We start from the raw sequence: 57,062 nt of genomic DNA, 5'->3' as shown, positions 1-57,062 counted from the left end.
CAGGGCGAGGGCGATGTCGGCGACGGTCACCACGTCGGTGTCGGTGATACCGACCATCTTGGTGGAGAAGTCCATGCCGAGCAGGGTGGCGGCGTCCCGGGTGTGGTTGCGGACGGTGGCCTCGGAGAGGCCCAGGGCGCGGGCGGTCTCCTTGGTGCCGAGGTTGTTCTCCAGCCAGGTGCAGAGCGTCTCGACGAGGTCGCGCTGATCGGCCCGGACGGGGCGCAGCCGCTCCTCCGCCCAGGCCGTGGGGCCGCCGTCCGCGACTCCGGCGGCCATCAGCGCGGCGAAGTCGGGTGGCTCGGGCGGGGTGAACGCCTGGGTCGGCTCGGGGGCTTCGGTGGGCTCGGGTGGGTCGGGGAGGGCGAGGATGTCGAGGGCGAGGAGGGTCAGGACGCGGTCGTTGGCCGAGCCGCGCAGGTCGAGGGAGAGGATCCTTCCCGCTCGGTCGAGGCGCTGGGTGATGGTGTTGCGGTGGACGCCGAGGCCGCCGGCGGCTTCCGTGTGCTTGAAGCTGAGGGCGGTCGGGAGGGTCTCCAGCAGCAGCTTCCGCTCGTCGCCCCGGCCCGGGAAGTCGTCCAGGAGCGGGGCCATCAGGGCCGCCGCCCAGGCCTTCGCCTGCCGCCTGGGGAGCAGGGGGGCGAACTTGGCCCTGGCGCCGCCCAGCCTGACGCGGTGCGGTGTCCCCGCCGCGTCGCCGACCGCCGTCAGCGCCTCCAGATAGCCGACGGCCGTCTCCGCGAGCGGGTGCGGCCGGCTCTGACCCATCAGATGGCCTCGGCGGGCCGCGATCATCTCCTTGAGGACCGTCTCCACGCGGTCGCTCTCCCGGACGGGGTCGAGGACGAGGATGTGCTTCGGCTTGCCCGGGCAGGCGGACACGATGGCCTGTTCGGCGAGGGCCCGCTCGCACCAGCTGAGGGTGGCCTCGCGCTCCTGCGGGCCCGTGTCGACGACGAAGACCCGGGCCGTGTCGGTGTCCAGCAGGGCCTGGGCGGCGCCCGTGTAGACGACCTGCGCCAGCACCGTCTCGCCCCGCATGAGCAGCTGGAACGCGGCATGCCGCACCGCCCGCGGGGTCTCCGTCCTGACCTGGTGCTCCCGCCGCGCCTGATCACACAGCCCGAGCAACTTCGCCGCGTGCTGAATCAGCGCCGCGCCCGCGCTGTCGAAGGGGGTACGGGAGGTGACGGCGAGGCGGGGCTCATCGGCCGGGTGCGGGGAGCCGGGTGATCCTGGGGAGCCCGGGGAGCCGTGTGATCCCGGGGTGGCGTGTGATCCCGGGGAGATGGAGACGATCCGGGTGTGCAGGGGGGAGTTCAGCGGCGAGGGGGTGGGGGTGGCCAGGACGCCTCGGTGGGGGGAGGTGATGAGGACCTCGGCGTTCAGGGCCTCGGAGAGCCAGGTGGTGATGCGGTGGGTCGCTGTGGGGTCGGCGAGGCGGGTCGGGAGGCGGTTGAGGAGGCCGTCGAGGTGGGCGCCCTGGCGTTCGGCGTACTCGGCGCGGCGTAGCCGGAGGTACTCGTTGACGTCGTTCCAGGCGGCGGGCTCGGCGGAGGTCGTCAGCAGGGGCAGTTCCAGGCGGTTCGCGGCGGCGAGGGTGCCCTCGGGGAGGGGGTGGAGGTCGTGGCCGGGGGTGGCGAGCACGAGGCCGGCCGCCTTGCGCCGGTCCAGGAGGCGGAGCAGGTGGTCGAGGGTCCGGACGGCGGTCGGGGACATGCGGGGCCCGTCCAGGGTGGCCAGGAACAGGGTGCCGCTCTCGATGGGGGTGTCGGCGGACGGGACACCGGGCGTGGGCGGCAGCTCGGACAGGGGCCGGGCGACGACCCCGGTGACCCGGGTCGCTCCGTGGCGGGGCGCGTGGCCCGGTTGCAGGAACCGCAGGCGCAGCGGCGGACGGTCGTTGATCAAGTAGTCAAGGGTGGGCACCCTCGCCGTCCCTCCCCGGTCACCGCGCGCGGTCCACCGGACGCTCAACTCCACCTGCCGTGTTCGTTCTTGTCGCACCCGGTGTGCGTCACGTGGTGCGCCTTCGGCAGGGTAATCGACCGGGGATATGAAGAACACATCATCCTCATGCGCCGCTCGCGCCCCTCGGGTACACGTGTGAGGTGCGCGCCCCCGGCGGCCGACCTACCGTCGAAGACATGCCACTGCACCGATGGGACAGCGACGCCCCGCAGGACGCCGGGCGCGACCGGAACGGCGGGCACCGGCTCGCCGTGAACCCCTTCTACGGCCAGGCCAACCCGGTCGGCGACATGACCGAGGCCCCGCCCAAGCACCGGCTCCCGGACGCGCCGCTGGCCCCTTCCACGGCGTACCAGGTCGTGCACGACGAACTCATGCTGGACGGCAACTCGCGGCTGAACCTCGCCACCTTCGTCACCACCTGGATGGAGCCCGAGGCCGGGGTCCTGATGGCGGAGTGCCGGGACAAGAACATGATCGACAAGGACGAGTACCCGCGGACCGCCGAGCTGGAGCGGCGGTGCGTGGCGATCCTCGCCGATCTGTGGAACGCGCCGGATCCGGCCGCCGCCGTCGGCTGCTCGACCACCGGGTCCAGCGAGGCCTGCATGCTCGCCGGGATGGCCCTCAAGCGGCGGTGGGCGCAGCGGAACGCCGACCGGTATCCGTCAGGCGGTGCGCGGCCCAACCTGGTCATGGGGGTCAACGTCCAGGTCTGCTGGGAGAAGTTCTGCAACTTCTGGGAGGTGGAGGCCCGGCAGGTGCCGATGGAGGGCGACCGGTTCCATCTCGACCCGGCGGCCGCCGCGGCGCTCTGCGACGAGAACACCATCGGGGTCGTGGGGGTGCTCGGGTCGACCTTCGACGGGTCGTACGAGCCGATCGCGGAGCTGTGCGCGGCCCTCGACGGGCTGCAGGAGCGTACGGGGCTGGATGTGCCCGTGCATGTCGACGGCGCGTCCGGCGCCATGGTCGCGCCCTTCCTCGACGAGGAGCTGGTGTGGGACTTCCGGCTGCCTCGGGTGTCGTCGATCAACACCTCCGGGCACAAGTACGGGCTGGTGTACCCCGGGGTGGGCTGGGCGCTGTGGCGGTCCGCGGCGGAGCTGCCGGAGGAACTGGTGTTCCGGGTGAACTATCTGGGCGGGGACATGCCGACGTTCGCGTTGAACTTCTCCCGGCCCGGGGCGCAGGTCGTGGCGCAGTACTACACGTTCCTGCGGCTCGGGAGGGAGGGGTACCGGGCGGTGCAGCAGTCGACGCGGGACGTGGCGATCGGGCTCGCGGAGGAGGTGGGGAAGCTCGGGGACTTCCGGATGCTGACGCGGGGGGACGAGTTGCCGGTGTTCGCGTTCACCACGGAGGAGGGGGTGACCGCGTACGACGTGTTCGATGTGGCTCGGCGGATGCGGGAGAGGGGGTGGCTGGTGCCGGCGTACACCTTCCCGGAGAACCGGGAGGATCTGTCGGTGCTGCGGGTGGTGTGCCGGAACGGGTTCACGTCTGATCTCGCGGGGTTGTTTCTGGAGGATCTGGGGCGGTTGTTGCCTGAGCTTCGGCGGCAGTCCGGGCCGGCGGTTCGGGACAAGGGGGCGGCTACCGGGTTTCACCACTAGGGGGTGTGTTCGGGGCGGTTGGGGTGGGGGGGATGTGCGGGTGCGGTGGGGGCTTGTCGCGCAGTTCCCCGCGCCCCTGAAAAGGCGGGGCTGCGCCCCTGCCTTTCCAAGGTCGCGGTTACCTGCTCAGGCGGGCGAATCTGCGCACTGCCAACGGGAAGAAGATCGCCAGGAGGGCTACGGGCCACACGACGGCCGTCCACAGGTGGTCCGCCTCGGCTCCCGGGGTGCCGAAGAGGGCGCGTACGGCCGTGGCCGTGTGGGACATCGGGTTCCATTCGACGACCGTGCCGAGCCAGGCCGGCATGGAGTCGGGGGTGGCGAGGGCGTTGGAGAGGAAGCCGATCGGCCAGACGAGGATCTGTACGGCGGTGAGGAGTTCGGGTTTGCCCGCGACCATCGCGAGGTGGATGCCGATCCAGAGCATCGCGAAGCGGAAGAGGAGCAACAGGGCCACCGCGCCCAGGAACGCGGCCGGGCCCGCGTGTGCGCGCCAGCCGAGCGCGGACGCCACGGCGAGCAGGACGGCCAGGCCCACCGCCGACTGGAGCATGTCCGCGACCGAACGGCCCACCAGGACCGCGCCGTTGGCCATCGGCATCGAGCGGAAGCGGTCGATCACCCCTTTGTTGAGGTCCTGGGTGACGGCGAGCATCGTGCCCTCCAGGCCGAAGGCCATGGTGAGCGCGAGCATGCCGGGGACCAGGTAGTCGAGGTACTCGCCGGTCACCCCGCGGCCGCCGCCGATCAGATAGCCGAACATCAGCAGCAGCATCACGGGGAAGACCAGCCCCACCAGCATCTGCACCGGCTGCCGTGCCCAGTGGGCGAGTTCGCGGCGGGTCATGGTCCAGGAGTCGGTGAGGGCGTGTGCGCCCGCTCCCGGATGCGTGGTCGTCGGTGTCGTCGCGGTCATGCTCGTGCGGCCTCCTTCGTACGGTCGTCCCCGGTCGTCCCGTCGTCCCCGGTCGTGCTGTCGTCTCCGGTGAGGTGGAGGAACACCTCGTCCAGGGTCGGGCGGCGCAGGGCGATGTCCTCGGCCTCGATGCCGGCGTCGGCGAGCGTGCGGACGACGGCGGTGAGGGCCGTCATGCGGTCGGCGACCGGGGCGCTGAGGCGGCGGCGGTCGGTGTCGACCGTGATGTCGTCCTTGGGGACCGGCAACAGGGCGACGGCCGCGCCCAGTTGGCCCGCGTCGCGCAGGACGACGTCGATACGGTCGCCGCCGGTCAGGCGCTTGAGCTCGTCCGCCGTGCCGTCGGCGACGACCCGGCCGCCGTCGACCACCGAGATACGGTCGGCGAGCTGGTCGGCCTCGTCCAGGTACTGGGTGGTGAGGAGCACGGTCGTACCGCCGCCGACCAGGGAGCGGACGGAGTCCCAGACCTCCGTGCGGCCGCGCGGGTCGAGGCCGGTGGTCGGCTCGTCCAGGAACAGCACCTCCGGTTCGGTGATGAGGGACGCGGCGAGGTCGAGGCGGCGCCGCATCCCGCCGCTGTACTGCTTGACGGCCTTGCGGCCGGTGTCGGCGAGGCCGAACCGGGCCAGGAGTTCGTCGGCCCGCACGCGCGCGGGGCGGGCGCCCAGGTGGTAGAGGCGGCCGAACATCTCCAGGTTCTGCCGGCCGCCGAGTTCCTCGTCGAGCGCGGCGTGCTGGCCCAGCAGGCCGATGCGGAAGCGCACCTCACGCGCGCGTGCCACCACGTCGTGCCCCGCCACCTCGACCCGGCCCGCGTCGGGTCGCAGCAGGGTGGCCAGGATCCTCACCAGAGTGGTCTTGCCCGCGCCGTTCGGCCCGAGGACCCCGTGCACGGTGCCGCGCGCCACCTGGAGGTCGAGCCCGTCCAGGGCCACCTTGCCGCCCTTGCCGCCGTATTTCTTGCGGGCCCCTTCGACAGTGATCGCCTGATCGGCCATGGAGATCCCCTCATGAGTCGAGCACTCATTAGTCAAACTTGACTACCCCGAAGAACGAAAGTAGCGCCTCCCAGCCGGATGGTCAAACTTGATTAGCGGTCGTCCTCGGGATGCCGCTGTCCCGACGCGTACGGGTTCTCCTGACCCTCCGCCAGGACGCCGACGAACGGTTCGCCCTCCCCCGCGAAGGTGTAGGCGCCGCCGCGGACCCGCTCGATGAGGCCGCGGGTCCACTCGGCGCCCGAGTCGGCGGAGTGGACCCAGAAGTTCATGATCTCGCCGATGTGGCCGAGCTGGGCGGGGCCGTCCTCGGGGATGTAGTACTCGGTGACGGCCCTGCGCCACTTCTCGATGGACCGCACCCGCTCCTCCAGGAGTCCGAGCACCTCCTCCCGGCCGAGGTCGACCATGCAGCCGAGCCCGGCGGAGAGGACGTCCGGCTGCTGGTCGTAGGCCGTGAGGGACTCGCGCACCAGCCTGAGGTACTCCTCGGTGCCCTTCTCCGTGATCTCGTACTCCGTGCGGGGCGGCCCGCCGGCCGTGGAGGGAGCGATCTCGTGCGCGAGCAGCAGTCCCTGTTTCGCCATCTGCTTCAGGGCGTGGTAGATCGAGCCGGGCTTGGCGTTGGACCACTCGTGCGCGCCCCAGTACTCCAGGTCGTTGCGCACCTGGTAGCCGTGGGCCCGCCCGTGCTGGCGCACCGCGCCGAGCACGAGAAGACGGATCGCTGACATGGGCCCAGCGTAGAACCACGTGGGGTCACCCCCCGCTCGTACCCTGTGCCTTCGCCACCAGTTCGAAGGCGGTGGCGCCGTCCAGCGACTCGCGGATGACGTCGGCGTGGCCGGCGTGCCGGGCGGTCTCGCGGATGAGGTGCAGGCCCAGCCAGCGCAGGGAGACCCGCTCGCCCGACGGGAACCACGGCATGTCCGGCAGCCCGAAGGTGTCGTCGAGGCTGGGCGCCGTGCGCAGGAAGGCCTCCGTCTCGGCGGCGATCTTCTCCCAGTACGCGAGCTGGGACTCGACGGTCTCGTCGCCGACCAGGACGAAACACTCGTGCCAGTTCGACGGGTCCCGCTTCACGGCCGGCTCCTCGCCCTTGGCCATGGCCACCCACCACTGCTCGGTCTCGGCCACGTGCTTGACGAGTCCGGCGAGGGAGAGGTCGCTGGCGCTCGGCTTGCCCGACGCCTGCTCGTCGGTGAGTCCGAGCACCGAGCGGCGGAGGCCGCCGCGCTGTTCCGCCAGGAAGGCGAGGAGCGCTCCGCGCTCGTCGAGCGTGTCCTCCGCGCGCACGTGCATGACCATGTCCGGCTGCCTCTCGTCGGGCCGGGGGCTCTTGGGCGAGCCCCTCTGACACCGACGAAGCTACGGACCCTTGCGGTCAGGTTCTGTCCGCAAGGGGGCGCCTAGTAGCTCGGGGGTGCGGGTTCGTCGGCGGGTGCGGGTGATGCGTGGTTGCTCGCGCAGTTCCCCGCGCCCCTTAAGGGCCTACGGCCCTTTCGGGCCGAAAAGGCAGGGGCGCAGCCCCGCCTTTTCAGGGGCGCGGGGAACTGCGCGAGAAGCCCCACGCACCCGCACCCGCGAAACCGACCCGCACCCCCGAGCTATGACGCGCCCAGCGGCCCTAGAAGGGGAAGAAGCTGCGCTTGTGCTGGACGGAGATCCACTTCTGGGTGGTGAAGGCGTCGACCGTGGTCTCGCCGTTGAGGCGGCCGATTCCGGAGTGCTTCTCGCCGCCGAAGGGGACGAGCGGCTCGTCGTGGACGGTGCCGTCGTTGACGTGGAACATGCCGGTGTCGATCTGCTTGGCGAACGCGACGCCCCGCTCGATGTCACCGGTGTGCACGGCGCCGCTAAGGCCGTACGGGGTGTCGTTGACGATGCGGACGGCCTCCTCCTCGCCGTCGAAGGGGATGAGGAAGGCGACGGGACCGAAGACCTCCTGGCGCAGGAGCGCGGAGTCGGCGGGGACGTCGGTGAGGACGGACGGCGAGACCAGGTTGTCGGTCGTGGTGCCGTGCACGAGTGCCGTGGCGCCCTCGGCGAGGGCCTGCTCGACGACGGCCTTGAGGGAGTCCGCCTGGGAGGAGTTGATGACGGGGCCGATGACCGTGGTCGGGTCGCTCGGGTCGCCGACCTTCAGGGTCTTCACCTTGGCCACGAACTTCTCGGTGAACTCGGCCTGGACCGAGCGGTCGACCAGGACGCGGTTGGCGGCCATGCAGACCTGGCCCTGGTGGACGTAGCGGGAGAAGACGGCCGCGTCGACGGCGTAGTCGAGGTCCGCGTCGTCCAGGACCACCAGCGCGCTGTTGCCGCCCAGTTCGAGGATGGTGCGCTTGAAGTTCGCGGCGGCGACGGTGGCGACATGACGGCCGACCTTGTCGGAGCCGGTGAAGGAGATCAGCTTGGGGATCGGGTGCTCGATGAAGGCGTCGCCGATCTCGGCGATGTCGGTGACGACGACGTTGAGCAGCCCGCCGGGCAGGCCGGCCTCCTCGAAGACCTTCGCGACCAGGGTGCCGCCGGCGATGGGGGTGTTCTGGTGCGGCTTCAGCACGACGCCGTTGCCGAGGGCGAGGGCCGGGGCGACCGACTTGAGGGAGAGCAGGAACGGGAAGTTGAAGGGGCTGATGACGCCCACGACACCGACCGGTACGCGGTAGAGGCGGTTCTCCTTGCCGTCGATCGGCGACGGAAGGATTCTGCCCTCGGGGCGCAGCGCGAGCTGAATCGATTCGCGCAGGAACTCCTTGGCGAGGTGCAGTTCGAACCCGGCCTTCAGGTGCGTGCCGCCCAGCTCGGCGATGATCACCTCGGTGATCTCCTGCTCGCGCTCCTCGATGACCTTGAGGGCCTTCTCGAAGACCGCGCGACGCGCGTAGGCGTTGACCTCGGCCCATTCCTTCTGGGCCGCCTGGGCCGCCTTGTAGGCCTCGTCCACTTCGTCGACCGTGGCGATGGTGATCGACGCGAGCTTGGCGTCGTCGTACGGGTTGAAGTCGATGATGTCCCAGGAGCCTGAGCCCGGGCGCCACTCGCCACCGATGTACTGCTGCGCCAGGTCGGTGAAGTAGGACGAGTTGGACGACATGTGATCCTCAATCAGTCGGCGTCGATCAAGATTGATCACTCGTCATCGTACTTGTGGGTAAAGGGAGTTGGAGAGCAACTCGGGAGACTCTGTGAAGACTCTCAGGGAATCCGGAAACGGCTCAGGAGAGCTGGAGCAGGCCCCGCAGCAGGTCGCGGCTCTCGGCCGGGGAGGGGCTGTCGTCCTGGAGCTGTCCGATCGCCCGCTCGTACTGGGCGATGTCCTCGCGCTTGTCCAGATAGAGCGCGCTGGTGAGCTGTTCGAGATAGACGACGTCGGTGAGGTCGGACTCGGGGAAGCTCAACACGGTGAAGGCGCCGCTCTCGCCGGAGTGGCCGCCGAAGCCGAACGGCATGACCTGGAGCCGGACGTTCGGGCGCTCCGAGATCTCGATCAGATGCTGGAGCTGACCCCGCATCACCTCGCGGTCGCCGTACGGCCGGCGCAGCGCGGCCTCGTCGAGGACGCAGTGGAACTCCGGGGCGCTCTCGGCGACCAGGTACTTCTGGCGCTCCATGCGCAGCGCCACCCGCTTGTCGATCTCGGCCTCGCTCGCGCCCTTCATGCCCCGGGCGACCACCGCGTGGGCGTACGCCTCGGTCTGCAACAGGCCGTGCACGAACTGGACTTCGTAGCTGCGGATGAGGTGGGCCGCCGCTTCGAGGCCGACATAGGTGGGGAACCAGCTCGGCAGGACGTCCGAGTAGCTGTGCCACCAGCCGGCGACATTGGCCTCCTTGGCCAGGGAGAGCAGTGAGGTGCGCTCGGTCTCGTCGGTGACGCCGTAGAGGGTCAACAGGTCCTCCACGTCACGGGTCTTGAAGCTGACCCGGCCGAGTTCCATCCGGCTGATCTTCGACTCCGAGGAGCGGATGGAGTACCCGGCCTTCTCCCGGGTGATCCCCTGCGACTCGCGCAACCGCCTGAGATGCGAGCCCAGCAGCATCCGCCTCACCACCGACCCACTCGATTCACCGGCGCCCACGTTCGTCCAGCCTCCCCAACTTCTTCAAGGGCCGCAGTCTGCCACTAAACCACTCCGATCCGCACTCGTCCGGTTACAGAAATGGAAAGTCTTCAACATCTGAGACGGACGAGGCTAGGGAGTACACGAAGGAGGGGGCAGAAGAAATGTTGAGCAAGCGGTATGGGGAGGTCCATTTCGGGCGCGTGCACGTGCATCTGCCCTTGCATCTGCTGTACGCATCAGAAACCATGGTCCCGCGCCACCGCTGCATCGCAACGACCGCTGCATCGCAACGACCGCGAACTCCCGGGAGTGCCTCGCATGGGGACGAATGGATCGACCATGCTCGAACCCTTACGGCAGGGACTTCCGCCACTTGATCCCGCGACCGTGTCCAACGCCGCGTCCTGCGCGCTGCCGCCCCGCTACGAAGCGGTGCGCGAGGCGCGGCAGTTCACCCGGGGCACGCTCGGCCAGTGGAAGCTGGACGACCGCTTCGACGACGTCTGCCTCGTGGTCTCGGAACTCGTCACCAACGCCCTGCGGCACGGCCTGCCCACGTCCGACGGACGGCGTCCGGCCCAGGACCCGCCCGTACGGCTGCACTTGATGCGGTGGACCGAGCGGCTGGTGTGCGCGGTGCGCGATCCCAGTCACGACAGTCCGGTCGCGGGCGACTCCGAGGACTTCTCGGCGGAGTCGGGGCGCGGGCTGTTCCTGGTCGACTCGTTCGCCGACAGCTGGGGCTGGCATCCGCTGGGCGGGGCGCTCAGCGGCAAGGTCGTATGGGCGCTGTTCCAGGTGCCCTCGGGACCGGGCCTGTCGTCCGCCCATCGATGAACCGCGGCGCTTTTCGGCGCCGCGGTTCTACGCGTGTCACATCGCCGGGCCCCGCCGACTCCCCGCCGCCGGGCGGGGGTTGGCCGGGACCACCGGGGGTCACCCGACCAGGTGGTCGAACTCGCCGTCCTTGATGCCCAGGAGCATCGCCTCGATCTCGGCGCGGGTGTAGACGAGCGCCGGGCCGTCGGGGAAGCGGGAGTTGCGCACCGCCACCTCACCGCCGGGCAGCCGGGCGAACTCCACGCAGTTGCCCTGCGAGTTGCTGTGCCGGCTCTTCTGCCAGGCCACCGCGTGGAGCCGGTTCAGCTCCGTCGCGGCCATGCCGTTGTACACGTCATCCACGCCGTACACGTCGTGGTCCACAGGTCGCTCCCCGGGGTGGTGCAGTGATGCGCTCGGTGCGCATGGGCACTGGTGTGGCCAGTGATGCCAGTAATGCCAGTGATGCAACAGTCAACTGCCCCGGATCATAGCTTTGTTCATGTGCTGATGCATGAGCGGATGCACGTGGCAGATGCACGTGCACGCGGTGTGTTTCCGCGGTTACCGCACCGGTGAGACGTACGGCGGGGTGATCCCGTTCCCTCCGGGGCCGTCAGCGGGTGACGTACGGCAGGAGGGCCATCTCGCGGGCGTTCTTGACGGCCCGGGCGAGCTGCCGCTGCTGCTGGGCGGTGACGCGGGTGACGCGGCGGCTGCGGATCTTGCCCCGGTCGGAGATGAACCGTCGTAGCAGGTCGGTGTCCTTGTAGTCGATGTACGTGATCTTCGCCTGGTCCAGCGGGTTGGGGCGGGACTTGGCGGGCTTGCGCTCCGGCTTGCGGGGCATGGCGGTTCAGACCTCCAGGAAGGTGTCGAAGGGGCGCGGCAGCCGTTCCCAGGCGGCGCGGCCCGCGGCGTACTCGGCGTCGGTGAGCAGGCAGGACTCCAGGAGCCGTTCGAGTCCGTCGCGGTCCAGGCCCGGGGAGGTGAAGACCAGGTGCTGGCAGCGGTCGCCGTGCTCCGGGTGCCAGTCGAGGGCGGCGGCGGCCCGGCGGACCGGGGGGACCAGGTCCCAGGCGGCGTCCGGGAGCGAGGCGAGCCAGGGGCCGGCCGACTCCACGCACAGGGCGCCGCCGGCGGCGTCCCAGTGCAGCAGGGTGTCGGGGCGTTCGGCCAGCCAGAACCTGCCGCGGCTGCGGGCGGCCGCGCAGCAGAGGTCTTCGAGGGCGGCGTAGAGGCGTTCCGGGTGGAAGGGGCGGTGGCGGTGCCAGACGAGGGTGGTGACGCCGTGTTCGTCGGCGTCGGTGGGGAGGAGGGCGGAGGCGGGGTGTTGGGCGGCTGCGGCGGCTTCCACGTCGAAGCCGGTGAAGGCTGCGGCGAGCAGGGCCGGGGAGCGCCGTGGGTGGTACTGGACGCTGCCGGGTGCGGGTGCGTTGTGGCTGGTCGCGCAGTTCCCCGCGCCCCTTTCGGGGCCTGCGGCCACCTCGGGGGCACGGCCCCGGTCGTCTATGGGTACCTGCTGGGCCGTCGGGTGGAGTTGCGCCAGGAGGGCCCGGTCCTCGTCGTCCGCTTCCGGGTAGTCCAGTACGGCAAGGATCGGGGCGTATTCGAGTTGGCGGGCGAAGGTGTCGGCGACCGTGCGTTGGTCGGTGGGGGCGGCGGCGAGGCCTCGGTCGGCGAGGTCGTCGCCGTTGCCGAGGCAGGGCAGGAGGAGGGCGGGGTCGACGGCCGTGATCACCGAGGTGAGGCGGAGACCGCTCGCCGCGATCACCTCGGCCATCGCCTTCGGTTCGACCGAGTCCCAGAGCTCGACGACGGCGAGGCGGGTCAGGCCCGCGTCGGCGAAGCGCTCCAGCTCGGGGACGAGGTCCTCACGCAGCGCGCAGCAGGCGCAGTCGTTGACGAGCGGGGTCTCGCCGGTGGAGATGAGACCCGCGGCGTCCCGGACGGTCCGGACGACCTTGGCGTCCGGACCGTCGCCGGCGGTGGAGAGGTCGTGGTGCAGCGCGACGCTGCCCGGGACCCCGGCGAGCAGCGCCTCGACGGCGGCCCGCCGGGCGTCGGCGTGCAGACCGCCGACGATCGCGACAGACAGCTGGGTCACGTCGGTCAGCCCCGCTTCTCGCTGGTCTCGCCGGCCTTGTCGGCCTGACTGGCCTTGCCGGCCTCACTGGCCTTGCTCGCCCTGCCGGCGCCGTAGCGCTTCTCGAACTTCTCGACGCGGCCCGCCGTGTCCAGGACGCGGGCGGTGCCGGTGTAGAAGGGGTGGCTGACGTTCGAGATCTCGACGTCGATCACGGGGTAGGTGTTGCCGTCCTCCCACTCGATCGTCTTCCCGTTCGCCCTCTCGCTCGTCATCGTCGAGCGGGTCAGGAAGGCGTGGTTGGCGGCGCGGTCCCGGAAGACGACGGGTCCGTACGACGGGTGGATGTCCTTCTTCATCGCGGTCAGCGCTCCTCTCGGAAGTCGACGTGGCGGCCGGCCCTCGGGTCGAACTTGCGCAGCGTCAGCCGGTCCGGGTCGTTCCGGCGGTTCTTGCGGGTGACGTAGGTGTAGCCGGTGCCGGCCGTGGACCGGAGTTTGATGACCGGGCGGAGTTCGTTGCGTGCCATGCTGCTATGTTACTGAAAATGAATTCCATTTGCATCACCTGATCGAGAGAGGTGCATCACCTTGTCCGCCCACTGCATGCTGACCGGAGCCCGGCCCGGCTTCGGCAACCGCATCTCGCACTCCCACCGGCGTACGTCCCGGCGCTTCGACCCGAACATCCAGTCGAAGCGCTACTGGCTGCCCAGCGAGAACCGTCATGTGCGGCTCCGGCTGAGCACGAAGGGGATCAAGACCGTGGACGTCATCGGCGTCGAGGCCGCGGTCGCGCGGATCCGCGCCCGGGGGGTGCGGGTCTGATGGCGAAGAAGAGCAAGATCGCGAAGAACGAGAAGCGGCGGGAGATCGTCGCGCGGTACGCCGAGCGGCGGGCCGAGCTGAAGGAGATCATCCGGCGGCCGTCCGCCACGGAGGCCGAACGCGAGGCCGCCGAGCGGGAGTTGCGCGCCCAGCCGCGTGACGCCAGCGCGACCCGGGTCCGCAACCGGGACCAGGTGGACGGGCGGCCCCGGGGGTACTTCCGGACGTTCGGACTGTCCCGGGTGAGTCTGCGGGAGCAGGCGCACGCCGGGTTTCTGCCGGGGGTGCGTAAGTCGTCCTGGTAGGGGTGGGCAGGGGGTGGGGCGCCCCGGTCGTCCTCCGTCCTCCGTCGTCCGTCGTCCGCGCGGGTCCTCACAGTTCCTCACAGTTCCCGGCCGTCTGTCGCAGGGCCGTGGCTGGTAGCTTGCCGGTGTCCGCGCGGCGACCGGATCCGGCCACAGCTTTGGGAGACCTCCAGTGACTACGGCGATGACAGGGACGACGGCGAGGACGGCGATGCCCGCGGTGCCCGTGGTGTCGGCGATGTCGGCGGGGCCCGTGGTCAGGGCTTCCTCCGCGCGCCGGCGTGGACGCGTCGCGGCCGTGGCGGCGGCCGGGCTGACGGCCGTGCTGGTGCTGACCGGGTGCAGTGGTGACGGCGACGGCGGTGGCTCCGGGGCGAAGGACTCGTCGGCGGGGGCGACTCCGTCGGACAGTGCGGACGGCGGTGGCTCCGGGGACTCCTCCGGCGCCGAGACCGAACTGCAGGGCAACTGGCTGGCCACGACCGGGGGCAAGCCGGTCGCGCTGTTCGTCAACGGTGCCGAGGTCGCCGTGTTCGTGGGCACCTCGGTGTGCAGCGGGAAGGTCTCCGACGCGGCGGACATGCAGATGATCGCCCTCAAGTGCCAGGACGGCAGCGACGACCGCACCGAGGGCATGGTCGACGAGGTCAGCGCCAAGTCCCTCACGATCACCTGGGAGGGCGGCGTCGGCGAGGAGACGTTCCAGAAGGCCGAGGGGTCGTTGCCGTCCGGGCTGCCGACGGATCTGCCTACGGCCAGCGCGGGGTCGTAGGCGGGGCGCGGGCGTATGCGGGCGCGGGCGTATGCGCTCGGCGTGCGCCGGGGCGTGGGCGTGTGGTGGGGCCGTGAGGGTGTGGAACGGGTCTCGCCGTGTGCTCCGGTCGTAGATCATGTGTCGGACGGGCCGCGGAACCTCGGGGTTACGTGGCCCGTTCGAATTGCACACCGTCACACCGTTACGCAGTCACATCGCGACATCGCCACATCTTCATCGGCTGCGCTCCGGCAGCCACGAACTCCACCGGGAACTCCATGCGCACCGCTCCGACCGCCATCGCCGCCGTCCTCCTCGCGGCCCTCACGCTGACCGCCTGTGGCGGAAGTGACGAGGGTGACGGGGGTGGTGGGGGTGACGACGGCAAGACCAGCGCGGCCACCGCTGACAGCGGGAAGGGCGGCGCCTGTACGGCGGCGCAGACCGGCTTCGAGGTGGGGCCCAGCAGTGCGGCGCCGGCCGCGGGTGACGAGGGGGCCGTACCGGTCACCGTCACCAACAAGGGCGACACCGCCTGCACGTTGAAGGGGATCGCCGATGTCGACCTGGTCGCCGGCGACAAGTCCTGGGCGCTGCGGCCGCAGGAGGGCGCGCCCCAGGACACCGAGATGACGCTGGCGAGCGGTCAGTCGATGACCTTCACCGTCTCGTACGTGCGCGGGGCCGCGGGTGACGCGGAGCAGAGCGCCGCGGTGGACGAGCTGAAGCTCACCCTCCCCGGAGACAGCAAGGTCAACACCTTCAAGTGGCCGGACCCCGAGGTCGCGATCAAGTCCGAGAGCACACTGGACGCGACGGTGGGACCGTTCTTGCCGGCGGGGGACTGAGTCGGCCGGGGGTCCGTGGCGTATCCGGGTTACGACGGCAGGTGTGGGTGGGAGCGGACCTGGGCGCGGTTGGCTGCCTCTGTGCCCTGTTGCCAGCCGGTCAGGTCGGTGATGCCTCGGACTCGGGTGGTGACCGTGTCCGGGAACATGTGGGTGAACTGGTCGCGGACGGCGATGTCGCGGGCGGCGAGGACGGGGAGCAGGTCCTGCGCGGGGCCGCCCGACCCGCGCGGGCCCGCGTTCTCGGCCTTCGCCTCGGCGAGCTGGGCCTCGGCGACCTCGGCGAGGCGGTCGCCTATGCGATGGGCGTAGGCGGCTAGGAAGGACTGCCGGAAGGTCTTGGTCCGCTTGCGGCCGCCCTTGCGCTGGGCCGCCTCCGCCTTGGTCATCGCGGTGGTGGCCTGGACGAGCAGCGAGGTGTGCAGCAGCTCGACCACCTCCAGATCGGCCTCGAAACCGACGACCGTGGAGAAGCCGAGCGCCTCGTTCCAGACGGCCTCGCAGCGGTTGGCCCGGGCCACGGCGTCGAGGAGCACCGCCTTGGCCGTCTCGTACGGCGCGTCCACACCGATCCGGCACGCGCCGGGCGCGTTCGCGTCGTGCGTGCGCGCCGCGAGCAGCGCCTCGTCGATGCTGTGCCGCGCCATCAGTTCCTGCGCCTTCGCGCTGAGTGCCTCCGCCTCCTCCGGGAACCCGGTCGCCTCCGCCTTGGCGAGGAGCGCGCGGATCCGGCCGAGCATGCGGGACTCGGGGTGGCTCCGGGCGGTGGCCGGGCCGCCGGATTCCCGGAGGCGGTCCAGGGGTTCGAGGGTGGGCAGGCGCAGGAGGAGGCGGTACAGCTCCAGGGCCGTGGTGGCGTACGTGAAACGGTCCGCGCGGGTGGGATGCCCGGCCGCCAGTTCCCTGACCTCGTCGAGCTGCGCGGCCCAGCGGGGTCCGGGCGGCGCCTGCCGCCGGGCGCGCGCCCCCTCTCCCTCGCCCCTGCCCGCCTCGCGCTCCTCGTGTTCCGCGATGACGAGGCGGGCGAGGAGGCGTACGTGCTCGTCGTCCAGCTCGCGCCGGGTGAACCGTACGACGTCGGCGGGCTGCCAGTGGCGCCGCCAGGCCCCGGCGACGAACTCCCGTCCGCGCCGGGCGAGTTCCGCGTCGGCCGCCGGGTCGGCGGCGAGCAGGGAGGCGCCGGTGTCGAGGGCGGCGTCGGTGTCGGCGTAGAGAGCGGCCTCGAAGGCGCGGTCCACCGTGCTGGTCGTACTCACGTGTTCGATCGTGTCATGGAGGCGATCGTGCCATGGGCGGCGATCGTGTCATGGGGCCGAGGAGGGTAGGGCCGGCCCTACCCCCGGGACGCCCTCCAGTGGTCGTGTGCGGGCGGGGCGCGGACGGTTCGCTTGGAGCATGACCACGACAGGGATGAACAGGGCCTCGGCAGGGGCGGGCAGTGCCTCGGCGGGAGCGGACAGTGGCTCGGCGCGGGCGGTGGTGGAGACGGGGGTCGCGGCCGTACGCGTGCGGGGCCTGCGGCGGTCGTACGGGGAGGTCGTCGCCCTCGACGGGGTGGATCTGGACTTCGGGGCCGGGACCTTCACGGCGGTGATGGGGCCCTCGGGGTCGGGGAAGTCGACCCTGCTGCAGTGTGCGGCGGGGCTGGACCGGCCGTCGGGCGGGACCGTACGGGTCGACGGGGTGGAGCTGGCCGGGCTGAGCGAGCGGCGGCTGACGCTGCTGCGGCGGGAGCGGATCGGGTTCGTGTTCCAGGCGTTCAATCTGCTGCCCTCCCTCACCGCGGCGCAGAACGTCGCCCTGCCGCTGCGGCTCGCCGGGCGGCGCCCCGCGCGCCGGGCGGTGGGCGAGGCCCTGGCCCGGGTGGGGCTGGCCGAGCGCGCCGGACACCGGCCCGCCCAGCTGTCCGGTGGGCAGCAGCAGCGGGTCGCGCTGGCCCGCGCGCTGATCACCCGCCCGGCCGTCCTCTTCGGCGACGAGCCCACCGGGGCACTGGACACCACGACCAGCCGTGAAGTGCTGCGCCTGCTGCGGGAGTTGGTGGACCGCGAGGGCCAGACCACGGTGATGGTCACCCATGACCCGGTGGCCGCCTCGTACGCGGACCGGGTGGTGTTCCTGGTCGACGGCCGGGTGAGCGGGGAGCTGGCCCGGCCGTCGGTGGAGGCGGTCGCGGCCCACATGGCGGGGCTGGAGCGGAATGCCGGGGCAGGCGCACCGGGCGCACCGGCCGGAACGAGCGGGGCCGGGAACGGGATCGGTGGGGGTGTGACGTGCTGACCTTGTCGTCGTTGCGTACGCGGTGGGCCGCGTTGCTGGGGGCGTTCGTCGCGGTGGCGCTGGGCGTCGGGGTGATGGCGGCCATGGGGCTGGGGCTCGCGGCGACGATCGATCCGCCCGCGCGTGCGCCGGAGCGTTTCGGGTCCTCCCCCGTCGTGGTGGCGGGGCTGGACCGGCTGACGGTGGAGGTGCGGCGGGGGCCGGGGACGGCCCGGGTGTCGCAGAAGCTCGCCCATCCACACCCTGTGGACGAAGAATTGGCGGCCGAGCTGCGCCGGCTGGGGCCGGTGACGACGGACGGAACCGGGAGCGCGGGCGCCCAGGACGCGGTCGGGGTGGACGCGCCCGTCGCCGCCGTACGGGCGGTCGTCGGGGACCGGGCGCGGGTGCTGACCGGTGACGCGCGCCGGCAGGTGGATCCGGCGTACGAGCGGGACGCGGAGGCGCTGGTCGCCGTGAACTCCCTGCTGGGGACGGCGGGCGGGGTCACCACGTTCGTGTCGGTGTTCGTGACCGCGTCGACGTTCGCCTTCGTGGTGGCGCTGCGCAGAAGGGAGTTCGGGCTGCTGCGGATGGCCGGCGCGACCCCGGGGCAGGTGCGGCGGCTGCTGCTCGGGGAGGCCCTGGCGGTCGGGGTCCTGGCCTCCGCCGCCGGGTGTGCGCTGGGGGCGTGGGGGGCGCCTCTGCTCGTACGGGAGTTGGTGGACGGCGGGGTCGCGCCGACCTGGTTCGCGGTGCCGGAGGCGGTGGTGTGGCCGTACCACGTGGCCTTCTGGACGGGTGTGTCGGTGGCGTGCGCGGGGGCGTGGGTGGCGGCGCGGCGCGCCGGGCGGATCGGGCCCGTGGAGGCCTTGCGCGAGGCGTCCGTGGACACGGGGGTGCTGCCGCGGTCGCGCCGGGTGATCGGCTTCGCCCTGCTGGCGGGTGGACTCGGGCTGCTGGCCTGGAAGTTGGGGACGGATCCGGCGGAGCTGCTGAAGCGGAAGACGTACACCACCCAGCCGATGGTGCTGATCACGGCCGCCGCGGCGCTCGCACCGCTGCTCGTCCGGCCGGTCGTACGGCTGGTGGGGGCGGCGCTGCCCGGAGCGACCGGGCTGCTGATCCGGGAGAACGCGGCCACGTCCGTACGCCGTACCGCCGCCGTCGCCGCGCCGGTGCTGGTGACCGTCGCGCTGGCCGGGTCGCTGCTGGGGGCCTCGGGGACGGTGGCCGGGGCGAAGGGCGCGGAGGCGGAGGCGCGGACCCGGGCGGACTTCGTGGTCACGGGTGAGGCGACGGGGACGGGCGCGGTGGGGGCGGGGTTGCGGGTGCCCGGCACGACCGTGGCCGGGTCGGCTTCCACCGCCGTGTACGCCGTGGAGGAGGGGAGCGCGCTGGTGCGGTCCGGGGCGCGGGCGGTGACGGATGTGGCGGCCTTCGCGGCGGTGTCGCGACTGCCGGTGGTCGCCGGTGATCCGCGGGACCTCGACGACCGGTCGATCGTCGTCAACGAGGAGTGGGAGCGGGCCGAGGTCGGGCGGAGCGTACGGGTGTGGCTCGGCGACGGGCGGCCGGTACGGCTGCGGATCGTGGCGGTGCTCGCGGAGGGGACCGGGGACAACGGCGCGTATGTGACGGCCGCGAACGCCGGCGGCGCCGTGGTGGACCGGGTCGAGGTGCGGGTGGGGCGCGGGGCGGACCGGGCGGGGGTCGCGGCGGCGCTGGAGCGGGCGGTGTCGGCGGGGGCCGGCGGGACCGGGGTGACGGTCCGGTCGGCCGAGGAGTGGCTCGCGGCGAACCGGCCCGGGACCAAGGCGCACACCCGGCTCGGGTTCCTCGTGGTGCTGGGGATCGCCCTCGTGTACGCGGGGATCTCGCTGGCCGGGACGTTGTTGATGGCGACGTCGGCGCGGGGGGCGGAGCTGCGGTCGTTGCGGATGGCCGGGGCCACGCGGGGGCAGGTGCGGGTGGTTGTGGTGGGTGAGGCGCTGGTGGCGGTCGTGGTGGGGGTGTTGTTGGGAGTGGTGGTCACCGGGGTGAATCTGGCGGGGGTCGTGGGGGCATTGGGGGTGTTGGCGGCGCCGGTGGGGGTGGTGGTGCCGTGGGGGGTAATGGTGGCTTGCGCCGGCTTGAGCGGGGTGGTCGCTGCGGTGGTGGCTGTTTGTGGGGTGGTGGGGCGGCGGTGAGGTTCGGGTGCGCCGTCCGGGAGGGGGGGTGCGTGTCGGATGGCGGGTGCGGGTTGATCGTGGCTGGTCGCGCAGTTCCCCGCGCCCCTTTCGGGGCCTGCGGCCACCTCAGGGGCGCGGCACACCCGGGGTGTCAACTTTGGGTTGACACCCTCGCGCTGTCAACCTACGGTTGACGAATGACGACGAATCCGCGAGTCACCGCTTCCATCCGTCTCGACGAGCTCATCGACGCCATCAAGAAGGTCCATCCGGAACCGCTCGACCAGCTGCAGGACGCGGTGATCGCCGCGGACCACCTCGGTGAGGTGGCCGACCATCTGATCGGGCACTTCGTGGACCAGGCCCGGCGGTCGGGTGCGTCCTGGACGGAGATCGGCAAGAGCATGGGGGTGACCCGGCAGGCCGCGCAGAAGCGGTTCGTGCCGAAGGGCGAGAACGATCTCGACGCCAGCCAGGGGTTCAGCCGCTTCACCCCCCGCGCCAAGAACGTGGTCGCCGCCGCGCACGACGAGGGCAAGGCCGCGGGTGCCGTCGAGGGCGTCCCCGCCCACCTCGTCCTCGGGCTCCTCGCCGAACCGGAGGGGCTCGCGGCCAAGGCGCTCACCGCCCAGGGCATCTCCCCCGAGGCCGTACGGGAGGCCGCCACCGCCGTCCTGCCCCCGGCCGCCGCCGAGGTCCCCGAACTCATCCCCTACAACCCCGAGGCCAAGAAGGTCCTCGAACTCACCTTCCGCGAGGCCCTCCGCCTCGGCCACAACTACATCGGCACCGAGCACATCCTGCTGGCCCTGCTGGAGTTCGAGAACGGCGAGGGAGTGCTGTCGGGGCTCGGCGTCACCAAGACAGCGGTGGAGGAGAACATCACGGTGTTCCTCGCCGGGATCTCCGAGGGGCCCGGCGAGCAGGCCTGAGACACCGCGCGGGCCGGGAACGGCCCGTTGTCAGACCCCCCTGGCACACTCGCGGCATGACCGATCGGTGGGCGCTGGCGATGGCCGAGGACGGGGGTGTGGAGGTCGCGCCGCTCGGGGGCGACGGGCTGCTCGCGGGGCCGGTGGTCCGGGAGGCGGATGCCGCGGAGGCCGTGCGGCGGCGGCCCGAGGTGGGGCGGTGGGTGTGGCGGGCCACCGGGGAGGTGTATCCGGGGCTGCTCGCCGCGGGGGTGCGGGTGGAGCGGTGCTACGACGTGGAGGACGCCGAGAGTCTGCTGCTCGGGTACGAGGGGCGGCTCGGGGAGCCCCGCTCCGCCGCTGCCGCCCTCGCCCGGCTCCGGCACGGCCCCGTACCGCCCGACCCGCCGCTGCGCTCGGCCGACCCCGGCGCCCAGCCGTCCCTGTTCGAGCCCCGCCCGGTGCACGTCCCCCTCGCCGACCTCGTCGAGGTCTACGCGGACCAGCAGCGGCGGCACGACGCCACCGCCCACCCGGACCGGATGCGGCTGCTCACCGCCGCCGAGTCGGCCGGGATGCTCGTCGCCGCCGAGATGAACCGGGCGGGCCTGCCGTGGCGGGCCGACGTGCACCGCGAGGTGCTGCACGAACTGCTCGGCGAGCGGTACCCCGGCGGTGGCGAGCCGCGCCGCCTGGCCGAGCTGGCCGTCGAGGTGTCCGAGGCCTTCGGGCGGCGGGTGCGGCCCGATCTGCCCGCCGATGTCGTCAAGGCCTTCGCGCAGGCCGGGGTGCGGGTGCGCTCCACCCGCCGGTGGGAGATCGAGAGCGTCGACCACCCCGCCGTAAAACCCCTCCTCGAATACAAGCGGCTCTACCGCATCTGGGTCGCCCACGGCTGGTCCTGGCTGCAGGACTGGGTCCGGGACGGCCGCTTCCGGCCCGAGTTCCTCGCGCACGGCACCGTCACCGGGCGCTGGGTCACCAACGGCGGGGGCGCGCTCCAGATCCCCAAGGTGATCCGCCGCGCCTGTGTCGCCGACCCGGGCTGGCGGCTCGTCGTCGCCGACGCCGACCAGATGGAGCCGCGCGTGCTGGCCGCCGTCTCCCGCGACCCCGGGCTCATGGAGGTCGCGGGCCGCGGCACCGACCTGTACCAGTCCGTCTCCGACCGTGCCTTCTCCGGGGACCGGGAGCAGGCCAAGCTCGCCGTGCTCGGGGCCGTGTACGGGCAGACCTCCGGGGACGGCCTCAAGAACCTCGCCGCGCTGCGCCGCCGCTTCCCGCGCGCCGTCCAGTACGTCGACGACGCGGCCCGCGCGGGCGAGGAGGGCCGGCTCGTACGGACCTGGCTCGGGCGTACGTGTCCACCGGCGGCCGGGGCGTCCGACGAGGCGGCCGAGGAGGCGGGCCTCCCCCAGGACGACGGCGACCCCGGTGGGCCCCGGGAGCAGGCGCGGGGGCAGGGGGACGAGTGGGTGCCGGGGTACGCGTCCGGCAACTCCCGTGCCCGGGGCCGGTTCGCCCGCAACTTCGTCGTCCAGGGCAGCGCCGCGGACTGGACGCTGCTGCTGCTCGCCGCGTTGCGCCGTGCGCTCTCCGGGATGGCGGCGGAGTTGGTCTTCTTCCAGCACGACGAGGTGATCGTGCACTGTCCGGAAGGGGAGGCGGAGGCGGTGGTGGCGGCGATTCGGGAGGCGTCGGAGTTGTCGGGGCGGCTGACGTTCGGGGAGACGCCGGTGCGGTTTCCTTTTACGGCGGCGGTGGTGGAGTGCTACGCCGATGCGAAGTGAGGGGGTTTGGGGCGCCTTCCGGGGTGGGGGGTTCTGTCGGCTGGCGGCTGCGGGATCGTCGTGGCTGGTCGCGCAGTTCCCCGCGCCCCTGAAGAGCAGGGGCTGCGCCCCATGCTCTTCAGGGCGCGCGGTTCTTCAGTAGTTCTCTCAGGTCCACCGCGACCGTCGAGTCCGTGTCGTCCAGGATTTCCTGGGCCTGCTCCCATTCGTGGTAGGCCGCCTCCTCGTGGCCGTCGGCGCGGAGGAGGAGGCCGCGCTGGTGGCGGGCGAGGCCGATGGCGTACTGGTCGGCGCGGCGTTCGGCGAGGTCGAGGAGGAGGGCGCACTCGTGGGACGCGCGGTCCGTGCGGCCCAGTTCGCGCAGGGCCCGGACCAGGCCGAGCCGGGACTTGGACTCGCCCTGCCAGTCCTCCTCACCGCCGAGGATGCGCAGGCTCTGCTCGAAGTGGCGTACGGCGGCGGCCGGTTCGCCGAGGCGGAGGTGGGCGTAGCCGATGTTGCAGTGCGCGGTGTGCCGTACGACGAGGCTGTCGGCGATCTCGCCCAGCGCCAGGCTGCGTTCGTGGTGGGCGATGGCGGCCCGTGCGTCGGTGTGCTTGTAGAGGTTGCCGAGGTGGCTGAAGGTCACCGCCTCGCCGTAGGGGTCGCCGAGCTGCCGGGACAGTTCCAGGCTCTGCCGGAGCGTCTCCTCGCTCTCCTCGTAGCGGCCGAGGCTCTCCAGTACGAGCCCCCGGTTGTTCAGGCACCGCCGTACGCAGGAGACGACCCCGAGGCGCCGCCACAGGGTCAGGCCCTCGTCGTTGAGGGCGAGCGCCTCCGAGGCGCGGCCGGACATGAAGTGCAGGCCCGCCCGGTCGGTGAGCGCGAACGCCTCGGCCTCGTCGTCGCCGAGCGACCTCGCCACGTCCAGGGCGAGCCGTCCGAGCACGTCCAGTTCGGCGAGCCGGCCGCCCCGGTGCAGATAGGGGAAGAGGTGGCGGACCAGGGTGGGGACGAGCGCCAGCGCCGCCGGGCCACCGCCGCCCGCGCCGGCTCCCACGTCCGCTCCGCCGCCGCCCGCGCTGCCGCCGGGTTCGCGGGCGCAGCGTTCCACCAGGGCGACGATGTTGGGGAGTTCGCGGTCGCCCCAGGCGAAGGCCTCCTCGGCGGAGGTGAGTTCCGTGGGCTGCGGGTCCCGGGGCACGGGTGCGGTCGTCCGCAGGCGTTCGTCGCGTTCGTAGCCGGGCGGGAGCATCACCAGCAGGCTCTGCCGGGCGTGGTCGGCGTACCAGCTCAGGGCCTGTGTGACCGCCTCGGTGGTGTCGGCCGGGTCGGCGAGTTCGCGGGCGAAGTGGCGGACCAGGTCGTGGGGGACGTACCGGCCGTACGTCGTCTCCTCCAGCAGGGCCACGTCGACGAGGCGGTCGAGGGCGGTCTCGGCGCGGAACTCGTCGATGCCGGTGAGCCGGGCAAGGAGGGGCGCGCCGTACGCGGGCAGGTCCAGGGCGCCGATGCGGCTCAGGGCGTGGGCGGCGTCGCGGTCGGCCTCGCGGTCGGAGGCGCGCAGGGCCTCGTGGGCGACGGCGAGGGAGCGGCGGACGCTCAGGTCGTCGTATTCGAGATGCCGCAACCGGCTTTCCGTGGCGGCCAGTTGACCGGCCAGTGCGTCCGGGGTGAGGGCCCGGCGGGCGGCGAGGCGGGCCGCGACGACCCGGAGGGCGAGCGGGAGGCGGCCGGTCAGCTCGACGAGGGGGTGCGCGGCGTCCAGCCCGGCGGCGCGGCCGGACGCGGCGCGCAGCAGGGCCGCGCTCTCGTCGTCCGACAGCGGGGCGAGCGGGAAGCGGTGGGCGCCGTCCAGGGCGGTGAGCGGGGAACGGCTCGTCACGATGACCGCGCAGCCGGGGCCCGCGGGGAGGAGGGGGCGTACCTGGGCGGCGTTCGCGGCGTCGTCCAGGACCATCAGGGTGCGAGTGGGGGCGAGGGTCGAGCGGAGCAACGCGGCGGCGGCGTCGGGGTGTTCGGGGATGCGGCGGGGGGCGGTGCCGAGGTCGCGCAGGAGTGAGGTGAGGGCCTGGGCGGGGGTGAGGGGGGTCATGCCCGGGGTGGCGCCGTGGAGGTTGATGTAGAGCTGGCCGTCGGGGAAGTGGTCGGAGAGGTCGTGGGCGAGGTGGAGGGCGAGGGCGCTTTTGCCCACGCCGGCCATGCCGTTGATGACTGCGACGGCGGTCCCCTTTGGGGGCGGGGGGCGCCTATGGGGGCGGGGGTGCGGGTGGGTGGGCGAGTGCGGGTCGTCGGTGGCTGGTCGCGCCCACGCGGCGGTAGCCGCAGATTCGATGCCGCCCCGCGCCCCTGGGTGAGCGGGGGTGCAGGTTGTTTCGTACGTTTCCGCGTTCAGTGCTTGGCGCAACTCCGCCAGTACTTCGGTCCTGCCCGTGAAATGGGCCGGTGGTGGCGGGAGTTGGGCCGGGCGGAGTGGAGGGTCGGCGGGGGTGGCCCCGGGTGGGGCCTCCTGGGGGTGTTCGTCCGGCTCCCGCAGGATCTCCACGTGGGCCTCGCGTACCGCCGGGCCCGGTTCGACGCCGAGTTCGTCGAGGAGGCGGGCGCGGAGGTCGCGGTGGACGGCGAGGGCCTCGGCCTGGCGGCCCGTGCGGTGCAGGACGAGCATGAGGAGCCGGTGGAAGGCCTCGCGGAGGGGGTGTTCGGCGACGAGGGCGGCGAGTTCGGGGGCGAGCGCGCCGAGCGCGTGCGCTCCCCCGGTCTCCTCGTCCGGCCCGCCGGCGCCATCCCTCACCCCGTCGGCGGCCTTGCCCGCCCCGCCGGTCTCCCCGTCCCCCGGGCCCGCCGCGAGGTGGAGTTCGGCGTCGTACCGGCGTTCCAGGAGCAACAGCCGGGCCTCCTCCAGGCGTTGGACGAAGGCCTGGGCGCGGAACTCCTCGACCGCCAGACCGCCGAGCGGTGTCCCCCGCCAGAGGGCGAGCGCGGCGGCGGACTCGCGCAGCGTGCGCGCCCAGTCGCGCGCGGCGTGCGCGGCGCGGGCGGCGCGGGCGTGGGCCTCGAAGACGCGGACGTCCAACTCGCCCTCGTCGACCCGCAGGAGATAGCCCGGCGGGATGGCGCGCAGCCGCTCGGGGTCGTCCAACAGCCTGCGCAGCCGGGTCACATGGTTCTGCAGGGACGCCTGCGCGGAGGGCGGGGGCGCCGCGTCCCACAGCACGTCCTTGAGGGTGTCCACGGAGACGACCCGCCCCGGTTCGAGCAGCAGGGCGACGAACAGGGCCCGCATCTTGCCGCTGCCGACGGACCGTGCGCCGCCGGCAGAACCCACGACGTCCCCGGCCCCGTACAGAACCGGCGGACCGAGCAGTCCGAACCGCAGCCCGTCCCGCATAGAACCCGTCCGTTGCCTTCCCGCACCGTCGTTCCGGGCCCGCCCCACGGCGACCTGACGCCGCCTCCCGTACGGCTCCCCGTGGAACCGTTGGGCTCATGTTAGCGATCCGTTGGCGAGACCTGATGTGATCACTTCATCGGATCCGGCGACGACGGCGCACGCGTGGTACGCGTAGCTCGGGGGAGTGACGCCGCCGCTGCCGGATCCGGGAATCGTGAGAGCGCCGTGGCCCGGTCCACGGGGGTGAACGACCGGGGCACAGCGCTCTCACGATTCCCTGCCACAGCATCGGCGCTACAGGATCGGTGCTGGAGGATCGGCGCTACGGGATCGGTGTTAGAGGATCGGCGCTACAGAATCGGCGGTCGGCCGAGCCGCGTCAGACGCCACACCGTCCGCCAGCTCATGGGCCGGCGCTCGCCGCCCGACTCGCGCCAGCCCTCCACGAAGCCGCTGAACCACGCCTTCAGTCCGCCCGCCGAGCGCGTCCGCAGCAGGGTGATGAGGACCCACATGCCCAGGTGGACGGGGACGAGGGGGACCGGGAGGCGGCGGCGGGCGAGCCAGACGCGGTTGCGGGCGTTGACCCGGTAGTAGATGGCGTGCCGGGCGGGTGAGGTCTTCGGGTGCTGGAGGAGCAGTTCGGGGGCGTACAGCACGGTCCAGCCGGCGTCGAGCGCCCGCCAGGCGAGGTCGGTCTCCTCGTGCGCGAAGAAGAACTCGGCGGCCCAGTCGCCCGTTTCGCCGAGCATGGCCATGGAGAGGGCGTGTCCGCCGCCGAGGAAGCCGGTGACCGGGCCGCCGCGCAGCGGGTCCTTGGCCCCGACCCTGGGCACGTGCCGTCGCTGGGTCTCGCCGTGCTCGTCGGCGATGCGGAAGCCGACGATGCCGAGGCGGGGGTCGGCGGCGTACAAGTCCCGTACGCGGCGCAGCACATCGGCGTCGACGAGCAGACCGTCGTCGTCCAGTTCGACGACGACGTCCACGTCCCCGAACTCCCGCAGCCGCTCGATGGCCACGTTCCGGCCGCCGGGGCAGCCCAGGTTCTCGTCCACCTCGACGAGGGTGACCTCGCCGGGCAGGCCGAGCCGTTCGGCGAACTCGGGGAGGGGGCAGCCGTTCCCGACGACGACGATCCGCGCGGGCGCGATGTCCTGCTTGGCCACGGAGGCGAGCAGCGCGTCCACCTCGGCGGGCCGATTGCCCATCGTCACCACGGCGACAGCGACCCGAGGCCCGGCCTCCACCACGACACCAACCCCATCCTGTACACGGACCGCCGACGACGCACGGACGACCTACGCACGACGCACGGACGACGTACGCACGACGTACGGACGACGTACGCACGACGTACGGACGACGTACGGCGGAGCCGACGAGCGTCGGCCGCATCCCATTTTCCACCGACTGTTTACGGCCGGGATGCTAGTCGTTCATTTCGGAGACTTCGCACCGCCTCCTCGTGTACGCCGCCCAACTCCCTTCCTTTCCCTTCCTTCCGTAGCCCTTGGATACGCACCCGGACCCCCGCCCGGACCGGTGGTTACCGGCCTTTCCCTCTACGCTCGGCGCATGGTGGAGCGGGAAGTGCGGCGCAGGGCGGGGGAGTCGCGGGTGCCGGCCATGACTCCGGATGAGGCCGTCCGGTGGAACGCCGCCAAGCGGTACGTCCAGCCGCGCGCCCACCGGCGGAGCATCGGCCGGTACGGCGAGTTGATGAGCGGCCGGTTCCTGCGGTTCGAGGGGGCCACCCGCCGACGCTTCCTCAATCCGCTCCTCGTCGACGCCACGTCGATCACGGACGCCGACCTCGACGCCCTGCTCTTCGAGGGCTGGCGCGAACGTCTCACGGCCTCGTGGCTGATCGGCGTGGACCGGCGGACCTCGTACCGGGCCCGTATCGGCGCGCTGCTGCTGGAGAGCCGGTCGGCGTACGCGGGCATCGGCCACAGCTTCGCCCTGGCCCGCTTCGGCACGCATGAGGACGCCGCGATCCTCGCCGCCTACCTCGACCGCTATCTGCCCCGCACGGACCTCCGCTACGACCAGCCCGTCGTCCTGGGCGCCCTCCTGTACGTCGACAGCCGCCTCGGCTCGGCCCACGCGGCGCCCTACACCACGCCCGACGGCCCCTACCGCCGCTGGGTGGACACCGTCCTGCACGAGTCGGACCACGACGCGTACGCCCCCGAGCAGCGGCTCGCCCTCATGACCCGGCTCTGCGACTTCGCCGACGGCTGGTCCACCCCGGGCTGACACGGCCGGGGTGGACCGGCCGTCGTCAGGCCCGGAGCGGGTTCGAGCGCGTCGCGGCCATCAGGTACCAGGCCGTCGCGCCCGTGTGGCGGTACGGGTAGTAGCCGAAGCCGAAGCCCGTGTCGAGGGGGCTGCTGGCCGAGACGACGCCGGAGCGGGCGGGGAGGGCCCGGCCGCCGACGGTCTGGTCGGTGCCGAGGAGGTCCTGGGCGCGTTCGAGGGAGGCGAGGAGGCGCCGGGCGCGCGTCTCATCACCACGCGCGCCCCGGTCGCGCAGGGCCAGCGCGAGATGGGCGGTGCCTTCGAACCACACGCCGTTGCGGTTCGGCTTGGGCTGGAACTCGGCGATGGGCGCGTCCTCGTTCGCGAGCAGACTGGCGGAGCTGAAGGTGACACCCTCGTACGACTGCCCGGCGGGGACCGTGCTGTTGCGGCGCTCGGCGTGGTCGAGGACGGCCAGTTCCCGGGCCGCCCAGTCGAGGGAGCGGGAGTGGCGCTTCGAGTCGAGCGCGAGGTGGGTCCAGGTCTGGGTGTCCTCGGGGATCGGCGACGTGTTGACGGTGACGCCGTCGTTGGTGCCGGTGTAGAAGAAGCCGCCGGACGCGCCCCGGCCCGGCTCCCACATGCCCTGCACGAACGCCTCGGCCCGTGCGCGGCGCTCGCTCCACACCCGGTCGCCGGTGAGCCGTGCGAGGCGTCCGAAGAGGCAGATCAGGTCGGTGTTGTGCTCGGTCGAGGTGAACGGCAGCTTCTCGTTCGCCCCGTTCACGCCGAACTTGTAGCCGCCGAGGGGTTCGTCGGTACGGCCGGTCCGCTCGATCCACTCCCCGATCCGCACCGCGGCGGCGAGGAACCGCCGGGCCCCGGTCCGCCGGGCCAGCGCGCTCAGCGCGATCCCCGCCCAGGCCATGTCGCCGACGGCCGTCCCCGTGAAGCCGAACTGGGTGCCGACGTTGGCCGTCCCGTCCGCCCGCACGAATCCGTCGGGCTGCGGTACGCCGTCGTAGTAGACGTACGGCCCGACGTTGTACGCCTGGCGCAGTCGGCCGTCGTCGTACGCCGGGTCGTGCTCCTGGGCGTAGATCAGCGCGTCCCCGAGCGCGACCGCCCTGGCCCGGCCGTCCGCCGTGCCCACGGCGAGGTGGGCGAGGATCGCGAGCGCGTTGTCATAGGTGAAGGCCGTGCTGAACAGGCCCGCCTGGTCGGTGTAGCTCTGGGTCAGTCGGACGGTGCCGTGGTCGGGGTAGGCGTCCATGGCGGCGGCGAGGAAGGCCTGTCCGCGCCGCCGGGCCGTGCTCCCGGACGTCCCGGGCGCCGCGTGGGCCGTCCCCGCGCCCGTGCCCGCGACGGTGAGCGCCGCCGCGGCCCCGAGGCCGGTGCCGAGGAGGGTGCGGCGGCTGACCGCCGGGCTGCCTTGTCTGCCGGTCATGGGTCTCCGTAAGTTGTTGGGCGGCCCGGGAGGGCCGGTGCGCGTACCGGACGGACGGAGTACGGGGGCACGCCCGGAGCGACACCGTGAGAGCGCTCTCAGGCGCGGTTGCGCGCTCATTCTGCTGGTGCGTCCGGGGCGGGTCAACGCCCGGGCCGCCGTTGCCGATTGAAGGGGTGTTGCCCGCCTCCGGCCCCGGCCCCCGCCGCCGGGCCCAGCCCCCGCCGCCGGGTCCCGGAACCGTGAGGTCAGTCCTCCACGACGGTGACCTCGCGGTTGTTCAGCGGCTGGGTGGGGCGGTTGCTGCTCGGGAACAGCCGCTTGTGCGCGGCCACCTCGTCCGACACGACGGCGGCCTGCTCCTTCGGCACGGTCCACTGGGTGGGGCGCGTTGTCGGGTGCGGGTTCGGTGGGGCTTCTCGCGCAGTTCCCCGCGCCCCTTGAGGGCCTGCGGCCGCTCAGGGGCGAAAGCAGGGGGCGCCGCCCCTGCTTTTCAGGGGCCCGGGGAACTGCGCGACCGCGCCGAGGGTCCTCTGTCCTCTCCTCTTCACGCGCGGCCTCTCCACGGCGGCCGCTTCGCCAGCGCGCGCTTCAACTGCGGCCCCATCGCCGGCCACCTCCTCCGCAAACGGCCCCCTCGCCGACGGCCTCCGCACCAGCGGCCCCGCCTTCTTGCCGACAGCCTCTGTGTCGACAGTCTCTGTGCCGACGGTCTCTGTCCCGACGGCCCCTTTGTTGGCAGACCCTTCGCCGGGGCCCGCCTCCTCGCCGGCAGCCCCATCGCCAGCCCCCTCGCAACGGCCCCGCCTCCTCGCCGGAGGCCTCCACACGAGTGGCCCCTGCCCCCTTCTACTCCGTCCGTAGCGCCGTCGCCGTGTCCGTCCTCGCCGCCCAGCTCGCTGGGAGAAGCGCGCCTGTCACGGCGATGAGGAGGCCGCCGAGGGCGAGGGAGGCGAGTACGGGGAGGCCGTAGACGGTGAGGTGGGTGGTCGGGAGGGTCATGCCGACGGCGTCGGCCATGAAGGGGGCGACGGCCCGGTGCAGGGCGATCCCCGCCGGTACGGCCACCAGCCCCGCGAGCAGGCCGACCCCGGCGACGGACGTGACGACCATGGCGACGGTCTGGCGGGGTGTCATTCCGAGGGCCTTGAGGACGCCGATGTCGCGGACGCGGTCGCGGGTGTCGAGCACGACCGTGTTGAGGACGCCCAGCCCGGCGACCACGACGAGCATCAGCGTGAGCGTCCCGATCAGCGCGTCCATGGCCACGATCACGCTGGAGGAGTTACCGGTGTCGCGGTGGGCGAAGGCACCGAGACCCGCGTCGTCGAGGGCACGGTTGAGCGCGTCCAGGTACTGGGCAGGGTCGGTGCCGGACGCCGTCCGTACGTAGAACCGGCCCGGCAACGCCTGTTCCCCCAGCCCGAGTTCGGTGAGCGTGGCGGTCGAGGTGAGCAGCACCATCCCCTCGCCCTGCGTGAAGAAGGCCTCGCCGACGATCCGTACGGTGGCGCGCCGGCCCTGGTCCGTGAGGGTCACCGTGTCCCCCACCCCGATCCCGGCGGCCGTCAGGAACCGGCCGGTGACCACGGCCTGGCCCGGCCCGTCGAGCCAGCGCCCCGAGACCAGCCCGGGGGCTCCCCACGCCGAGTCGCCCTCGTACGCCATGACGGTCGTCGCGCCGGTGACCCCGGAGGCGCCGACCTGGGCCTGGGCGGTGCCGTAGAACCGTTCGGTGCCGTCCTGGGCACGGAGCACGGCGGCCACGGCCGCCGGATCGGCCTTCTCCGCCGCCCGGCCGTCCCCGTCCGCCGGTACGACCTCCGCACCGGGCGGCCCCTGCCCGCCGCCCGCCTCCACGACGACCGACCCGGCCGGGTCGAGCATGCGGCCCTCCTGAACCGCGCCCAACGTCAGCGCGAGCCCCACGGCGAAGGTGACCGACACAGCACCGAAGGCCACCGCCGCCCCCACCGTCACCGCCCGCCCGGGCCGAGCGAACGGATACGCCAGCCCAAGCCCCACAGCCCGCGACAACGGCAACCGAGCCGCAAGCCGAGCGGCGGTGAACCGGCCAGTCGTGAAACCCCGAGTCACAAACCGACCACCCGCGAACCGACCGCCCACGAACCGCCTGCCCGTGAACCGCCTGCCCGTGAACCGCCCGATCGGGACACGCCCGGTCGGGACACGCCCGGTCCGGACGCGGGCGACCGTGAACTGACGGTCGGTGGACTGGTCGACTGCGGACTCATCGGCTGTGGACTGGTCGACTGCGGTCTCATCGGCTGCGGACCGGCCGACGGTGGGCTCGTCCGCTACGAGCCGGTCGACGGTGGACTCGTCCGCCACTAGCCGGTCGACGATGGACTCGTCCGCTGTGTGCCGGTCGACGGCGAATCGTCTGGTCGCGAACCGGCCGCCTGTGAACCGTCGCGTCGGCCGCCCACGGCCAAGCCCGGATCCGTCCCCCGCTCCAGCCCCCGTCCCGCTTCCTGTCCCCGTCCCAGTCCCCATCCCCGTCCCCGTCCCGCTTCCCGCCTTCGTCCAAGTCCCGCCCCCGCGCCCGGCGTCCCCCCAGCCACTCCCCCCGGCGCCGCCCCCGAGGGCGATCGCCTGCACCGTCCGCAGGCGGCCGGCGCGCAGGGCCGGGAGCAGGGCCGCGCCCGTGACCAGCAGGAGTGCGGCGCCGGGGACGGCGGCGTCCACCCACACCGGGATCCCCCCGGCCGGTGCGCCGAACGCCTCCCCGACCTCCTTCAGCACCGGCACGGCCAGCGCGTTGCCGAGCGCCACCCCGAGGACGCAGCCGACCACCGCCGGCAGCAACGCCTGGGCCACATACGCCCGTACGACCTGCGCGGGCGTGAACCCGAGCGCCTTGAGCACCCCGATCCGCCGGGTCGCCGCCCCCACCGCACCACCGACCACGATCCCGATCACCAGCACCGACAGACACAGCCCGAGCACCCCGAAGGCCGCCAGGAACGGTACGAAGGCCATCGCGTTCGCCGTCTCCTCCTGCCGCACGGTCAGATACGACCGCGCCCCGCTCAGCGCCCCCTCCGGCACGGCCGCCACGATCGCGGCCCGCGCGGCGGCGACATCGGCCTCGGTGGCGGCGTCCCGAAAGCGGTAGAGCATCTCGTACGAGGCCCCGGCGCCCGCCCGACTCCCGGCGCCGACACCCTCGCCCCCGGCGCTCTCCCCCACCAGCCCCTCCGCCTGGGCCGGAGTGACCCAGGCATCCCCCGTGCCGGTGACCGAGCGGGCGATGCCGACGACGGTCAGGGTCGGGCCGCCCGGCGCGTCGGGGACGGTCAGGCGGTCGCCCGGCCGCAGGGGCGCGCTGCCGTCGGCCAGGACGATCTCGCCCGGCCGGGTGGCCCACTCGCCCTCGACCAGGTCGATCTCGTCGACGGGTCCACCCGCGTCCTTCCGCCCGACGACGGTCAGCGGCGGCAGCTCCACCCCGGCCGGCACGAAGTCGGACCCCGTGACGGTCCGGGGCCGTACCGAGACGACCGGGAACGGCCCGGCCACGGCGGTCGTCCCGGGCACGTCGGCGGTGGCCGCGAGCCGCGCCGCCGTCACCCTCGTCCCGTCGAACTGCCCGGTCAGATGCGCACCGCGCTGCTCCGCGAACGCCCGGTCGAAGGGCGCCCGCGCGGCGACGAGCAGCCCGACCGCCAGCACCGACGCGGTCACGGCCATCCACGTCGTCAGCACCATCACCACGGTGCGCACCCGCCGCCGCCCCACCCCGGCCCGCACCACCCGCCCGAGCGCGCTCACCGCTCCACCGCCGCCGTGCCGCGCACCGCGTCATGAGCCCCGCCATGCGCTGTGTCACGCACCACGTCCCGCACGATCCGGCCGTCCACCAGCTCCACCGTCCGGTTCGCGCAGGACTCGGCGAGGCGCGGGTCGTGGGTGACGAGGACGATCGTCTGGCCGTCCGCGTGGAGTTCGGTGAGGAGGGCGCGGACGTCGTCGCCGGACGCCGTGTCGAGCGCGCCGGTGGGCTCGTCGGCGAGGAGCAGGGCCGGGCGGTTCATCAACGCGCGGGCCACGGCGACCCGTTGCCGTTCGCCGCCCGACAACCGCCCGGGGTACGCGTCGGCGTGCCGGTCGACGCGGAGGTACTCCAGCAACTCCGCCGCCCGCCGCCGGGCCTCCGCCCCGCTCAGGCCCGCCAGTTGGGCGGGCAGCAGCACATTGTCGACGACACTCAGGTCCTCCAGCAGATGGAAGAACTGGAAGACCATCCCGACCTTGGCCCGCCGGTACCGCGCCGACCCGGCCTCCCCCAGCCGGTCCACCCGTACCCCGTCGACCGTGACACTGCCCGAACTCGGCCGGTCCAGCCCGGCGATGAGGTTGAGCAGCGTCGACTTGCCGCTCCCCGAGGGCCCGATGACGCTCACCGCCTCCCCGGCCCGCACCCGTAGCGAGACCCCGTCGAGCGCGGGCGGCCCTTCACCGCCGTACGCCCTGCTCACCTCACGGATGTCGATGACGGGCGCGGCGCCGGTGGCGGACGCGGCGGTGGACGGGGTCGTGGTGGTCCCCACGGGGCCTCCCCAGAAAGGTGGTTGACGTGTGGCCCCGACGCTAGGGACGGCCCCCGCCCCCGGTCGTCGGCCTCGACGACGAACCCCGCTGCCGCACCGGACGGACCCCGCGCGCACGTCATCCCCGAGATGTACGCGGACGATGTACGCCCCGTCCCCACCACGACGGATGTGACGCCCGCCGCCGCTTGCCACACTGCTCCCATGGGCGGCGGGGAGACGCGAAAGACGGCGACGGGGTCGACGGCAGCCGCTGCCGCTGGTTCGGCGGCAGCCGGGCCATCGGCTGCCCGGGCGGTGGTGGCCTGGGCGGTAGGGGGGTGGGTGGCCGTGCGGGCGGCGCTCGTACGATCCCGGCGGGACGGGGGGTGGGCGGCCGCGCGGGCGGCGCTCGTACGGTCCCGGCGGTACGGCCTGTCGCCCCTCCTCCGTGCCAAGGGCCCGCTGCCCCGCCTCTCCCGGTGGGCGTGGACGGCCGACGCCTGCCTCGCCTTCCTGCTGGCCGCCTGTACGGTCGCCGCCACGCTGGCGCAGGGCGTGGACATGATCCCGCACCTGCCGCACGAGGTGCTGACACCGTTCCCGGGAGCCGGGCCGGAGCTGCCCGTGCCGCCACCGCTGCCGACACCGCCGTATCCGACGCGGGACCTCGGTGCGCCCCACACCTGGCAGCTGCTCCTCGCCGCCCTGACCGCGCTGCCGCTGCTGGTCCGCCGCCGCTATCCGCTGACCGCGTTCTGCGCGGTGATCGTCACGACGATGGTGTTCAACCAGCGGCCGGGAGCGGGTGAGACGACCACGTACACGTTCCTGACCTGCCTGGTCGCCGCGTACAGCGCGGCGGTCCACAGCCCGTACCGGCTGCGCGCGCTCATCGGTCTCGTGGCGGGCGCCGCCCTGATCGCGACGTTCGCCGAGGAGAACTTCCCGTACGTCACCCCGGGGGTGATCCCGTTCCTGGTCCTGCTCGGGGTGGGGCTCGGGGCCAACGCGATCCACATCTGGAAGCAGCGGGTGCACGCTCTCCAGGAGCAGCAGGAGGCGGCGACCCGTCTCGCCGTCGAGCACGAACGGTCGCGTATCGCCCGGGAGTTGCACGACATCGTCACCCACAATGTGAGCGTGATGGTCATCCAGGCGGGCGCGGCCCGCAAGATCATGGACACCGCCCCCGACCGCGCCCGCGAGGCCCTCCTCGCCGTCGAGTCGGGCGGCCGCACGGCAATGACCGAACTCCGCCACGTCATGGGCCTGCTGACCATGCCCGACGAAACCCCCACCACACCGCCGCCCCGCAACCCGACCACCCCACCCGAGCCCCAGACCGGCCCGTACGCGGCTCCGACCGGCCCGTACGCGGCTCCGACCGGCCCGTACGCGGCTCCGACCGGCCGGTACGCGGCACCAACCGGCCCGAGGACGACACCGACCGGCCCGTCGGTGACACCGACCGGGGAGAGGCCGACCGGCCGATGGGCCACGCCGACCCGCCGGTGGGCCACGCCGACCGGGGAGGAACCGACCGGCCCCCGGGCGACGCCTGCCGGAACGGACGCGGGGGCGGCCGGAACGGAAGCAGCACCGGGCGGAACGAACGTGACACCGGTCGGAACGGACGCAGCACCGGTTGGAACGAACGTGACACCGGCCGGAACGAACGTGACACCGGTCGGCACGGACACGGCGGCGGCCGGCACGGACATAGCGGCGGGCGACACGGACGCGGCGGCCAGTACGGACATGGCGGCAGCCGGTACGGACACAGCGGCAGCCGTCTCCGCCGCCCTCTCCCACCCCACCCCCACCGTCGACACGGAGCTGGCCCCGCAACCGGGACTGGCCCAACTCCCGGCTCTCACCAACCGCGTGCGCGCCTCCGGCGTCCCCGTCGAGCTGACGGTCACCGGCACCCCGGCGTCCCCGCTGTCACCGGGCGCCGACCTGGCCGCGTACCGCGTCGTCCAGGAGGCCCTGACGAACACGCTCAAGCACGCCGAGGGCGCCCGGGTACGAGTCACCGTCGACCACACGCCCACCGCGCTGCGCCTGGAGATCACGGACACCGGCGGCACCCCCGCACCCGCGGCCACGACCGGCACGGGCCGAGGCCTCCTGGGCCTGCGCGAACGCCTCGCCCTCCACCACGGCACCCTCCACACGGGCCCCCGCCCGACCGGCGGCTACCGCGTACGAGCGGTCATCCCGCTACCCACCACCCCTCCCGACGCACCTCCCCCACCCACCGAACCCACCGAACCTTCCGGCACAACCCCACCCAGCAACCCCCTACCCCCCACCACCCCGCCCACCTCCCGGACCCCGTCATGACGGTCAGCCACCCCCACGCCCGGCCAACCGTCGAGGCGGACCGCCCCCGCGTGGTGATCGCCGACGATCAGGCCCTCGTGCGGACCGGGTTCAGCATGATCCTGTCGGCGGACGGCATCGACGTGGTCGCCGAGGCGGCCGACGGCGACCAGGCGCTGGAGGCGGTCCACCGCACACGCCCCGACCTGGTCCTGATGGACATCCGTATGCCGGGCACGGACGGCCTGGAGGCGACGCGCCGCATCCTCTCCGGCGCGGTCCCCGACCCGCCCCGCGTGGTCATGCTGACCACGTTCGACCTGGACCGTTACGTCTACGCGGCCCTCACGGCCGGCGCCAGCGGCTTCCTCCTCAAGGACGTCACCCCCGAACACCTCGTGGCGGCCGTCCGGTTGGCCCGCACCGGTGACGCGCTCCTCTCCCCCGCCATCACCCGCCGCCTGATCGAACGCTTTGTCGCCCCCACCCCGGAGACCCCCGCCCTCCACCGCGACCTGGCCCCGCTCACCCCCCGCGAACTCCAGGTCCTCCGCTCCCTCGCCACCGGCCTCAGCAACACCGAACTGGCCGCCCACTTCCGCCTCAGCGAGGCCACCGTCAAGACGCACGTCGCCCGCATCCTCGCCAAACTCCGCCTCCGCGACCGCGCCCAGGCCGTGGTGGTGGCATACGAAACGGGCCTGATCGTCCCGGGCACCCCGACCGACCCCCCGCCACCACCACCGCAGCCCTAGCCCTAGTCCTAGCCCCCCTAGCCCTAGCCCTCGCCCAGCCCCGGCCCCTCCGCCCCCACTTCCACCGCACCCTCGGCGTCCCGAACCCCACCCACTACACGCCCCCGAACCCACCCACCCCCTACGCGCTGCACACCCTCCGCAGCGCCGGCGCCCGGTCCGGCTGTGCGTCCGCCACCTTCTGTACGTCGGCCAGCAGCCCAGCAACGTCGAGGTCCTCCCCGGACGCCGCGCGGGCGATGGTGAGGAGAACGGCCTCGTAGAAGGCGTCGCGGACGGCGGGGGCCATGACGTCGGAGGCGTCGAGGCAGCGGGGGCCCGTGCCGGTGAGACGCCGGGCGATCTGCCGTTCGAGGGGGCTGTCCCCCGGCCGTACCCGCCGGTTCGCCGAGAAGACGTCCGCCGTCTCGGCCCACTTCTGCTGGCCCTCCCGGGAGGCCAGCCGTCCGATGAGGTCGCGGGCCCGGGCGCGGTCGCCGAACAGCGCGGCGAAGTCCCCGGTCACCTCATGGGCTCGGACCCGGTAACCGCCGCCGGGCAGCAGCGGGGCGGAGTCCATCAGGCCCGCCTCCCGCCGCTTGGGCCCGTAGAACGAGCGGGCGAAGGAGCCCTGGTGCTCCAGGGCACAGCCGTACGCCGCGCCGAAGAGCAGACCGTGCCCGCCGGACGCGCCGCGATGGTCGGTGAGCAGGGCGCGCCCGGCCGCCGCCTCGTCCTGCCGGAGCAGCCCGGCCCACGCCTCCCACGCGCTGCGCACCTCGGTCCCCGTCCAGGGCACCGCGCCGTCGCCCAGCGCCCACCCGCCGTAGACGTCCGGGCCCTCCCGCTGCAGGACGAGGTCCTCGATCCAGTCGCTGCCGGGCCAGCCGGAGGCACCGTCGTCCCCCATACCGATGCACCAACTCCCCAAGGGGGCGGGTGAGTTCGCAGGGCGCTCGCCCTCGCGGTACCAGACGATGCTCTTCAGGTCGGCCTTGACCGGGACCCAGTACGCGTCCTCGGAGGGCCCGCTCACCGGGTTCCAGGGGGCGCCGTACTCCTCCTCCGCGTAGAGGTCGTTCAGCGGCTGCAGCCGGTTCTGCCCGGCGTACTCGGCGAGTTCGCCGACGCCCGGCATGATCGCGATGTCCGGGGGCTCACCCGACTGCACCTTGGACAGCAGCACCTCGCGCTGGGCCGCGGTGCCCTGGTACCGGAAGGGGATGCCGAAGCTCCGCAGCACCTCCTCGAACTGCCTCCCCTGGGCGTCCGTCCACGGCCCGAGGATGGTCACCGGCTCGTCGTCCCGCTCCGACCACACCGCCACCATCCCGCCCGCGCACACCAGCAGCAGCACCACGAGCAACACCAGCACCTTGAACCGCCGAGTCATCGCCACCTCCCCCGCCCGCCGTACGCGGTCATCGCCGCCTCACCCGCCCGCTCCACGGCCTCACCGCCGCCTCCAGTAGTCGCTGTCGAGCCGGATGCCGAGCCCCGCCGCCGGCAGGACGACGATCAGCAGGCCGCCGGTGAGGGTGCCCTGGTGGACCCGGTCGGTCCAGGTGTCGTCGGCGAGGACCCGTCGGACGTCCGCGGACCTCTCCGTGACGATCTGCTGGGCGTCGGCCAGCCCCTCGTCGCAGCAGGGCTCCCGGGACACCTTGGTGATCTCCCCCAGATCCGCGACCACCCTGTCCAGGTCGTCCTGCGCGGACGCCATGGTCAGCAGCGGGACGACGGCGAGCAGCACGGTCAGCGCGAAGGCCGCCAGCAGATACGGGTTCCAGTCCCGGCCGCAGCGGTCGCGCAGCACGAACAGCGCGGAGAACAGGACCAACGCCAGGGCCGCCAGGGCGAGTTCCGCGGTCCACCAGCCACTCCGCTGCAACCACCCCTCGGTGGCGGTGGCCTCGGCGTGCCGCATCTGGTTCCGCTGCATGTCGTGCAGCCGGGGGACGAGTCCCACGCCCTGCCGGACGAGCAGCGAGCGCGCCTCGGCGAGCTTCTGCGCGCGCATGAGCGGCTGGTCCCGGTACAGGGCCGTACCCGAGGTGAGGGAGTTGCTGTAGGTGGCGAGCAGCCCGTTGACGGTGCCGAGGTCCTGGTCGGTCCGGTCGGCGATCCGGGACAGCCCCTGGTCGGCGGCGGAGAGCTGGGCCCGGTAGGTCTCGCCCGAGCCCGCCACGTCGTCGAGCTTCAACTTCTCCAGTTCACGGGCCTCGTAGTCGGCGCGCAACACCGCGAGCCGGGTGGCGGCCAGTCCCTGCACGGCGGGCGCCTCCTCGTCGGCGAGCGCCCCGGCGCCGCCCTGGATCTGCCGGCACGACATGACCAGGGCCCCGGCCGCCACGAGCGCGCACACCGTCAGCACCAGCAGATGCGCCTCCAGCAGCCGCCGGGTCCGCCACCCGCTCAGCCGCGCCCGCCAGAACGCGCCGGGGGAGAACCCACGAAGAGGGGCGGCAAGAAAACGCCGACCACGCGAGGCGCCCCGCCCGGCCGTCACAGCGGCCTCCTGGCCGCGCGGCTGCCCGCACCCCTGAGCAACCGGGCTTCCGCGGGCCTGAGAAGCAGGGGGCGCAGCCCCTGCTTCTCAGGGGCGCGGGGAACTGCGCGAGAAGCCCCACCGAACCCGCACCCGACAACACACCCGAGACCGCACCCGGCAACCCACCCGCCTGCGCACCTGACAACCCACCCGACAGCGCACCTGGCAACGCCCCCGACCGCCCCCGCCCACAACCCCCGCACCCCCGACCCGCTGTCCACCCCGCCCGTCACAGCAGCTTCTCCCCGCACCCGACGCAGTACCGCGCCTCGGCCCCGGCCGGGGTGGAACACCGGCCGCAGCGCGGGCCCGGCCGTGGACCGCCGGTGTCGGTCAGGGGCACGGGCCGGGACCCGGCGCGCAGGATCATCGGCCCGAGCGTGTCGGCGGCGACAGCCGAGCGCAGCCGGACCCGTGCCGCGGGCGCGTCCTCGATGTCGGCGACCGCGCGGATCTCGTCCAGCACCCAGTCCGCGCCGAACCGGTCCGCGAGGCGCGCGGCCTGCCCCAGGAGCCCCTTCGCGGCGTCCCGTCGCTCCTCCCCCAGCGCGACGAGCCCCCGGCGCAGGGCCTCCCGCATCACGGTGGTCGACTTCTGGTCGCGCACACTGGCAGCGCCCGCCGGCAGGTCGGGCGGCGGCAGGTCCGGGCGGTGCCAGCGGGCGACGACGGCCGCGTGGACATCGCCGACGGAGACCATGGCGAACTGCAGATACGTCTCCAGCGGATCGTGGTCGGCGTCGGCGACGAGGGTGAGCAGATAGTCGCGGCCGCCCTCCTCCCACTGGTACGTCGGAAAGCTCCAGCGGTGCGGCCGGCCGGGCCGGGGCAGCCCGCCGAGCCGGTGCGGCCGGGGCGCCTTCTCGTTCAGCGCGACCTGCCGCACCGAGGGCCGTACGGTCACCTCGATCGGCAACTGCGGCGTGTGCACCCGGCGCAGCCGCCGGATCGCGGCGGTGATCGCCTGGCCGAGGCCGTCGTCCACGAACTCGGCGGAGCCGTGCAGCCGTTCGGCGAGCGTCAGCAGCGGCTCCGGGGTCCAGTCCGCGCCCACGGCAAGCACATCGCAGGTGAAGTGCCCGGCACAGAAGTCGAGTTCCTCTTCGAGTTCCCTGTCGAGGTCCCTGTCGGGTTCCTCGTCGCGCCGGGTCCCGCCGGGCGCGCTGCTGCCGTCGGTGATCAGCAGCAGATGCCGTACGGACAAGGGGCGCGCGGCGAGCAGGGCGCGCGCCCCGGCGGCCCAGACGGCGTACCCGGCGGGGCGCGGGCCGTCCCGGTGCAGCGGGATCGCGCCCGCGGCGAAGGCGGCCCGCCGTTTCTCGTACGTGTCGGCCACGGCCCACTCGGTGTCGCCCCCCGGATGACAGCGCACGGGCTCGGGCCCCGCGCCGAGCACGGTGAAGGAGATGCCGTCGGGCAGGGCCCGCAACGCGGCCGGCAGCGCGTGCCGGACGGCCGCCCGCAGGGGCTCGGCCACGTCCACCGCGATGACCACGGCGAGTTCGATCGCGGGCAGTTCGGCGGGCGCGCCCCCGGCGGTGACGTCCACCCGCAGATGCGCCTCGATCTTCGCGCTGCGGTGCGGCCGCAGATCACCCCCGAGGTCCACCCGCAACCGGATCTCCGGCCGCACCGACCGGCCGTGCCCACTCGTACGACTCCCGAGCCGCCCACCGTCGTGTCTGCTCATGTCGTCCCTCACGGTCCCTCCTCCGTCGGCCCGTGGGGGCCGCAGGCCCTCAAGGGGCGCGGGGAACTGCGCGAGAAGCCCCACCGAACCCGCACCCGACCACAACCACTCACACCACCCACACCACTCAGACCACGCACACCACTCACACCACTCACACCACTCACACCACCGTCTGCGGCCGCACCGCCTGCATGAGATCCACAAGGTGCTCATGCGCGGCGGCCGAATCCCCGTGCCGGGCGGCCAGTTGCCGGTAGTGCGACGCGATCCGCGCGCGCAACTCCCGCTCCTGCGCACCGAGCCGCCGCAGCCCGCGGATGTCGGCCCCTCCGCCACCGCCCTCTCCCCGAGGCCCGGGCCGGTCGTCGCGGCTGTACAGCGCGTCCAGCTTCCATTCGTGCAGCTCGGTGCCGAGGCGCAGCGCCTCGTCCTCGGACAGGCTCGGCCCGCCCGCCCCGGGCTCCCGGCGGACGAGGCCGCGCAGTTCGGCGAGCGCCGCGTCGACCTCGGCGGGCTCGGGCAGCGGATCGCCGGCGCGGGGCAGCCGGGCCGCACGGATGCGCAGCGAGGCGATCCGGGTGACCGTGTGGTCCAGGGTGCCGGGGCGCACCCGGCCGAGGACGTCGAGGGCCGCGCGCCGGTCGCCCGCGCGGAGCGCGAGCCGCGCGAGACCGAGCGCGGCGCCACCGTGCGCGGGGTTGCGGGCGAACACGGCCTCGTACAGCTCCTTCGCGGTGGGCCCGGCGGTGTCGTCGCCGAGCCGCTCCCCGCAGTAGGCGAGGGCCAGCTTGGGCGCGTACTCGCCGGGCAGTTCGAGGCGGACCCGGGCGAAGTGCCCCTTGGCCTCGGCGACCCGGCGCGGATCGTCGTCGAGACCGGCGCGGCGCAGCGCGACCAGCGCGCGGTGCCACTCCAGCCGCCACCGGCGCACGGCGGACGGCCCGGGGATGGAGTCGGCGGTGTCGAGTTCCTCCTGCGCCCGCTCCAGATCGTCCCGGCCGTCCTGGGTGTCCCGGCCCAGCAGGACCCGTACGTTGTGCAGCCGGATCTCCACCGAGGGCGGTCTGCCGTCCTCCTGGTCGAGGAGGCGGCCGGGGTCGTAGCCGCTGCTGACCTCGAACCGCGCGGTCTGCGGATCGCCGGGGTAGCGCCGGGGCACCGGCAGCCGCCGGGCGATCTCGGTGGGGGTGGGGGCGCCCAGGTCGAGGGTGGGGGCGAGGGGCGGGTCGTAGCGGTCGCGGGGCGGGCGGTCGAGCCAGTGTTCGATGCCGGGGACCGTGCCGAGCCGGGCGCCGAGCAGTTGCGGAGAGGGCCAGAAGTAGTCGGAGGGCTCGGGCGGGTCGCTCTTGCCGCGCAGGGCGCGGATCTCCCGCAGCGCGCCCCGCAGTTGGCCCGCCATCTCCCGGGCGTCGGCGAACCGCAGCCCGGGGTCGCCTCGCGTGGCGCGCTCGACGACCCCCCGGAAGGAGGCGGTGCCGAGGCCGGGTACCTCGTCGACGGCCCAGCCGGCGAGTTCGCGCAGGGTGACACCGACCGTGTGCAGATCGTGCGCGGTGGTGGGCATGGGCGCGGACGCCGTCTCGGGCGCCATGTAGTCGGGTGTGACATGGGCGGGCGGCTGGCTCTGGCCGTGCTCGCGCATCCCGCCGAGATCGATGACCTTGACGCCGTCCCCGTGGTGCACGACGTTCGAGGGCTTCATGTCCCCGTAGACGAAGCCCTTCTCACCCCCCGCGTGCAGATGGACGAGGGCTTCGAGGATCTGACAGCCGTACGCGGCCACGTGCTCGATGTCGAGGACGGACTCCCCGCGCCGAGTCTCCTTGACGACCTTGTCGAGGGTGCCGTCGCCGACGTCGTCCATGACGATGTACCCGCCGGTGACCTGCCCGGTGTCGTCGCGCCGGGCGACGAAGTCGCGGATCTGGACGATACGGGGGTGCCGGATGGCGACGAGGTTGCGGCGTTCGACATCGGCGAGCCGGGCCCCGTCCCGCTCGTAGCGGTTGAGCATGCCCTTGACGGCGACGACGTCACCGAGATGCGTGTCCTCGGCGAGATAGACCCAGCCCTGCCCGCCGTGCGCGATGGGCCCCATGATCCGGTACTGGTCGCGCAGCACATCGCCTTCGGCGAGTTCGGGCCGGTACGAGTACGGCTCGCCGCAGGCCGGACAGTACCCCTCGACCGGCACCGGCCCCACGGTGTACGGCGGCGCGAAGGCGATCCCGCACTCGGGGGACGAGCAGACCATACGGACGCGCAGCGGAGCCTCGGGATGGATGAGGCGTTCCTGCGCGGGACGCGGCACCCGCTCGGGCAGCGCGAGCAGCTCGGCCGGGCCGAACTCACGCGGCTCCGCCGGCAGCGCGGGCAGCCGGGGCCCGTCCACCGCCCGCCCGCACTCGGCGCAGTGACCAGTGGGCAGGACGATGCCGCCGCAAGGGGCACCGCTGAACCGCCGATGCGGACAGACGGCCCCCGGGCCGCCATCCGCCGCCTGGCCCGACCCGCCATCCGCCGCCCGCCCCGGCGCACGCCCGCGCCCGTACCCGCGCGTGTTCTCGTACCCGTCCCCCTGCGCGCGCTCTTGCCGCAGTCCCGGCTGCCCTGGCTGTCCCGGCTGCCCTGGCCCTCCCGGCTGCCCTGGCCGTCCCTGCTGTCCCTGGTCTCTCTGCTGGCCCTGCGCACGCGCCTGCCCCTGCCCCCGCGCACGCCCCTGCGCACGCCCCTGCGCAAGCGCGCGCTCGTCCTTCTGCCCCCGCGCACGCCCCGGTCCTGCCCCTTGCCCCTGCCCCTGCCCTTGCTCTTGTCCCTTTCCTTTTCCTTTTCCGGCGGCGGAGTTCATCCCCGTTCTCCGGAGCGCCGCAGGTCGGCGCGGAGGGTTCTGATCAGCTCACGGGAGCGGGCGAGCCGTAGCTGCGGATCCCTGGTCTCGCCGATCAGCCGGCGTTCGCCTCTGCGCCGGTCGGCCGTCTCGGTCAGCGAGCCGAGGGAGGCGCTGTCGACGACGCCGTGCCGGACCGCGCGGCTGAACTCCGCCCGCTCCAGCCGGGCGAGCAGCGTGTCGGCGTGGGCGAGGAGCGCGGGCGCGAGGAGTTCGTCCCGGGCGGCGGTCCAGCCCGTACCGCCCTCGTGCCGGAAGACCAGCAGCAACCGGAAGCCGAACGACCGTAATCGGGCGAGGAGTTCGATCAGCGGCCCCGGCTCGCGCTCCTCGTCGAGCCCGTCGACAAGAACAGTGACCCCACGCCCGGACACGGCCGCGGGACCAGACACGGCCGCGGGACCGGACGCCGGTGCGGGCCCGGGCCGGGGCTGAGGCCGGGCGCCGAGCAGCCAGTCCCAGTACGCCAGGTACTGCCCGGGCGGGAACGCGATATGGCCCAGGGCATGGTCGGCGAGGTCCGGTCTACTGGAGCCGCCACCGCGATGGACGAGGTCGGCCCGGTGCAGCAGATGCCGCAGGGACCGGCTCTTCCCACTCCCCGGAGGCACCACGGTGATCTTCACCGGCTCCTCGTCGGGATCCTCGAACCACCGCCCCAACCGCTCCTCGAAGCCGTGGTCCCAGGCGTCCGGCCCGCTCAACTCCTTCACCAGGGGCGAGAGTTCGGCGATGCGCTCGACCGGGATCAGATAGGAGAACGCGAGCCGGTTGTTCTCGGGCAGCAGCTCACCCATGTCCCCCCGCCAGCTGACGACGAGCCCGACCACCCGGGCGGGCCGCCCCTCCTCCGGCCGGGTGCACACGGCGGCCCCGCTGAACCCCTGGCGCACCACCTCGGCCTTGGTCACGGCGTCGAGCTGCACCCGCTCACCGCTGACCCCGCCGATCCGCCCCCACAGGCTCATCCCGTCGTCGAAGCCCTCCGCGTACCCGGTAGCGGACACCTCCATGCCACCCCACAGGACGGTCTCCAGCCGGGCGGGCCGTGCCTGTGGCCGAGGACTGTCGAGCCGCAGCACAGCAACATCCTCCCCACCCTCCCCCTCGGCAAGCCAGCCACCGGACGGAACACGCGCGGACACGCCCTCGATCCCACCGCTCTCGGGGAACTCCACCCACATCACGGCGTCCGGACGGCGCACCACATGCGCACAGGTCAGCGCCGTGTCCTGGTCGACGAGCACCCCGGCACCGCAGATGGGACCCCGCGCACTCCCGCGCCGCAGCCGGAGCCTCCAGTCCGCACGCAATTCCCCCATGCCACCTCACACTACGCGCGAGGCATGGTGTGTCCCTAGACTCGTGAACGAACCTGGATCGGTCAATCATCGCAATCCGACGGGGTGTTGACATGAGTGATACCGAACCGGTCGGCCTCGCGGAGGCCATCGCCACGGTCCGCGCGGAGCTGGCCCGGGCCCAGGCCGAGGGCGCCGCGAGCGACTGGCGCTTCACCGTGGAGCAGGTCAGCCTGGAGTTCGCGGTCCAGTTCCACCGCACCGGCGAGGCCGGAGCGGGCCTCCGCCTGGGCGTGGTCGAGGCCCGCCTGGGCGGCTCGGTCAGCCACGACTCCACCCACCGCATCCAGGTCGACCTCAAACCCCTCCCGCGCCCGGACGGCCACCACCACGAGGTCTCCCGCGACTGACCCCCGGACGCCCCGACCGCACACCTCGTTATCGTGGCTGCTCACACGGGTGGTGGCGCCGCGACGCGGAGGACGAGGAGGCAGGGTGAGCGAGGGACGGACCGGATGGCTCCGCGTGCCGGTAGGACATGGCTCGACCGGCTGGGCAACGCGCGGACATTGCCGGAAGGTGCTGCTGATCGTCCACAACGTCACCTCCGCCACCCGCCTGCTGGACGTGCTGCCGCTGTTCCGTGACGACCTGCGCGTGCAACTCCTCGCGACCTGCACCGGGTCGTCGCCGTTCCAGGCAGGGGTGAGCGAGTTGCTGGCGCGTGTGGGGGTGCCGGTCCTGCCCTGGGACCAGGCGTTGGACACCCCGGTGGATCTGGCTCTGTCAGCCAGCTTCGGCGGCGAAATCCACGCCATTCAAGGTGATTTGGTCATATTGTCCCACGGCGCGGGCTACAATAAAAGGCTCCGGAGACCGGAGACCGGAGACCGGAGACCGGAGACCGGAGACCGGAGACCGGAGACCGGAGACCGGAGACCGGAGACCGGAGACCGGCCCCGTCTTCGGGCTTTCCCCGGAGTGGCTGTTGGCGGATGGCACCCCGGTCGCGGACGTACTGGTCCTGTCGCACCCCGAACAGGTCGAGCGCTTGCGCGACGCCTGCCCCGAAGCAGCCCCGACAGCGGTACTCGCGGGCGACCCCTGCTTCGACCGCATGCTGGCAGCGCGCCCGTACAGGGAGCGTTTCCGCAGGGCACTGGGCGTGCAACGCGGGCAGCGACTCGTGTTGCTGAACTCCACATGGAACCCTGAGTCCCTGTTCGGCGACGGCGGCGACGAGGACGTACTGCCGTCTCTCCTCCCGCGACTGACCGCCGAACTCCCCGCGGACGAGCACCGCATCGCAGCCGTACTGCACCCCAACATCTGGCATGGCCACGGCCCTGGACAAATCCGATCATGGCTGGACAGAGCAGAACGCGGCGGCCTGACGCTGGTGGACCCCCTGGACGGCTGGCGCCAGGCCTTGCTGGCAGCGGACGTCGTGGTGGGCGACTTCGGCTCGGTCTCGTACTACGCCGCCGCCCTCGGCATTCCCACACTGCTCGCAGCCGCACCGCTGACAGGTCTGGCCGCCGACTCGCCGGTGGCCGACTTCGTACGGAAGGCCCCACGACTGGACCCGTACGAGCCGTTGCGACCCCAGATGGACGCTCTGCTGGCCACGCACCGCCCCATGAGCGGCCCCGCCGAGTTCACGACCTCCGCCCCGGGTGAGGCGGCCGCGCGTCTGCGCCGCGTCTTCTACGACGCCATAGGAATACCCGAGCCCACGACACCGGCGCTGCTCGACCCGCTCCCACTGCCCGCGTACGACCCTCCGGTGCGCACGTCTCCGCTGCGGGTGCTGACGAGTGTGCTGGGCGCGACGGAGGTATCGGTCACCCGCTACCCGGATCCTCGCCATGAACCGCAGGGCCCGGGCGACGCGCACACGGCGGTGCACGAGGACACCCTGGACCCCGGTCTCCTCGCCCTCGCCGATGTGATCTTCAGATACGGCTCACCCGACGACCCGAGGCTCGGCCCGCCCGAGTACTGGACCGCCGAGGTACTGGAACGCCACCCGGGCTGCGCACTCGCCGCGTACATCACGGCCGCCGGCGGTTGCGTGGTGCGGACCAGGGGCGGAGCGCTCCTGCGTCTCACCGCCGACCCGCGGGCAGCCGACCCGGCCGCATACGCTTCGGCGCTGCACGCCTGGCTGGCCCTCGGCAAGGACCCCGCGGACCTGACGGACGGTCTGACCGTGTGGACCGGGCACACCGCACATCAGGTGTCGGTCACTCGGGCAGACCCCGGTCCGCTGACACACAGCGATCGCGCAGCGCCCGAAGGTGATTGACGTGGTAGTGGGCGTTCTCGCCCGTGAGCGCGTCGATCGCCTCGTCGATCAGCGGCAGCGCCTCCGCCTGCCGCCCGGCCCGCCGGTAGGTGTCCGCCAGATCGGTGAGCGTGCGCGCGGTGTTGTAGGGCTCCTTCTCACGGAAGAACCCGAGAGCCTCCACCAGCGACTCCTCGGCCTCGTCCAGGCGATCGAGACCGTTCAGCGCGCGCCCCCGGTGACGCTTCAGCAGCGCACGGGCACGGAGCCGGTCACCGTAGCCGTCGTCTCCGGGACCGACCCGCCCCCAGATGCCGTCCGCCTCGACGAACAGGTCGTGGGCGGCGGAGAAGTCCCACTGCCCCAGCCGCACCAGGCCCAGCGTCTCGACGGCGGTGGCCAGACCGCGCGGATGCCCCGCCTGCCGCTCGGCCGCCGCGGCCTTCTCCGCCTGGATCTCCGCCTCGGCGAACCGCCGCGACTCGATCAGGGCCATCGCCTGGAGGGTGTGCATGCGTCCCGCCATCCGGGTGCCGGGACAGACGTCGTCGGCGACCTTCGCGCCCACCCGAAGCGCCGGCAGGATCTCCTCATGGCGTCCGTCCTTGAGCTGCAGGGCCCACAGTGCCTCACACAGCTGACACGCGAGGTCGCCGAGACGGTACTCCTCGGCGGCGAACACCGCCTGCACGAGATTGCCCAGCTCGGCGCCGAGGGCGGCGATCGCCTCCCCCTTGGACGCGTAGGCGCCGGAGGGCAGCTCGTTGAACAGAGGGCCCACGTGCCAGCGTTCCGGCAGGGCGGCGCGGTCGGCCCGCACCGCGAACGACAACAGCGACTCCACCGCGCGCGCCACGGCCCGGGAGCATGCGGGGATGCCGTCCTCGCGTACGGCGGCCTGCTCGGCGTGCCGGCGTACGGCGGGACGGAAGCGGTAGCGGCCGGTGCCCGTCTCCTCCAGCAGCCCCTTCTCCGCGAGTTCGGCGAGCAGACGGGCCGCCTCGGCCTCCCCGGTCTCGGCCATGGCCCCTGCCACGGCCGGGCCGAGCGCCGGCCACGGCCACAGTGCCGAAAGCCGGTACAGCCGGGCGGCGCTCGGAGAGAGCGTGCGGTACTGCTCCTGCGCGGCGGCGTGGGCCGGCTCGTTCCCGGGCTCGGTGGGCATCTCTTCCTCTCCCTGACACATCGCCTCCAGCAGCGACGCGAACGTCCTCAACGCGTACGGAGATCCGCCGCACCGGGCGAGCACCTGCGGCAGTACGGCGCGGGCGCGGGCTTCGTGGACGGTCCGCCTGCCCGCGACCTCGGTCAGCAACTCGACGGCGTACCGCTCGGGCAGGGGCACCACCTCGATCGGTTCGGCATCCGCCTGGGGAAGACGGCGGTGGGCGACGACGATGGTGAAGACGTCCGGCGCCGAGGTGAGCAGAGGCGTCACCTGCGCGGCAGTCCGGGCATGGTCGAGAACGATGAGCAGCCGCCGGTCCGCGACAAGCCGGCGGAAGAGATCCATCCGCTCCTCCAGACCCGGCGGAATGTCCTCCGAGTCCAGCCCGAGGCTGCGAAGGGCTTGCCGGAGGGCCATGGCGGGGTCCGGCACCCGGGCCAGGTCCACGTACAGCTGCCCGTCCGGATACCGCCGCAACTCCCGCCAGCCCCATCGCAGAGCGAGGGACGTACCGCCCATCCCCTCGGGCCCGTACAGCTGAACCCTCCGAGCACGACCGTCGAACTTGCGGGACGCCTCACGCGTGAGCTGCCGCATCTGCTTGTCACGATCGACGAAGCCCCGCAGACCGTCGGGCAGTTGCGGAGAAGCACGGACACGCACCTGCCCCAACGCCCTGCCGACCACCGCCTCCACCTCGGCCAGCCCCCGGGCGTGCTCCTGATTCCGCGCCGCGCCCTCGTACAACAGCCGGGCCAGCCCCTCCCATTCGACGGGCCGCTCGGGCGCCGGAACCTCCCGCCCCGCGATCCGACGCGCCAACCCGCCGATCATCAGGTACGCGTTCTTCCCCGCCTCGTTGCCCATCCCCGCACCCACGGTCCCCAACATCGCCGAAACCGTCGCCAGCGATATGAGCTCCAGCACCCCGCACTCCCCCGCTCCCACCTCGCCCCAACCCGAAAACCAACCGTAACCGCACCACCACGCACGACACACCCACCAACCCACAACGACCCCAGGCGAGCCGTCTTCGGGATTCGAACCCGAGACCTACGCATTACGCGACCACGAGCCATCGTGCTGCGTGGCGCCCGGTCGTGCTGCCCAGTGACGTTCTGCCTGATCAGAGCTTGTGCGGCTGGTTGGTCTGTGCCACCTCGTGCTACGTCATCCAAAGGCGTCCGGCCACCTGTTGGCCACCGAGACAGGTGCTGCGGGCAGCAAGGAACCGGATCACCCGGGTCGTGGGCCTCCCACAGACCCTCCTGTCGGCGTCGCCGAAACAGCCTCAGCGTCGCGCGAGAGTACCGACAGCCGCAAGGAGAACATCGCCCTTCAAGCGGGGCGCCGGCGTAATCAGGCGCTGGTGGCGCTGCTACGACGAGGACTTGCATGCCCCTGTCGCCGAGACGGTCAACATCCCTGCGTTCGAAGCCGCCTGCTCTTTGACCTCGTCCGGCACAGGCGCCACACCGGCCGTGACAGACCACTCCCCCAGATTGAGAAAGGCGCCGAACGCAGGACTCATCTCCATAAGATCGCCATCAAGGCGCCAACCCCGTTCCTCCAGAAGACGGACCCCTCTCAGCAGTTCCTCTTTGCCCGGGATCCTCCGGCTGAGCGCCGTGCCATTGACCACGCACTCGCGCCCAAGAGGGTCCTTCGCGACAACAAGACCCTCCCCTACGCCTCCGAAGGCGTACCGAAGATCCTCCACCACCCGAGCCCGGGTCTTCTCTGTGGCCTCGGAGGTCGAGGGGTGCGACGCCTTCGCTCGTGTCCGCTCGGACGACGGAGCCGACGCCTCTGGACTTCCTCCGCAGCCAACCCCCAACAGCCCCACCATGAGCACACCGGCAACAGCGAAACCAGCGTTCCTACCCATTTCCCCCACCTCGATCAGGGCTATCAATTTCAGCCCGCCCAGACCTGTCCACCGCGCTCTTCGAGTACCTGGAATCTTCCCTGACCGACAGCGCAGGCACTCCGCGCTGGGCATGCTCAGCCCGGCGGAGTACGAACTCCGCACCCCGCCAGTTGCCTGAAACCAAGCATCTCGACTCCCCCCAACTCGGGGCAGTCCGGAGCCTCCATCAGGCCCGGAGCGGTTCGCCCGCACCGTCTCCGCCGAGACCTTCACTACGGCGCGCTGCGCCTCAGCTTGATGAACGCAGCTCGCGGTACTTCGCGGACAGGAGCGGACCGAGGTGTTCGACGACCTCGTGTCCCGGCTCGTGCCGGTAGGGCAACTGGTCCAGGAACGATGTCACGATCACTTCGGTGACGCCGGGGATTCCTCGTCCCAGCTGCCGCTCCAGGAACTTCAGGGTTGCCCGCCAGTCAGGTGTATCGGGGCCCCTGCCGAGGTAAGAGTCGACAACGGCCGGTGTCACGTCCAGCCCGAAGAAGACGTGAGGCAGTGGCTCGCCCTGGTTCTCCACGTGGATCTCGTACAGCTCACCGAACTCGGGTACGACCGCGACGAGTTCTTCCAGAAACCGGACATCGTCACCCATCAGCAGTTCCCCAGTCGTTGCGTACAGCCACGGCCCCGTCAGGTGCTCGGGTTTCTCCACAGATGTCGCTCGTCCAGGGTCCCGAACCGCACGTCTCCGCGTTCAAGGTCGACGAGAATGGGCCAGCAGTCCAACAGCTGCTCTCTCACATCACGCGAGGCGAGGTACTGCACAGAGTTGTAAGGCACGATCAGGAGCCCGTTGCTCTCACGGACCCGCTCTGCGTCGATGGCAAGTGGCGGCTCGTAGTCGCGCTGGCTGGCCTTGAGAAACGCCACTGCGAGCTGCAGGGCTTCGTCCTGCAGCATCATCCCTCTCCAGTCCGTCGGCACGACGAAGGCACCCTAACCGACCTGGGATGATCTCCGCGTGGCTGGTGTGATCACGGCGTCGGAGCCGTCCTGGATAGCCACATTCACCGGGCCTAGCCCCCGAGCCTTCGGGAAGCTGGTGACGGTGGTGCACCGCCAGGGCGCGGACGCTGTCCGCAAGGGCCGATCCTGGGGCGCTTCCCTGGAAGACCGGGCGCTACTGGTCACGGTCTACTGGCGTACGAACTTGACGATGTGCCAGCTCGCCCCACTGTCGGGGTGTCCAAGTCGGCAGCGGACCGCTCATCGACCATCTCGGCCCGATGCTCGCTCTCCAGCCCGCAAGCGGTTCACCAAGGACACCGTGCTCATCGTGGACAGCCCACTGGTCCCCACCCGCGACGACACCATCGCCTGGTCGTCGCAGTCGGCCGGCCGCTCGGCGGGAACTGCAACGACTGCAAGGCATGGGAGGAGTCCGGCGCCAAGGCTGCCGTCGGCGACACTCTCACCATCGCCGACAGCGGCTACCCAGACACCGGACTCGTCATCCCGCACCGCCGCGAGCGCGGCCAGCCCGAACCCGGACTGGAAAGAGGAACACACCAAGTCCCACAAGCAGGTCCGGGCCGCGTCGAGCACGTCTTCGCACGGATGAAGACTTGGAAGATCCTCCGCGACCGCCGCCTCAAAGGCGACGGTGTCCACCACTCCATGCTCGGCACTGCCCGGATGCACGACCTAGCCCTCGCCGGATAGGCAAGCGGGCCGCACGGAGGCCGACCGTGCCCGAGGCAACCAGGAGATCATTTACGGGACACCCCTTACGAGCTCGTGCACGGTTGACGGTGGCACGTTGCCAGCTTGATCGTTAATCATGGTCTGCGTGGTGGGGAACCGGGCGCATGCGACAACACCCAGAGCCAGCGATTCACCGGGCTGACCTCCAACGTGATCGCTGAACTCGTCGCAAAGATCGGCCTGTTGTAACACGAGCGCCACCAGGCGATGCTCGTTTCGCGTCCTCGGTGCAGGGCCCTGGGCGCTGGCGCCAGACATGAACCGGCCTTCATGGACCGTCTGTTGGCCAAGAAGGACCCGCCCGGGTGGTACGAGGAGATGCACAAGCGCCCGCGCAAGGCCCACTCCTCACGACGCATCCCGGTCGAGCACGGGCTCGGCCATCTGAAGAGTTGGCGGTCTCTCGCCCGACACCACGGCTGCCGCAAGCACATGAGCGACATCATCCGGGCCGTTGCCAGGCCCCTCTCCGACCAGCAAGCCGCCGCGACAGCGAGCGGTACGCGAATGTAAACACAACGGCCCGCCCACGGTCTTCGACGTGCCACCGCCAACCGTGCACGAGCTCGTCAGGGAAGTGTCTCCACTATGCAGACCGCACAAAAGGCCGGGCGCCTGGGACACCACCTGCGGGTCGGAGATCGGATACTCCCTGACTCACGCTGCACAAATGGCCACCGGATGGCCACCGAGGATCACTCCGAATCTCGATACAGAAGCCCTTAGAGCCATGACCTCGCAGGCCACATCGACGCATCCCAAAAAACCGGACACAGACCATGAACCGGCGACCTACGCATTTCGATGCCCAGGCCAAAGGCCCAACCTGGGGTTTACCACAGAGCCGCCTTCGGGATTCGAACCCGAGACCTACGCATTACGAGTCGAAAGAACCTCTTGACGATCTTCCTCGATCCTGCTTGATCTATCGTGTTTATGCAGGTCATACGGTGTGTGGCGTCCCGCCCTTGCTGGGTCCTTCTCGATCCTTCTCGGCCCTTCCGTTCCCCCAGGGTTCCCCTTGGTTCCCCCGGACGGCCCCACGCAGAGCAACTGCGACAGCCGCCGACAGCAGATTCGCTGGCGAAAGCGGGGAATACGAACCTTGGAGCTACGCACGTCCATTGAGGCGAGAAGAGCTTCGCGTCCCCTGCACCCGGGGCGGAGCCGATGACCGTTCTCGCAGGTCAGCCGCGTGGCAATAGCGTGGCGCAATCGCGACCTACGGACCCCCACGACGGAGCCCTGCGGATCCCGCGTCAGTTGCTCGGACGCTGACATTGCGACGTACTTGGGCGCGAGCCTCCGTTTCCCCGGGCACCGATCCCCCAGTGGCTCCGCTCCTACTCCGCCGGACCCGTTGTCCGCCCTCGCTGGTGCCGACACAGCAGCTGTCGCCAGTTCGCATCCGATGCACTTGGCGGCGCCCGTGCCGTTTGTGCTTGGCGGCCGACCACCCGTGTCTCATCGGCTGGCCAGTGCTGCCTGGGTGAAGCGCGCTAATCCTCGGCTGGGGTGGGGGCTTGGGGGAGGCGTAGTTGGAAGCATGCTCCGAGGGTTCGGGGGGTGAGGGTGAGGGTGCCTTGGTGGCGGTGGGCCAGGTCGCGGGCGATGGCGAGGCCCAGGCCGGTGCCGCCGTGGTCGCGGGAGCGGGCGTCGTCGAGCCGGACGAAGCGTTCGAAGATGCGCTCGGCGTCCTCGGTGGGGATCCCCGGTCCGTCGTCCTGCACCGTGAGGTCGACCCGGTCGTCCTGGTTCCGGACGGTGATCTGGATGCGGTGTGCGGCATGGCGGGCGGCGTTGTCGACGAGGTTGCGCAGCAGTCGTTCGTATTCGTCGGGGTTTCCGAGTACGTGGGCGGGGGCGGTGCTGTCGCAGGTGAGGGTCAGCGGCCGTTCGGTGAGGGGGTATTGCTCGGTCAGCCGGGAGGCGAGGGCTGTCAGGTCGACGGTGTCGGGGCCGGCTTTGGGGGTGCGGGTGTCGAGGCGGGCGAGGAGCAGCAGGTCTTCGGCGAGGGCCTGGAGGCGGCGGGTCTGTCGTGCGGCGGTGGTGGCCGCGGCGGGCCAGTCGGTGCGTTCCGGGTAGGCGAGCGCGACTTCCAGGCTGGCCAGCAGTGTGGTGAGGGGGCTGCGCAGTTCGTGGGCGGCGTCCGCGACGAAGCGGCGCTGCTGGGCGGCGGCGGCGTCGAGGCGTTGGAGGGTTGAGTTGATGGTGGTGGCCAGGGCGGCGATCTCGTCCCCCGTATCGGGGACGGTGACGCGTTCGCGGGGGTCGCTCGCGGTGACCGAGGCGGTGAGGACGCGGATGGCTTCGACCGGCCGCAGCGCGATACGGACGGCGAAGTAGGCGACGGCGGCGATCAGTACGAGGCCGACGAGCCCGGCCCGCAGCAGCAGGAGGTCGGTGGCCTCGGTGATGGTCCCGGCGATGTCCTCGGCTGCGTGCGGGAGCACCACCACGTAGACCCGCAGCTGGGCGTCGGCGGCGACACCCAGAGCGGCGACTGTGTCGCTGCTCAGTTCATCGGCCCTGACATCGTCGTACATGACCTGGTAGGTTCCGCCGTCCTTGCCGAACCGGTCCCCGGGTGCGGAGTCGGGGCGCGCCGGCAGGCGCACGGGACGGGTCGTATAGCCCCAGTTCGGCCCCTCGTCCGGTGGGGCGGGCAACTCGGCCTTCGGTGGGGCGGGCAGCACATGGCGAGTGCCGGGATCGAACTCCTCCATGCCTCCGCCGTAGGCGACGGCGGCGCGTCGGCCGGTCGCGACGATCTCATACGGCACGGTGCTTCGGCGAGCGGGAACCGCACCCTTCTCCAGCTGATCGACGAGAGCCAAGAACTGTTTCTGCGTCTGCCCTTGGGCGATCCCTGTGCTCTCGCGGTAGACGTCGTGGTGTACCCACCAGCCGATGCCGGCCAGGATGACGGCGGCGGCCGAGGCGGCGGCCAGGGCCGTGCGGGCCCGTACCGAACGCGGCCACCAGCGGCGTCGCGGCCCGGTCGCGTTCACGGTTGGCCACCAGCGGCGTCGCGGCTCAGTCGCGTTCACGGTCGTCCACCAGCCGGTAGCCGGTACCCCGCACGGTCTGCAGGGACTGCCGGTGGAACGCGGCGTCGACCTTCTTGCGCAGTGCGCTGACACGCGCCTCCACCAGGTTGGGATCCCATGCTTCATCGGGCCACGCGTGATACAGCAGATCCGCTTTGGAAACCGCCTGGCCCGCCCGGCGGGCCAACACCTCCAGCACGGCGAACTCCCGGGGTGTGAGGTCCACCCGGACCCCGGCCCGGCGGCAGATGCGGCCCGCTACATCCAACGAGAGGTCGCCCACGGCAAGGACGGGCGGGACGACCGCGGCGGCTCGTCTGACCAGGGCCCGCAGCCGTGCCACGAGCACCATGTAGGAGAAGGGCTTGGCCAGGTAGTCGTCGGCCCCCGTGTCCAGGGCCTCCGCCTGATCCCAGTCGCCGTCCTTGGCGGTGAGCACCAGGATGGGGGTCGCGTTGCCCTCCCTGCGCAACTGGGCGCAGACCTTGTAGCCGTTGAGCCCGGGCAGCATCAAGTCCAGTACGACCAGGGCGTATTCACCGGTCCGGGCCATCCACAGCCCCTGCCGGCCGTCATGCGCGAGGTCGACGCTGTAGCCCTCGGCGCTCAGACCGGTGTGCAGGGTGTGGGCAAGGTCCACCTCGTCTTCGACCACCAGGATCCGCATGCGGTGCAGCCTCGCACAGCGCCGGCCCGCCTTCCTGATCGGCCGGTCAGGTTGGATCAGCATCCGGTCAACGGGATCCCGGCACGCTGGCGGAGTTTCCTCGCCGCTGCTGAAAGGCCTTGCCACACGTGTCCGTTGATGAACGTGCCCCCGCCGCGGCCAGGACGGTTTCCCCTCCCGCACCCGCCCGTCGGCCATCACCGAGCCCAGTCACGCCACAAGCGAAGGGGAAGTCCGAGCGGGCGGGCGAAAGCGAACTCTTGTCCTTACGAGCCGACATGAGGAACACCGCGTCAATGGCGAAGCGGGCGGCGGCAAATTTACGCCTGACCAGCAGAAACACAGCGATTACACCCGGAAGACAACAAGTTCTCGGACAGCCTCCAGGGGGAGACTTGCGCAGACAAGTGAAAAGAACGTGCGCGGCCACGATCGCCACGGCGGCAGCCGTGGCGATCGTGGCGGGCATGACCGGCCCGGCGTCGGCGGAGGCCGAGCGTTCAGCCAATGACCTGGCCGGCGCCTCGGCCGTGCAGACCGCGCCCAAGCACCGCATCACCCTGATCACCGGCGACCGCGTCGTCGTCGACGCCAAGGGCCGTGTCATCGGCCTGGAGCGGGCCAAGGGCCGTGAGGGGATACCTGTCCAGATCCGCAAGGCCGAAGGACGCACCCTCGTCGTGCCGGCCGACGCCGCGCGGCTGATCGCCACCGGCAAGCTCGACCAGCGGCTCTTCGACGTCACCGAGCTCAACAAGTCGGCCAACCGCAAGGCGCAGAAGCAGGGACTCAAGCTGATCGTCGGCTACCGCG

The 57,062-nt window shown here is 72.3% G+C and carries 46 protein-coding genes and 3 pseudogenes (2 of these 49 cut by a window edge); 19 read left to right on the top strand and 30 right to left on the bottom strand.

The features are described 5' to 3' along the window. Positions 1-1,929 carry the 5' portion of a helix-turn-helix domain-containing protein gene (locus ACZ7MG_RS14290; protein ID WP_471390487.1) on the bottom strand. It extends 57 nt beyond the left edge of the window, so only the first 1,929 of its 1,986 coding nucleotides appear in the window; its start codon is at positions 1,927-1,929; its stop codon lies off the left edge, out of view. A gap of 218 nt (positions 1,930-2,147) precedes the next feature. Here ACZ7MG_RS14290 and ACZ7MG_RS14285 point away from each other — a divergent pair, with 218 nt between their 5' ends. Further along, the gene (locus ACZ7MG_RS14285) at positions 2,148-3,587 is read left to right on the top strand and encodes a glutamate decarboxylase (RefSeq protein ID WP_471390484.1); all 1,440 of its coding nucleotides are present in this window, start codon (positions 2,148-2,150) and stop codon (positions 3,585-3,587) included. A gap of 118 nt (positions 3,588-3,705) precedes the next feature. Here ACZ7MG_RS14285 and ACZ7MG_RS14280 read toward each other — a convergent pair whose 3' ends face one another. The 6 genes from ACZ7MG_RS14280 to ACZ7MG_RS14255 all read right to left on the bottom strand — a co-directional run bounded on the left by ACZ7MG_RS14280 (position 3,706) and on the right by ACZ7MG_RS14255 (position 9,547). Next, positions 3,706-4,503, bottom strand: a complete 798-nt coding sequence (locus ACZ7MG_RS14280; RefSeq protein WP_471390483.1) for an ABC transporter permease — start codon at positions 4,501-4,503, stop codon at positions 3,706-3,708. Continuing rightward, the gene (locus ACZ7MG_RS14275; RefSeq protein WP_471390480.1) at positions 4,500-5,504 is read right to left on the bottom strand and encodes an ATP-binding cassette domain-containing protein; all 1,005 of its coding nucleotides are present in this window, start codon (positions 5,502-5,504) and stop codon (positions 4,500-4,502) included. Before ACZ7MG_RS14275 ends, ACZ7MG_RS14280 begins: the two co-directional genes overlap by 4 nt. A gap of 92 nt (positions 5,505-5,596) precedes the next feature. Beyond that, complete coding sequence (locus tag ACZ7MG_RS14270) at positions 5,597-6,238, bottom strand: PadR family transcriptional regulator (RefSeq protein ID WP_471390477.1); 642 nt, start codon at positions 6,236-6,238, stop codon at positions 5,597-5,599. Positions 6,239-6,263: 25 nt separating this feature from the next. Next, complete coding sequence (locus ACZ7MG_RS14265) at positions 6,264-6,812, bottom strand: DinB family protein (protein ID WP_471390474.1); 549 nt, start codon at positions 6,810-6,812, stop codon at positions 6,264-6,266. 319 nt (positions 6,813-7,131) lie between these two features. After that, positions 7,132-8,601 (bottom strand): aldehyde dehydrogenase family protein, encoded by a 1,470-nt coding sequence (locus ACZ7MG_RS14260; protein ID WP_471390472.1) that lies wholly within the window; start codon positions 8,599-8,601, stop codon positions 7,132-7,134. Between the two features lie 121 nt (positions 8,602-8,722). Further along, a complete protein-coding gene (locus ACZ7MG_RS14255; protein ID WP_471390469.1) occupies positions 8,723-9,547 on the bottom strand; it encodes a helix-turn-helix domain-containing protein in 825 nt (274 codons plus the stop codon). Positions 9,548-9,889: 342 nt separating this feature from the next. Between ACZ7MG_RS14255 and ACZ7MG_RS14250 the strand changes: the two genes are divergently transcribed. Then, positions 9,890-10,408, top strand: coding sequence for an ATP-binding protein (locus ACZ7MG_RS14250; protein ID WP_471390466.1), 519 nt, complete (start codon positions 9,890-9,892; stop codon positions 10,406-10,408). 99 nt (positions 10,409-10,507) lie between these two features. On the opposite strand, the gene ACZ7MG_RS14245 is transcribed toward ACZ7MG_RS14250, so the two are convergent. From ACZ7MG_RS14245 to rpmG, 5 genes are all read right to left on the bottom strand, one after another. After that, positions 10,508-10,774: a DUF397 domain-containing protein gene (locus ACZ7MG_RS14245; RefSeq protein ID WP_336541493.1), complete on the bottom strand. Its 267-nt coding sequence runs from the start codon at positions 10,772-10,774 to the stop codon at positions 10,508-10,510. Positions 10,775-11,006: 232 nt separating this feature from the next. Beyond that, positions 11,007-11,240, bottom strand: coding sequence for a 30S ribosomal protein S18 (gene rpsR, locus ACZ7MG_RS14240; RefSeq protein WP_471390462.1), 234 nt, complete (start codon positions 11,238-11,240; stop codon positions 11,007-11,009). Between the two features lie 6 nt (positions 11,241-11,246). Continuing rightward, complete coding sequence (locus ACZ7MG_RS14235) at positions 11,247-12,497, bottom strand: CobW family GTP-binding protein (RefSeq protein WP_471390459.1); 1,251 nt, start codon at positions 12,495-12,497, stop codon at positions 11,247-11,249. 5 nt (positions 12,498-12,502) lie between these two features. Further along, a complete protein-coding gene (locus ACZ7MG_RS14230) occupies positions 12,503-12,835 on the bottom strand; it encodes a type B 50S ribosomal protein L31 (RefSeq protein ID WP_471390456.1) in 333 nt (110 codons plus the stop codon). A gap of 5 nt (positions 12,836-12,840) precedes the next feature. Further along, positions 12,841-13,005: a 50S ribosomal protein L33 gene (gene rpmG, locus ACZ7MG_RS14225; protein ID WP_326579422.1), complete on the bottom strand. Its 165-nt coding sequence runs from the start codon at positions 13,003-13,005 to the stop codon at positions 12,841-12,843. 61 nt (positions 13,006-13,066) lie between these two features. Between rpmG and rpmB the strand changes: the two genes are divergently transcribed. The 4 genes from rpmB (at position 13,067) to ACZ7MG_RS14205 (ending at position 15,210) form a co-directional block, all read left to right on the top strand. After that, positions 13,067-13,303 carry a 50S ribosomal protein L28 gene (gene rpmB, locus ACZ7MG_RS14220; protein WP_028796437.1) on the top strand — a complete coding sequence of 79 codons (237 nt, stop codon included), beginning with the start codon at positions 13,067-13,069 and terminating at the stop codon, positions 13,301-13,303. After that, entirely contained in the window at positions 13,303-13,608 is a 306-nt protein-coding gene (rpsN, locus tag ACZ7MG_RS14215) for a 30S ribosomal protein S14 (RefSeq protein ID WP_471390452.1), read from the top strand. Before rpmB ends, rpsN begins: the two co-directional genes overlap by 1 nt. A gap of 211 nt (positions 13,609-13,819) precedes the next feature. Then, positions 13,820-14,380, top strand: coding sequence for a hypothetical protein (locus ACZ7MG_RS14210; RefSeq protein ID WP_471390449.1), 561 nt, complete (start codon positions 13,820-13,822; stop codon positions 14,378-14,380). A 260-nt stretch (positions 14,381-14,640) separates the two neighbouring features. Continuing rightward, a complete protein-coding gene (locus ACZ7MG_RS14205) occupies positions 14,641-15,210 on the top strand; it encodes a DUF4232 domain-containing protein (RefSeq protein WP_471390447.1) in 570 nt (189 codons plus the stop codon). Between the two features lie 29 nt (positions 15,211-15,239). Here the strand turns inward: ACZ7MG_RS14205 and ACZ7MG_RS14200 are convergent, their stop codons facing one another. Next, the gene (locus ACZ7MG_RS14200; RefSeq protein WP_471390444.1) at positions 15,240-16,466 is read right to left on the bottom strand and encodes a DUF2786 domain-containing protein; all 1,227 of its coding nucleotides are present in this window, start codon (positions 16,464-16,466) and stop codon (positions 15,240-15,242) included. 139 nt (positions 16,467-16,605) lie between these two features. Between ACZ7MG_RS14200 and ACZ7MG_RS14195 the strand changes: the two genes are divergently transcribed. The 4 genes from ACZ7MG_RS14195 to ACZ7MG_RS14180 all read left to right on the top strand — a co-directional run bounded on the left by ACZ7MG_RS14195 (position 16,606) and on the right by ACZ7MG_RS14180 (position 22,341). Then, complete coding sequence (locus ACZ7MG_RS14195; protein ID WP_471390441.1) at positions 16,606-17,490, top strand: ABC transporter ATP-binding protein; 885 nt, start codon at positions 16,606-16,608, stop codon at positions 17,488-17,490. Next, entirely contained in the window at positions 17,484-19,658 is a 2,175-nt protein-coding gene (locus ACZ7MG_RS14190) for an ABC transporter permease (RefSeq protein ID WP_471390438.1), read from the top strand. The genes ACZ7MG_RS14195 and ACZ7MG_RS14190 overlap by 7 nt, the downstream gene beginning before the upstream one ends. A 179-nt stretch (positions 19,659-19,837) precedes the next feature. Then, positions 19,838-20,572: a Clp protease N-terminal domain-containing protein gene (locus tag ACZ7MG_RS14185; RefSeq protein WP_471390435.1), complete on the top strand. Its 735-nt coding sequence runs from the start codon at positions 19,838-19,840 to the stop codon at positions 20,570-20,572. A gap of 56 nt (positions 20,573-20,628) precedes the next feature. Continuing rightward, positions 20,629-22,341 (top strand): bifunctional 3'-5' exonuclease/DNA polymerase, encoded by a 1,713-nt coding sequence (locus tag ACZ7MG_RS14180; RefSeq protein WP_471390434.1) that lies wholly within the window; start codon positions 20,629-20,631, stop codon positions 22,339-22,341. 118 nt (positions 22,342-22,459) lie between these two features. On the opposite strand, the gene ACZ7MG_RS14175 is transcribed toward ACZ7MG_RS14180, so the two are convergent. Together ACZ7MG_RS14175 and ACZ7MG_RS14170 are read right to left on the bottom strand one after the other, a co-directional pair. Then, positions 22,460-25,708, bottom strand: a complete 3,249-nt coding sequence (locus ACZ7MG_RS14175) for an AfsR/SARP family transcriptional regulator (protein ID WP_471390432.1) — start codon at positions 25,706-25,708, stop codon at positions 22,460-22,462. Positions 25,709-26,061: 353 nt separating this feature from the next. Continuing rightward, positions 26,062-26,961 (bottom strand): glycosyltransferase family 2 protein, encoded by a 900-nt coding sequence (locus ACZ7MG_RS14170; RefSeq protein WP_471390431.1) that lies wholly within the window; start codon positions 26,959-26,961, stop codon positions 26,062-26,064. A 325-nt stretch (positions 26,962-27,286) separates the two neighbouring features. Between ACZ7MG_RS14170 and ACZ7MG_RS14165 the strand changes: the two genes are divergently transcribed. Next, positions 27,287-27,970, top strand: coding sequence for a DUF6000 family protein (locus ACZ7MG_RS14165; RefSeq protein ID WP_471390429.1), 684 nt, complete (start codon positions 27,287-27,289; stop codon positions 27,968-27,970). Between the two features lie 25 nt (positions 27,971-27,995). Here ACZ7MG_RS14165 and ACZ7MG_RS14160 read toward each other — a convergent pair whose 3' ends face one another. The 4 genes from ACZ7MG_RS14160 to ACZ7MG_RS14145 form a co-directional block, all read right to left on the bottom strand. Next, positions 27,996-29,399 carry a Tat pathway signal sequence domain protein gene (locus ACZ7MG_RS14160; protein ID WP_471390426.1) on the bottom strand — a complete coding sequence of 468 codons (1,404 nt, stop codon included), beginning with the start codon at positions 29,397-29,399 and terminating at the stop codon, positions 27,996-27,998. A 248-nt stretch (positions 29,400-29,647) separates the two neighbouring features. After that, on the bottom strand, positions 29,648-29,770 hold the full coding sequence (locus ACZ7MG_RS14155; RefSeq protein WP_471390425.1) for a hypothetical protein: 123 nt from the start codon (positions 29,768-29,770) through the stop codon (positions 29,648-29,650). A 478-nt stretch (positions 29,771-30,248) separates the two neighbouring features. Beyond that, positions 30,249-33,194 carry an ABC transporter permease gene (locus tag ACZ7MG_RS14150; protein ID WP_471390423.1) on the bottom strand — a complete coding sequence of 982 codons (2,946 nt, stop codon included), beginning with the start codon at positions 33,192-33,194 and terminating at the stop codon, positions 30,249-30,251. Further along, a complete protein-coding gene (locus ACZ7MG_RS14145; RefSeq protein WP_471390420.1) occupies positions 33,191-33,973 on the bottom strand; it encodes an ABC transporter ATP-binding protein in 783 nt (260 codons plus the stop codon). The genes ACZ7MG_RS14150 and ACZ7MG_RS14145 overlap by 4 nt, the downstream gene beginning before the upstream one ends. Before the next feature lie 414 nt (positions 33,974-34,387). Here ACZ7MG_RS14145 and ACZ7MG_RS14140 point away from each other — a divergent pair. The 3 genes and pseudogenes from ACZ7MG_RS14140 to ACZ7MG_RS14130 all read left to right on the top strand — a co-directional run. Next, positions 34,388-35,287 (top strand): annotated as a pseudogene (locus tag ACZ7MG_RS14140) (sensor histidine kinase); the annotation flags it as partial. A 495-nt stretch (positions 35,288-35,782) separates the two neighbouring features. Next, positions 35,783-36,301: pseudogene (locus ACZ7MG_RS14135) on the top strand (sensor histidine kinase); the annotation flags it as partial. Next, the gene (locus ACZ7MG_RS14130) at positions 36,298-37,035 is read left to right on the top strand and encodes a response regulator (protein ID WP_471390418.1); all 738 of its coding nucleotides are present in this window, start codon (positions 36,298-36,300) and stop codon (positions 37,033-37,035) included. The pseudogene ACZ7MG_RS14135 and the gene ACZ7MG_RS14130, both read left to right, overlap by 4 nt. A gap of 121 nt (positions 37,036-37,156) precedes the next feature. Here ACZ7MG_RS14130 and ACZ7MG_RS14125 read toward each other — a convergent pair whose 3' ends face one another. From ACZ7MG_RS14125 to ACZ7MG_RS14105, 5 genes are all read right to left on the bottom strand, one after another. Beyond that, on the bottom strand, positions 37,157-38,407 hold the full coding sequence (locus ACZ7MG_RS14125; protein WP_471390415.1) for a carbohydrate ABC transporter substrate-binding protein: 1,251 nt from the start codon (positions 38,405-38,407) through the stop codon (positions 37,157-37,159). A gap of 60 nt (positions 38,408-38,467) precedes the next feature. Then, positions 38,468-39,523, bottom strand: coding sequence for a hypothetical protein (locus tag ACZ7MG_RS14120; RefSeq protein WP_471390412.1), 1,056 nt, complete (start codon positions 39,521-39,523; stop codon positions 38,468-38,470). 271 nt (positions 39,524-39,794) lie between these two features. Beyond that, positions 39,795-41,255, bottom strand: a complete 1,461-nt coding sequence (locus ACZ7MG_RS14115) for a vWA domain-containing protein (RefSeq protein WP_471390410.1) — start codon at positions 41,253-41,255, stop codon at positions 39,795-39,797. Positions 41,256-41,418: 163 nt separating this feature from the next. Beyond that, entirely contained in the window at positions 41,419-43,512 is a 2,094-nt protein-coding gene (locus ACZ7MG_RS14110) for a tetratricopeptide repeat protein (RefSeq protein WP_471390659.1), read from the bottom strand. Between the two features lie 590 nt (positions 43,513-44,102). Next, positions 44,103-45,467, bottom strand: a complete 1,365-nt coding sequence (locus tag ACZ7MG_RS14105) for a S1 family peptidase (protein ID WP_471390407.1) — start codon at positions 45,465-45,467, stop codon at positions 44,103-44,105. 92 nt (positions 45,468-45,559) lie between these two features. Here ACZ7MG_RS14105 and ACZ7MG_RS14100 point away from each other — a divergent pair, with 92 nt between their 5' ends. Both ACZ7MG_RS14100 and ACZ7MG_RS14095 read left to right on the top strand, forming a co-directional pair. Further along, entirely contained in the window at positions 45,560-45,856 is a 297-nt protein-coding gene (locus ACZ7MG_RS14100; protein ID WP_471390404.1) for a trypco2 family protein, read from the top strand. Positions 45,857-46,434: 578 nt separating this feature from the next. Further along, positions 46,435-47,754, top strand: a complete 1,320-nt coding sequence (locus ACZ7MG_RS14095) for a hypothetical protein (RefSeq protein ID WP_471390401.1) — start codon at positions 46,435-46,437, stop codon at positions 47,752-47,754. On the opposite strand, the gene ACZ7MG_RS14090 is transcribed toward ACZ7MG_RS14095, so the two are convergent. The 4 genes from ACZ7MG_RS14090 to ACZ7MG_RS14075 form a co-directional block, all read right to left on the bottom strand. Further along, the gene (locus tag ACZ7MG_RS14090; protein ID WP_471390399.1) at positions 47,693-49,828 is read right to left on the bottom strand and encodes a tetratricopeptide repeat protein; all 2,136 of its coding nucleotides are present in this window, start codon (positions 49,826-49,828) and stop codon (positions 47,693-47,695) included. The genes ACZ7MG_RS14095 and ACZ7MG_RS14090 overlap by 62 nt on opposite strands. A 451-nt stretch (positions 49,829-50,279) precedes the next feature. Then, positions 50,280-50,789, bottom strand: coding sequence for a hypothetical protein (locus tag ACZ7MG_RS14085; protein ID WP_471390396.1), 510 nt, complete (start codon positions 50,787-50,789; stop codon positions 50,280-50,282). Positions 50,790-51,060: 271 nt separating this feature from the next. Further along, positions 51,061-51,420: a DUF7674 family protein gene (locus ACZ7MG_RS14080; RefSeq protein WP_471390394.1), complete on the bottom strand. Its 360-nt coding sequence runs from the start codon at positions 51,418-51,420 to the stop codon at positions 51,061-51,063. A gap of 38 nt (positions 51,421-51,458) precedes the next feature. Beyond that, entirely contained in the window at positions 51,459-51,752 is a 294-nt protein-coding gene (locus ACZ7MG_RS14075; protein ID WP_471390393.1) for a YrhB domain-containing protein, read from the bottom strand. Positions 51,753-51,789: 37 nt separating this feature from the next. Between ACZ7MG_RS14075 and ACZ7MG_RS14070 the strand changes: the two are divergent. Then, positions 51,790-52,490 (top strand): annotated as a pseudogene (locus ACZ7MG_RS14070) (transposase family protein). Positions 52,491-52,802: 312 nt separating this feature from the next. Next, a complete protein-coding gene (locus ACZ7MG_RS14065; protein WP_471390392.1) occupies positions 52,803-53,045 on the top strand; it encodes a transposase in 243 nt (80 codons plus the stop codon). 986 nt (positions 53,046-54,031) lie between these two features. Here the strand turns inward: ACZ7MG_RS14065 and ACZ7MG_RS14060 are convergent. Continuing rightward, the gene (locus ACZ7MG_RS14060; RefSeq protein ID WP_471390389.1) at positions 54,032-55,543 is read right to left on the bottom strand and encodes a sensor histidine kinase; all 1,512 of its coding nucleotides are present in this window, start codon (positions 55,541-55,543) and stop codon (positions 54,032-54,034) included. A gap of 25 nt (positions 55,544-55,568) precedes the next feature. Further along, positions 55,569-56,249: a response regulator transcription factor gene (locus ACZ7MG_RS14055; RefSeq protein ID WP_471390656.1), complete on the bottom strand. Its 681-nt coding sequence runs from the start codon at positions 56,247-56,249 to the stop codon at positions 55,569-55,571. 407 nt (positions 56,250-56,656) lie between these two features. Between ACZ7MG_RS14055 and ACZ7MG_RS14050 the strand changes: the two genes are divergently transcribed. Next, a protein-coding gene (locus ACZ7MG_RS14050; RefSeq protein WP_471390387.1) for a S8 family peptidase crosses the window boundary here: on the top strand, positions 56,657-57,062 show its 5' portion. It continues 2,924 nt past the right edge of the window; 406 of the gene's 3,330 nt are visible here — the first part of the coding sequence; the start codon lies at positions 56,657-56,659; the stop codon falls past the right edge of the window.

The organism is Streptomyces sp. NPDC107538 (genome assembly GCF_055657445.1).
Note: the sequence above shows the minus strand (reverse complement) of the source record. Positions and strands in the feature narration are given on the sequence as shown.

Excerpts from the sequence above, each read along its gene's own strand:
- ACZ7MG_RS14285 (WP_471390484.1), top strand. The coding sequence starts at position 2,148 with ATGCCACTGCACCGATGGGACAGCGACGCCCCGCAGGACGCCGGGCGC.
- ACZ7MG_RS14280 (WP_471390483.1), bottom strand. The coding sequence starts at position 4,503 with ATGACCGCGACGACACCGACGACCACGCATCCGGGAGCGGGCGCACAC.
- ACZ7MG_RS14275 (WP_471390480.1), bottom strand. The coding sequence starts at position 5,504 with ATGGCCGATCAGGCGATCACTGTCGAAGGGGCCCGCAAGAAATACGGC.
- ACZ7MG_RS14270 (WP_471390477.1), bottom strand. The coding sequence starts at position 6,238 with ATGTCAGCGATCCGTCTTCTCGTGCTCGGCGCGGTGCGCCAGCACGGG.
- ACZ7MG_RS14265 (WP_471390474.1), bottom strand. The coding sequence starts at position 6,812 with ATGGTCATGCACGTGCGCGCGGAGGACACGCTCGACGAGCGCGGAGCG.
- ACZ7MG_RS14260 (WP_471390472.1), bottom strand. The coding sequence starts at position 8,601 with ATGTCGTCCAACTCGTCCTACTTCACCGACCTGGCGCAGCAGTACATC.
- ACZ7MG_RS14255 (WP_471390469.1), bottom strand. The coding sequence starts at position 9,547 with ATGCTGCTGGGCTCGCATCTCAGGCGGTTGCGCGAGTCGCAGGGGATC.
- ACZ7MG_RS14250 (WP_471390466.1), top strand. The coding sequence starts at position 9,890 with ATGGGGACGAATGGATCGACCATGCTCGAACCCTTACGGCAGGGACTT.
- rpsR (WP_471390462.1), bottom strand. The coding sequence starts at position 11,240 with ATGCCCCGCAAGCCGGAGCGCAAGCCCGCCAAGTCCCGCCCCAACCCG.
- ACZ7MG_RS14230 (WP_471390456.1), bottom strand. The coding sequence starts at position 12,835 with ATGAAGAAGGACATCCACCCGTCGTACGGACCCGTCGTCTTCCGGGAC.
- rpmG (WP_326579422.1), bottom strand. The coding sequence starts at position 13,005 with ATGGCACGCAACGAACTCCGCCCGGTCATCAAACTCCGGTCCACGGCC.
- rpsN (WP_471390452.1), top strand. The coding sequence starts at position 13,303 with ATGGCGAAGAAGAGCAAGATCGCGAAGAACGAGAAGCGGCGGGAGATC.
- ACZ7MG_RS14210 (WP_471390449.1), top strand. The coding sequence starts at position 13,820 with ATGCCCGCGGTGCCCGTGGTGTCGGCGATGTCGGCGGGGCCCGTGGTC.
- ACZ7MG_RS14205 (WP_471390447.1), top strand. The coding sequence starts at position 14,641 with ATGCGCACCGCTCCGACCGCCATCGCCGCCGTCCTCCTCGCGGCCCTC.
- ACZ7MG_RS14195 (WP_471390441.1), top strand. The coding sequence starts at position 16,606 with ATGACCACGACAGGGATGAACAGGGCCTCGGCAGGGGCGGGCAGTGCC.
- ACZ7MG_RS14185 (WP_471390435.1), top strand. The coding sequence starts at position 19,838 with ATGACGACGAATCCGCGAGTCACCGCTTCCATCCGTCTCGACGAGCTC.
- ACZ7MG_RS14180 (WP_471390434.1), top strand. The coding sequence starts at position 20,629 with ATGACCGATCGGTGGGCGCTGGCGATGGCCGAGGACGGGGGTGTGGAG.
- ACZ7MG_RS14175 (WP_471390432.1), bottom strand. The coding sequence starts at position 25,708 with ATGCGGGACGGGCTGCGGTTCGGACTGCTCGGTCCGCCGGTTCTGTAC.
- ACZ7MG_RS14165 (WP_471390429.1), top strand. The coding sequence starts at position 27,287 with ATGGTGGAGCGGGAAGTGCGGCGCAGGGCGGGGGAGTCGCGGGTGCCG.
- ACZ7MG_RS14160 (WP_471390426.1), bottom strand. The coding sequence starts at position 29,399 with ATGACCGGCAGACAAGGCAGCCCGGCGGTCAGCCGCCGCACCCTCCTC.
- ACZ7MG_RS14130 (WP_471390418.1), top strand. The coding sequence starts at position 36,298 with ATGACGGTCAGCCACCCCCACGCCCGGCCAACCGTCGAGGCGGACCGC.
- ACZ7MG_RS14125 (WP_471390415.1), bottom strand. The coding sequence starts at position 38,407 with ATGACTCGGCGGTTCAAGGTGCTGGTGTTGCTCGTGGTGCTGCTGCTG.
- ACZ7MG_RS14115 (WP_471390410.1), bottom strand. The coding sequence starts at position 41,255 with ATGAGCAGACACGACGGTGGGCGGCTCGGGAGTCGTACGAGTGGGCAC.
- ACZ7MG_RS14110 (WP_471390659.1), bottom strand. The coding sequence starts at position 43,512 with ATGGTCTGCTCGTCCCCCGAGTGCGGGATCGCCTTCGCGCCGCCGTAC.
- ACZ7MG_RS14105 (WP_471390407.1), bottom strand. The coding sequence starts at position 45,467 with ATGGGGGAATTGCGTGCGGACTGGAGGCTCCGGCTGCGGCGCGGGAGT.
- ACZ7MG_RS14100 (WP_471390404.1), top strand. The coding sequence starts at position 45,560 with ATGAGTGATACCGAACCGGTCGGCCTCGCGGAGGCCATCGCCACGGTC.
- ACZ7MG_RS14085 (WP_471390396.1), bottom strand. The coding sequence starts at position 50,789 with ATGGGTAGGAACGCTGGTTTCGCTGTTGCCGGTGTGCTCATGGTGGGG.
- ACZ7MG_RS14080 (WP_471390394.1), bottom strand. The coding sequence starts at position 51,420 with ATGGGTGACGATGTCCGGTTTCTGGAAGAACTCGTCGCGGTCGTACCC.
- ACZ7MG_RS14065 (WP_471390392.1), top strand. The coding sequence starts at position 52,803 with ATGGACCGTCTGTTGGCCAAGAAGGACCCGCCCGGGTGGTACGAGGAG.
- ACZ7MG_RS14055 (WP_471390656.1), bottom strand. The coding sequence starts at position 56,249 with ATGCGGATCCTGGTGGTCGAAGACGAGGTGGACCTTGCCCACACCCTG.